Source organism: Pseudomonas sp. Pseusp21 (genome assembly GCF_059492145.1).
Genome location: NZ_CP168520.1, coordinates 6,167,679 through 6,224,056, shown reverse-complemented (window position 1 = coordinate 6,224,056; position 56,378 = coordinate 6,167,679). Strand labels below are relative to the sequence as shown.

The following is a 56,378-nucleotide window of genomic DNA, read 5'->3' as shown; positions in this document are numbered from 1 at the left end:
ACCCTGACCAACGACTTCTTCCGCAACCTGCTGGACATGGGCGTGGAATGGAAACCGACGTCGAAAACCGAGTTCGAAGGCCGCGACCGTAAAACCGGCAGCGTGAAATGGACGGCGACCCGGGTCGATCTGGTATTCGGTTCCAACGCCGTACTGCGGGCGCTGGCCGAGGTGTATGCCAGCTCCGATGCGAAGGAAAAGTTCGTCAACGACTTCGTTGCTGCGTGGGCGAAGGTGATGGATCTGGATCGGTTTGATTTGCGGCAATAAGGGCTTTTTCATCCAGCCACAAAGAACGCCGCTCATCGAGCGGCGTTTTTCTATTCGGCGTGAGTGATGTGGTGCGGCTGAAACCCAACCCCCTCACCCCAGCCCTCCCGAAACGTCGGACCGCCCCGAGGGAGAGGGAGCCGACCGAGGTGTATTGCGCGATACATCGACCTGAAGAATCGAGTCGATTATGGATTCGGCAAAGCACTATCAGGTCGATGCAGCTCGACAGAACGACTCGGTCAGTCCCCTCTCCCTCCGGGAGAGGGTTAGGGTGAGGGCTGGATCTAAAGTTGAAACACCACCTCAAGACCACCCCCAACCAACCAGCCTCAAGCCAAACTCTTGCTCACCACCTCATACACATCGCTGGACAGCTGCCCCGAAGCCAGAATCCGCTCCAACTCAGCCTTCATCAGCGCCTGACGAGCGCCGTCATACTTGCGCCAGCGGGTCAGCGGCGCCAGTTGACGCGAAGCGATCTGCGGGTTGAAGCCGTTCAGCTCGATCACCAGATCCGCCAGGAAGCGATAACCCGAGCCATCCGCCGCGTGGAAGTTGATCAGGTTCTGTCCGGCGAACGCACCGACCAGCGCGCGCACCTTGTTCGGGTTCTTGATGTTGAACGCCGGGTGCTGCATCAGTGCCTTCACACGCTCCAGACCGCCCGGCAAGGTGCTGCCGGCCTGCACGCTGAACCACTGATCCATGACCAGCGGATTGTCCTTGAAGTGCTCGGCGAAACTGGCCAGTGCGGTGGCTTTCTGCTCGTCGAACGGCGAGTTGACCAGCACCGCCAGCGCGGTCAGGCGCTCGGTCATGTTGTCGCAGCTGTCGAACTGTTCCAGCGTTGCCGCCAGCACTTCCGGCTTGCCGCTGAGCATCAGGTACGACAGCGCGATGTTCTGCAACGCGCGACGGGCGAAGTGCTCGGCCTCGGCCACGTACGGGGTTTGCTTCGACAAGTCGCGGTTGGCCTGATAACGCAGCCACAGTGGTTCGAACAGGTTCTCCGCCAGTTGCTGACGGGCGAATTCGCGGGCGGTGTGGATCGCGTCCACATCGGCGATTTCGCTGATTTCGGTCAGGTACGCCTCACTTGGCAGCGAGAGCATTTCCGCGACCATCGCCTGATCCAGCGTTTCGTCCGACAGCACGGTGCGCAAAGCGGAAACCAGACGTGGGTCGAGCACCAGGCTTTCGCCCTTCTGCTGCTGGCCGATCAACTCTTGCAGCACCTGCACCGACAGTTGCTGGCCGGCATCCCAACGATTGAAACCGTCGCTGTCGTGCTGCATCAGGAACATCAACTGATCGCGGTTGTACGGGAAGCTCAGTTTCACCGGCGCCGAGAAGCCACGCAGCAAGGACGGCAGCGGTTGTTCGGCGATATCGACGAAGGTGAACGTCTGCTCGGCTTCGGTCACCGAGATCACTCGGCTAGTGCCTTGGGCCGAGGCTTCGCCGGCCAGACGCAGGGCAATCTCGTTGCCCTGCCTGTCGAGCAGGCCCAGCTCCACCGGGATCACGAACGGCAGTTTTTCAACCTTGTCCGGGGTTTCCGGGCAGCTCTGACGGAAGGTCAGGCTGTAGGTTTTCGCGGCCGCATTGTAAGACTCGCTCACCGCCAGACGCGGTGTGCCGGCCTGGCTGTACCAGCGCTTGAACTGGGTCAGGTCGACGCCGTTGGCATCTTCCATGGCCTTGATGAAGTCATCGCAGGTCACGGCCTGGCCGTCATGGCGCTCAAAGTACAGGTCGCTGCCCTTGCGGAAGCCTTCGGCGCCCAGCAGGGTGTGGATCATGCCGACCACTTCCGAGCCCTTTTCGTACACGGTCAGGGTGTAGAAGTTGGAAATCTCGATGAAGCTGTCCGGGCGCACGGCGTGGGCCATGGGACCTGCATCTTCGGCGAACTGGTGGGTACGCAGGTACGCCACGTCCTGAATGCGCTTGACCGTGGCCGAGTTCATGTCAGAGGAGAAACCGGCATCGCGGAACACCGTGAAGCCTTCCTTCAGCGACAGCTGGAACCAGTCGCGGCACGTCACGCGGTTGCCCGACCAGTTGTGGAAGTATTCGTGGGCAACAATCGCTTCGACCCGCTGGTGCGCGGCGTCGGTGGCGGTTTCGGCGCGGGCCAGCACGGCGCTGGAGTTGAAGATGTTGAGGCCCTTGTTCTCCATCGCGCCCATGTTGAAGTCGTTGACGGCGACGATCATGAAGATGTCCAGATCGTACTCGCGACCGTAGACCTCTTCGTCCCAGCGCATCGACTTCTTCAGGCTGTTCATGGCGTGCTGGCACTTGTCGATGTTTTCCGGCTCGACGTAGATGCGCAGCGCCACGTTGCGGTTGGTCATGGTGGTGAACGAGTCTTCAACGCACCACAAGTCACCGGCCACCAGCGCAAACAGGTACGCCGGTTTCATGAACGGGTCTTCCCAGGTCGCCCAGTGCCGGCCATCTTCGCCGGGGCCGCTGGCGATCGGGTTGCCGTTGGACAAGAGCACCGGATAGCTGTGCTGCTCGGCCACTACGGTGGTGGTGAACTTGCTCATCACGTCCGGGCGGTCGAGGTAATAGGTGATCTTGCGGAAGCCTTCGGCCTCGCACTGGGTGCAGAACATCGTGCCGGACTTGTACAGGCCTTCCAGTGCGGTGTTGGTTTCCGGATGGATCCTGACGCTGGTGTCCACCGTGAAGGTTTCGCTGGCCGGTTGCAGGGTCAGGTGGTTCTCGGTCAGTTGGTAATCGTCGGCGCTCAGTTCCTGGTCGGCCAGGGTCACCGAGAGCAGTTCCAGCTGCTGACCATCGAGCACCAGCGGCGGCAGGCCCGGGCCACGAGCCGGGTTGCGGCGCATCACCAGTTGCGCGTGGACCAGACTGTGGTCCTCGAACAACTCGAAGGTCAGGTGTGTTTCGTCGATCAGGTACTCGGGCGCCTGATAGTCCTTCAGGTAAATCATCTTCGGTTGTTCGGTGCGCATGCTGAAGTCCTTATTGATGCACGGCGAGCTGGTAGGCCGTGTATTTACGAATGTTGATCACGCCGGTGTCGAAGATCAGGTACTGGCCCTTGATCCCCAGCAGCGTGCCTTCGGCAATCGGGTTCTTGTCCAGGTTGAAGCTGACGATCTTGGCCGGGTACTGCTCGACCGGGTAACGGATTTCCAGCGGCTCGACATCGGCGATGGTCTGAATGGCCTGGAGACCGAATCGCTCCTGCAAACCTTGCAGACCCGGGGCGCAGCTTTCGAACAGTTGATCGCGCACCTGCGCCAGATCCACCGCCGCCGCATCGCCCTTGAGCAAGGCGCGCCAGTTGGTCTTGTCCGCCACCTGGCTGCGGAACAGGTCTTCGACGAAGCCCGACTGCTGCCGCGTCGAAACGCGCATGATCGGCAGCGCCTGACTGGCGCCCTGGTCGAGCCAGCGGGTCGGCAACTGGGTGGCGCGGGTGATGCCGACCTTGATCCCCGACGAATTGGCCAGGTAGACGATGTGGTCGGTCATGCAGAACTTCTCGCCCCACTCCGGCTCACGGCAGGTGCCGGCCTCGAAGTGGCAGCGCTCCGGGCTCATGATGCAAATGTCGCACTGGGCGAGTTTGGTCATGCACGGATAGCAGTAGCCTTGACTGAAACTGGTCTTGGTCCTGCGCCCGCAATGGGTGCAGTGAATCGCCCCCAGGTATTCCAGACGCACCGTGCTGCCGATCAACGGGTTGACCGGCACCTCGACGTCATCCAGACGAAACGCGTACTGCACGTTCGGCCCGTCCAGGCGCGCCGACATTTTGCTGATTGCACCGCGGCCGATCTCGATCAATGGAGGGCGTCCGACTTGAACAGGATGTTCGGCACTTCGATCGACTTCGACGCGCATTCCTGCGGGCCCATGTAGCCGGTGCGCTCTTCCTCGGGCAGGTTCTGCATTTCCCAGGCGATCATCGCCTGCAACGACAGCTCGCGCTGCTCGGCGGTGAGTTTGCCGCCGTCGGACCATTTGCCGATCTCTACCGCCAGTTTCAGGCTCTGGTAGATGTCCGGGGTGATGTTCTTGATCAAATCGTTAAAAGAGGACATCAGGGTCTCCGTGCTCTTTATTCAAAAAATTCAGGCGGCCAATTTACGGCGGTTGTACAAACCGCCCAACAAACCGGTTAAGCATCCGATGAGTAACCCGCTGACGTGGGCAGCGTTGGCGATTTCGCCGAAACCGATCATCGAGATCAGCCCGGACATGCACACCAGCAACCACACCAGCATCATTGCCAGCACGCCGCGCGGCAGGCGATAGGCCGGGTTCGGCGCCAGCAACTGGAAGATCCAGCAGTGACCGAGCAATCCGTAAAGTACGCCGGACAGGCCGCCGAACAGGCTCGGGCCGCCCCATGCGAACTGCGCATAGTTGGAAACCAGGCCGAACAGCAGCGTCAGACCGATCAGGTTGACGCTGCCCTGGCGCGACTCGATGCGCCGCCCCAGCTCCCAGTACCACATGCCGTTCATGGCCAGGTGCAGGATGCCGAAGTGGATCAGCATCGGCGTAAACAGGCGCCACCACTGCCCCGCCGCCAGGCTGTCGGCCAGTGGTGTGAAGTGGATGTAGTCGCCGACCACGCGAAAATCGAGGAAGGTCAGCCAACGCATCGTGTCGAGGTTATCGCCAAGGAAGGTCAACCCGCCGACGATCAGGCTCAGCAGCAGAATGAATCCGGTGGCTTTGGCATGTTTCAGTTGCTCGGCGAAGCTCGGGCGCTTGAGCGTCGGCGCCGCCGGAATTTCCAGTTGCTGATCCGGGTCGCCCGCCGGGAAACGCTCGTACAGCGAGCGCACGTCGTCGCTGATTTCCGAGGGCACCCACAACACCTGCTCGCCCGCCTCTTCGCTGACACGATGGGGCACTTGCATGCGTTGCAGCAGTTTGACGAACCCACTCAGGTCCGCCGCCAACGGCACACGCAAGACCGCTATGGCACTCATCGCAGCACCTCCGGCCGCTCGACGTCGACCCAGACAAATTTATGCGGATCGAGGCGAGTTTCCTGATCCAGACGATAGGCCACCAGTTTGCCGTAGAGCACCGCGCTGTAATCCAGGCACGCGAGGTTCGGGCGGATCGGCGCCGGTTTGCCGCTGCGCCAGTAATGACCGACGAACAGCAACGGCTCATCGACGCCGTAGCGCAGCAGGGAATTCTTTTCGCTGGAGGTCAGCGGCTTTTGCGCCACCGGTTCCGGCAATGCATCGGGTTGGAACACGATGTCGCCGTAGGTTTGCGGGTCGTCTTCCCAGAACTTGGTGCGGAAGAACGAACGCACCAGGCCATCACCGCTGGTCATGGTCAGGCCATCCGGCAGGCGCATGTCGGTGCCACGCAGCAGGCGATCGAACACGGTGCAGGCGAAACTGCCCGGTACGGCCGATGCCTGGAGAAAGTGTTCATCAATGCAGCCATCGGGGAACAGCGCGCGCAGCGGCTCGATCAGGCCGGCATCCCAGCAGGCATGCACCACGCGGAAACGTCCGGCGTCGACGAACAACGGCAGTTTGTAGAACCACTGCTGGAAGTCGTGCCAGTCGCCCGGATGGTCTTCGAACTGGGTCAGGGTTTCGTGCAGCAATCGGGCATGGCGCGGGGTGTGTTCACGGACGAACTGCTTGCCGCTGCCCGGAGGCGCCGGGGTGCTCCAGCCGAGGGCGTTGAACTCGTGGTTGCCCATGATGCACAACGCCTGACCGGCCTCGACCATGTCGTGGACGATGTGCAGCGCCTCGCGAATCCGCGGGCCGCGGTCGATGATGTCGCCGACAAACACGGCCATGCGCGACGGATGCCGCCAGACTCCGCCCTGCTTGTGATAACCGAGACGGTCCAGCAGGTGTTCCAGGGTCAGGGCGCATCCGTGCACGTCACCAATCAGGTCATAACTGCGCGCGGGATCGAGCATCAGTCGCCTCCACCACCCAACTTGCTGCCCCAGCCGAGCTTGGTCCGGCAGACTTCGTAGTAGTTGTGGTCGAGCGGATGGATCAGCCGCAGCTTCTGCGCTTTCTTGCTGACGGTGATGGTGTCGCCCGGCGCGCAGGTGAAGTGGTTCTGCCCGTCGCAGGAGACTTGCGGGTAGATCTGCATATCTTTGGACACGACGATTTTCAGCTCACTGTTGCCATCGACCACGATCGGTCTGCCCGACAAGGTATGGGGGTACATCGGCACAATCACAATAGCGTCAAGCTTGGGATGCATGATCGGGCCACCGGCGGACAGTGCGTACGCGGTGGAACCGGTCGGGGTGGCGACGATCAGGCCGTCGGCCTTCTGGCTGCAGACGAACTGGCCGTCGATGTACAGCTCGAACTCGATCATCCGCGTCGATTTGCCCGGGTGCAGCACCACGTCGTTCAGCGCATCGCCCTGGCCGATGGCTTCGGCGTGGCGACGGACTTCGGCCTGCAGCAGGAAGCGGTTTTCCACCAGATAATGGCCGTCGAGCACTTCGGCGACCTTGATTTCCAGCTCGTCGGGGCGGATGTCGGTGAGAAAGCCGAGGCTGCCACGGTTGATCCCGAGTACCGGAATATTGTGTTTGGCCAGTGCCCGCGCCGCGCCGAGCAGGCTGCCGTCACCGCCGACCACGATGACCATGTCGCAGACTTCGCCGAGCATCTTGCGCGACGAGGTTTGCAGGCCATGGCCCGGCAGGACTTCGGCGATGGTGTCTTCGAGAATCACATGCAGGTGACGATCGAGCAGGAAGCGTTTCAGTCGGCGGACGGTATCCAGCACCTGGGAGCTGCCCAAGCGACCGATGATGCCGATATTACGAAATTGCTCCATGGGACTCCTGCGGGGACTGAGACGGCGAAAAGCACGATTATGGGCGAAAGCGCCGGATAGACAAAATCCTTTCAGCCCCGAGGCTGCACCGGTGTTTGAGGCTATGCTCGCAAGATGATCCTATTTCCCGATTTGCTGCAGTTGCCCCACCAGTTACGCCACCCCGAGGTGCGTGATCTGGCGTGGGTGATCCTCGCCCCGCCAATGCTCGCCGCTACCCCGTGGCCGCAGCGCCATCCGCTGGCGGGCAGCGACTGGGTCGGCGATCCCAAGCGCCTTGAACACTGGCTGCGCCAGCTCGACCGCGACAGTTACGGCCTGCTGCACTGGCTGTCCCAGGCCCGTACCCGGCGCCTGGGCCTGTATTACGAGCGGTTGTGGCAATTTGCGGTGGAACACGCGCCGGGCATTGAGCTGATCGCCGCCAACCTGCCGATCCGCCGCGAAGGCCACACCCTAGGCGAGCTGGACATGCTGCTGCGCGACCGCGACGGCGTGCATCACCTGGAACTGGCGATCAAGCTCTACCTCGGCCCGCAGAACGGCGACGGGCATGATCCGGCGTCGTGGCTGGGGCCGGGCTGTCATGATCGACTGGATCGCAAACTGGCGCATTTGAGCGAACATCAGCTGCCGATCTCCGCGCGCCCGGAAAGCCGCGAAGTGCTGGCGGCGCTGGATGTCGGGACGTTCAGTGCGCAACTGTGGCTTGGCGGGTATCTGTTGTATCCATGGCCCGGTCAGTCCGTGCCGCCCAGCGGCGCCCACCCGCAGCATTTGCGCGGCAGCTGGCTGCATCAGAAAGACTGGCCGGCATTTGTCGCGCAGCGCCCGGACGGACGCTGGCAACCCCTGCCCCGCCACGCCTGGCTGGCGCCGGCGCACTACCCGGCGGAGCAGACCTGGAGCAACGGGCACTTGCAGGCCTGGCTCGATGAGCTCGAACCGCTGGCCCCGGCGCAACTGATGGTGCGCCTGACCGAAAATGCCCGGGGCGAGTGGGAAGAAGCCGAGCGGCTGTTTCTGGTGTCGGATCTGTGGCCGAATGTGCCGGGCCAGAGTTAAACCGACAACCGCACAGCCAGTGCGGCCAGCGTCACCAGCAACACCGGCACGGTCAGCACGATCCCGACCCTGAAGTAATACCCCCAGCCGATCTTGATGTTCTTGCGCTCCAGCACATGCAGCCAGAGCAAGGTCGCCAGACTGCCGATCGGGGTGATTTTCGGTCCCAGGTCGCTGCCGATCACGTTGGCGTAGATCATCGCCTCCTTCACCACACCGCTGGCCTGGCTGGCATCGATCGACAGCAGACCGACCAGCACCGTCGGCAGGTTGTTCATGATCGACGACAACAACGCCGTCAGCACCCCGGTGCCCATCGCCGCGCCCCATACACCGTATTCGCCGAACACATTGAGCCACCCGGCCAGATAATCGGTGAGCCCGGCATTGCGCAGTCCGTAGACCACCAAATACATGCCCAGCGAGAAAATCACGATCTGCCACGGCGCCTCTTTCATCACCTTGCGCGTGGAGATCTTGTGCCCGCGCGCGGCAATCGCCAGCAACAGCGCCGCGCACACCGCCGAGATTGCACTGATCGGAATGCCCAGCGGCTCCAGCGCGAAACAGCCGATCAGCAGAATCACCAGCACCGCCCAACCGGCGTAGAACGTGGCATTGTCGTGGATGGCGGTTTCCGGGTGTTCAAGCTGTTCCGGGTCGTAGGCCTTGGGAATGTCGCGGCGGAAGAACCAGAGCAACATGCCCAGCGTGGCCGCGACGCTGACAAAGTTGACCGGCACCATCACCGCCGCATACCGGTTGAATCCGATGTGAAAGAAATCGGCCGAGACGATGTTCACCAGGTTCGACACCACCAGCGGCAGGCTCGCGGTGTCGGCAATGAACCCCGCGCCCATGACGAACGCCAGGGTCGCCGCCGGAGAAAAACGCAGGGCCAGCAGCATGGAAATCACGATGGGTGTGAGGATCAGCGCGGCACCGTCATTGGCGAACAGCGCCGAGACCAGCGCACCCAGCAGCACCATGAAGGCAAACAGCTTGCGCCCGCTGCCCCGGCCCCACCGCGCTACGTGCAACGCCGCCCAGGCGAAGAACCCCGCCTCGTCGAGCAACAGGCTGATGATGATCAGCGCTACGAACGTGCCGGTGGCGTTCCAGATGATTTGCCACACCAGCGGGATGTCGCTCAGATGCACCACGCCGAAAATCAGCGCAACGATGGCGCCGAACGTTGCACTCCAGCCGACCCCGAGGCCTTTGGGTTGCCAGATCACCAGGGTAATGGTCAGCAGGAAAATCAGTGACGCAGCGAGCATTCGCGACAGCCTTCAATAAAAGGGAAAAATTGAGCCACACCACAAAACCTGTGGGAGCGAGCCTGCTCGCGATGGCGGTGTGTCATTCAACTGATGTGCCAGCTGATACACCGAGATCGCGAGCAGGCTCGCTCCCACAGGGTCGATATCTTGTCAGAAAAATCAGTGAATCACTTCTTGTGCTGCGCCACCCACTCACCAAACGCATTGATGAAACTTTGCAGAAACGGCTTCACCGACTCGTTCAGTTTGCCCGCCTCGTCGAACGCCGTGCCCGCGCCGCCCAGATAGGCTTCCGGCTGCTGCATGCAAGGCACGTTGAGGAAAACAAAAGACTGACGCAGATGCTGGTTGGCTCCGAAACCACCGATGGCACCCGGCGAAACGCTGATCACCGCTCCCGGTTTGCCGCTCCAGACACTCTTGCCATACGGCCGCGAACCGACGTCGATCGCGTTCTTCAAAGGCGCCGGCACCGAGCGGTTGTACTCCGGGGTGACAAACAGCAGAGCGTCGGATGAACCCACTTTTTGCCGGAAAGTGCTGTAGGCTGCCGGCGGTGAATCGCCGTCGATGTCTTCGTTGTAAAGTGGCAGATCGCCAATTTCGACAATGTTCAGCTTGAGATTGGCCGGTGCCAGTTCCGCCAGCGCCAGGGCGACCTTGCGGTTGATGGACGCCTTGCGCAGGCTGCCGACCACTACTGCGACGTTATAGACATTGCTCATTGGAAGACTCTCGACTGTCCGTGGGAGGAGCCACTAGTTATAGATGATCCGGTGACGATTCCACCAGACGCCGAAGGTTATTTCCTGCGTCTGGAATATTTTTTTCCTGTAGGAAAACTTACCAAGCTCGATGACGGTCTACCAAGCCGCAAATCAAGCGTTTTATCTCCAGAGGTTCTAAGCAGATGGCAGCAGTACTCGTCGGTCAGTTCCATGCAAGAGATGCGGAAGGCCGCGTTTATTCCGTGCATGAGTTCCAGGAATCCAACCCGTCGGCAGACGGTTTCACCGGCACGGAGCCCGTTACCACCTACAAGCTGGCGATTGGCGACCGCGTCAACAAGATCGACGACAACGAGTTCCTGCTGGTTCAGTCGGGCATCACCCTGATCCGCGAACCCGAGCCATCGGTCGCTTCATAACCGATCGTTATGAGCAGAAGTCATCCGCGCCGAGTTGGGGTAGGATTCAGCCACTGACCCCAACGGCCGGACATGGACTTCACGCATGCGTTTACGTCATATCGAAGTGATTCAGGCGCTTTTGCAGACCGGTCACGTGGGCACCGCCGCCGAATGGCTGCAACTAGCGGCGCCCGAGGTCGAGGAGCGTTTGCGCGAAGCCGAGAGTCAGCTCGGGTTCATGCTGTTCGCCAGCGTACGCGGACGACTTCAGCCAACCCCGGAGGCCCGGGCGCTGCAAGTCGAGATTGGCCACATCTATGAAGCACTGGAGCCGGTGCAACGGCTGGCCAGCAGCCTCAAACAATACCTCGCCCCACCCTTGCGGATCATCGGCACCCCGCCGCTGGCCCAGCAACTGCTGCCGCAAAGTCTCGCTGCCCTGCGCCGGCGTCTGCCCGACGTGCCCTGCACCCTGCTCAGCGAACCGACCCGCGACATCGTCCGACATCTGCTGCTGCGCGACAGCGATCTGGGCCTGAGCCTGCACGATCCACAGCACCCCGATATCCATTGCCAGCCGCTGGCCCAGGGCAAGTTGCAATTGCTTGCGCCCCACGGCTGGCTGCAACCGAAGCAGAAATACGTTTCCCTGCAGGATCTGGCCGGTCAGGCGATGGTCGGCCTCGAAGGTCAGGACCCGCTGAGCCCGGCCCTGGAAAACAAACTCCAGGCCCTGCGCCCGGCGCCGACCATCCAGACCCGGGTGCAGACCCACCAGATGATGCGCAGCATGGTCGAGGCCGGCGAAGGCCTGGCGATCGTCGACCCCTTCACCGCCCTTGGTGCGCGGGCGGGCGGTCTCGACGTCTGCCCGTTGTCGCCGGCGGTGCCGATCAGCCTCTATGCCCTGACCTTCAAACACGCCACGCCGTCAGCGGCGATTCAGACGCTGCTCGGGATCGTCACGGAACAAGCCGAGGCGATGCTGGCGAACTGATCGGATGCTCCAGCGGGTTATCGAACAATCGATACCAGAACAGCGCCACTTCGGCGGTGTTCGGATCGATGCCGCGATAACGCAAGTGGTCGATGCCGCCGATCACATACCCGCAGCGCTCATACAGACGGCAGGCGCCGAGGTTGTTGTTCTGGGTTTCCAGCATGATCCCCGGCAGCTTTTTCTTGCGACTCCAGAACTGCGCCACGTCGAGCAAGGCCTTGGCCACACCATGGCGCCGTGCCGGAGCGTGCACCGCCAGTTCATCGATATGGGCGAAGCCGTTCCAGTTGGTGCTGATCACCAGATGCCCGACCGGCTCATCCTCCAGGTACGCCATGAAAATCGCGCTGTCGGCAGCATCGCGAAAACTGCTGAATTCCTCCGGATCGATGCCGTAGCACTTGCGATACGGCACGATGGGCGTCACGGCCCATTGCGCCACGGGTTTGCCGATTTCGGCCGCGCCGTAGGCAGCCACCTCGAAGCTGAAATCGCTGCCCCAGATATATTCGGCAAAACCCTCGTCGGCGACCCGCACCGACAGCCCTGGGTATTTCGGATTCATGACCGGTTGCATACTCGGAAAAGCCCTCATTCCTTGACGCAATCGACGGTGTATTGCCGTCCATTGCCCTCATCTTCGTGTTGCAGACCGTGCACATCGACCACGAAGCCCGGAAACGTTGCATCGAACGTGCGGGCAAATCTGAGGTATTCGATGATCGAGCGCGTGGATTCGGTAAAACGTTCGCCGGGCATGATCAGCGGAATGCCCGGCGGGTACGGCACCAGCATCACCGCCGCCACCCGGCCTTCCAGCTCGTCGATCGGCACTGCCTCGACTTCGCCGCGTACCAGTTGATCGTAAGCATGGGCCGGTTTCATGGCGATGTCCGGCAGCACGGTGTACATGCGTTTGAGGTGTCTGGCGGTGGCGTTGCTGCGGTAGCAGGCGTGGAGCTGATCGCACAGATCGCGCAGGCCCATGCCGCGATAGCGCACAGGATCTTCCTGGGCCACACACTTCAGGCAGGTGTCGAGGCTGACGTTGGCGTCGTAACTGCGCTTGAACTCCAGCAGTTCGGTCAGCAGCGTGCTCCACTTGCCCTTGGTGATGCCCATGGAGAACAGCACCAGGAATGAATACAGGCCGGTTTTCTCCACCACCAGTCCGCGCTCCCAGAGGAAGCGACTGACCACTGCCGCCGGGATGCCCTTGTCGCTCAAAGCGCCGCCAGCAGTCAGGCCCGGCATCACCAAAGTCACTTTGATCGGATCGAGCAGCACATAATCGTCGCTGACCTCGCCGAAACCATGCCAGTCCGCATCAGGCTTCAGCAGCCAGTCCTCGGTCTGCACCCGGTCGATGCCTTCGACACCCGGCGGCTGCCAGATCGAAAACCACCAGTCGTCGGCGGCAATGTGCTGGCGCAAATTGGCCAGCGCCCGGCGAAAACTCAGGGCTTCGTCGAAGGTTTCCTGTAGCAGCGAGCGTCCGGCCGGTCCTTCCATCATCGCCGACGCCACGTCCAGCGAGGCGATGATGCTGTACTGCGGCGACGTCGAGATGTGCATCATGAACGCTTCGTTGAACCGGTCGCGATCCAGCTGCCGCGCCCCGCCGTCCTGCACATGAATCATCGAGGCCTGGCTGAACGCCGCCAGCAGTTTGTGGGTGGAATGGGTGGTGAACACCAGCGGACTGTCCTCGCTGCGCGAGGTAGCCATGCCGTAACGGCCGGCGAAAAACTCGTGAAACGCGGCGTAGGCGTACCAGGCCTCGTCGAAATGCAGGACTTCGACGCTATTGCCCAGACTCTGCTTGATCAGCTCGGCGTTGTAGCAGAGGCCGTCGTAGGTGGAGTTGGTGATCACCGCCAGTTTGACTTTCGGCTCGCGGCCCTTGGTCAACGGGCTGGCATCGATCTTGGCCTGGATCGATTCGCGGCTGAATTCACTGAGCGGAATCGGGCCGATGATCCCCAGCTCATTGCGTTCCGGGCACAGGTACAGTGGAATCGCGCCGGTCATGATGATCGCGTGCAGCACCGACTTGTGACAGTTGCGATCCACCAGCACCAGATCATCGCGCCCGACCATCGAGTGCCAGACGATCTTGTTGGCGGTCGAGGTGCCATTGATCACGAAAAAGGTGTGATCGGCGCCGAAATTGCGCGCGGCGCGTGCTTCCGCCTCGGCCAATGGCCCGGTGTGGTCGAGCAAGGAACCCAGCTCCGGCACCGACACCGACAAATCCGAGCGCAGGGTGTTTTCCCCGAAGAACTGGTGAAACGCCTGCCCCACCGGACTCTTGTGATAAGCCACCCCGCCGCCATGGCCTGGGGTGTGCCAGGAATAATTGGAATCGGCGGTGTGCTGCACCAGCGCCTTGAAGAATGGCGGCAACAGGCCGTCCAGGTACTTGCGTGCCGCCCGCGCCACTTGCCGGGCGAGAAACGGCACCGTGTCTTCGAACAGGTAGAGAATGCCGCGCAACTGGTTGAGCTCGGCCATGGCATCGGCCGGGGCGTTTTCCAGGGTGACCTGCTCGCCGAGGGCAAAGATCGGCAGATCCGGCGCCCGCACCCGGGCCAGACCGATCAGTTCGGCCATGTTCTGTAACAGATGGGAGTTGGTGCTGGCGTCTTCGGCGGCAATCAGCATGCACGCCAGACCATGGTGGGTCGACGCCACCAGCCGTCCTTCGGTGTAGTCCGTGGCCGAAACGATACTGAAACCTTCCAGCTCCAGCTCTCGGGCGATGCCGCGAATGCGTTCACCGGCAACCGTGTCGGCCTTGATGTCGCGGTGGACGATCAACACCGGGAACTTCAAATCTTTGTACATGGGGCTCAGTGTCCTGAGGCGGCGGAGAGTGATCTGCCAATGTCCTCAGGGTAGAGGGTCGGAGCGGATGTGGCGAGGGTGGCCAGTTGTCAGTACTGCCAAAAACAAAGGATCGCCTGAACACGGCCTGGATGTTCGGGCGATCCTTTTTTGCCTTACGCCTGAGCTTCGGCTTCCAGCAGTTGAGTCCACAACGCCGGGGCACCGGCCGATTTGGCGATGATTTCCAGGCGCACCTGGTGTTCGGCCAGCTCGGCTTCGGTAGCGCGAATGATCCGCCCCGGTTTGCGATCTGCCGGCAGACGGCGGATTTCGGTGGCCGAGTTGTCCGCGCCCTCGCCCGTGCCATTGCCGTCGGAGGCGTTGCCGGCCAGCGACAGGCTGGTCTGGCCACCGGTCATGGTCAGGTAGACGTCGGCGAGAATCTCCGAGTCGAGCAATGCGCCGTGCAGCTCACGGCCGGAGTTGTCGACGCCGTAGCGTTTGCACAGGGCATCGAGGCTGTTGCGCTGACCCGGGTGACGTTCCCGGGCCATCATCAGGGTGTCGAGGATCGTGCAGTGCTGCGTGATGTCCGCGCGATCCTGCTGGCCCATCAGGGCGAATTCATTGTTGATGAAGCCAACGTCGAACGCCGCGTTATGGATGATCAGCTGCGCGCCGTTGATGAACTCGAAAAATTCGTCGGCCACTTCGGCAAAACGCGGCTTGCCTACCAGGAATTCGTTGGTGATGCCGTGAACGGCGATCGCGCCTTCATCACTCTCGCGATCCGGTTGCAGGTAAACGTGAAAGTGCCGGCCCGTCAGACGTCGACCGATCAGCTCGACACAACCGATTTCGATAATCCGGTGGCCGTCGGTCACTGGCATGCCGGTGGTTTCGGTATCGAGTACAACGGATCTGGTGGCCATCAGTGTTCAGCTCTCAACGGGGTCAATCGTGCAAAAGCGGCGATGTTAACACGCTCGCGGTACACGTCGCGCGCCGTCAGGTGATCGGCGCTCATGCAGTTTTTAACAATCATTAGCAATGTTCATAAAGTCGGCGGCAAACCGGCTTGTTAGCGTGCGCGCCTTGTTTCCTGCGAATTGAGAGCGTCATGAAGACTGCATACGTTTTAATGCTCGGCGGCTGCCTGCTGACGGCCGAGGCGCACGCCACCAGTTTCGTCATCAGCACCGACATCACCATGAGCCTTACGCTCAGCGCCAGCAAAGGCACCAGCGGTTCGTTCAAGGACGACAAGATCGTGTTGGCGGCCAAGGATGACGCGGCGGCGTTCGTTGCCAGCGACGGGAACATTCGCGGCGCACAGATGGAAGCGGCGCTGACGCGAATTCGCAGCCTGCTGCCAGGTCAGCCCTATACCGACCTGCAACTGGCCAAGGCCATTTTGATGCTTTGATCAATCCTGCTTGTAACCGCGAACCTCATCCACCCCACGGTTGGCCAACTGGTCAGCCCGTTCGTTGCCGTGGTGGCCGATGTGGCCGCGGACCCATTTCCAGGTGACCTTGTGGCGATTGACCTGCTCGTCGAGCTCCTTCCACAGGTCAGCGTTTTTGACTGGCTCCTTGGCGGCGGTTTTCCAGCCGCGTTTCTTCCAGTTGGCCATCCACTCGTTGATGCCTTTCATCACGTATTGCGAGTCAGTCACCAGCAGCACTTCGCACGGACGCTTGAGGGCTTCCAGGCCGCGAATCGCGCCGAGCAGCTCCATGCGGTTGTTGGTGGTGTTGGCTTCGCCGCCCCACAGTTCCTTTTCAACACCCTTGCACACCAGCAAGGCGCCCCAGCCGCCGGGGCCGGGGTTGCCTTTACAGGCGCCGTCAGTGAACAGTTCTACGCTATCGACGCTTTCGCTCATGCCAGTCTATCCAGAAAAAATGCGTGGCCTCGCCGATCAAGGATCGACGATGGCCAAGGCCGGGATATACCCGGCCATAAATAAAAGAAGGTTTACGGTTCGATGCGTCGGCGGTTGACCTTGGCCATCGGCAGCGGAATCAGCTTGCCCATCGGCTCGCGGCGTTCCTGACGCACCGGACGCAGGCCGACCACGATCTTGCGCGCGACCAGCAAATAGAAGCCGCCGCCCGACAGTTGCCAATCGCCGGCCTTGCGTTCCCAGCCGGCCAGACGGGCCTGCCACTTGGGTGACGCGAGCGGCGGACGATAGCACCCGAAGCGGCGTTTCTCCAGCGCGAAGCCCAGCAGGTTGAGCCAGTCCGCCACCCGCGACGGCGAGATACAGCGCGCCTGATGCAAGGCGTCATGGGCGAACACGTGGCGCAGCCCCCAGGTGCTCCAGGGGTTGATGCCGACAATCAGCAGATGCCCGCCGGGGCGCACGCTGCTGGCCGCTTCTCGCAGAAGACCGTGGGGCGACAGACAGAAATCCAGGCCGTGCTGCAACACCACCACATCGGCGGCGTGCTCGCTCAACGGCCAGGCCTGTTCTTCGCAGACGATTTCCACGCCCGGCAAGGGCGCGCCCAGCCGCACGTTGCGCTGCACCTGCGGCGCCGACGGCGGCGTTTCGGCGGACGGGCCGTAATGCACCAGATAGCCGCCGAAGAACCGGCCCAGCTCGTCTTCGAGCATGCGCCGTTCTTCGTCCAGCAGAAATTGCCCGAGGGGGCCGGACAGCCATTCACGGGCTGCACCGATCAGCGCGAGCCAGTCAGGATCGGCCTGAGCGAACGCTTTATCGATCATTGCATTCTCCAACACGCCAGGAACCTCTAAGATGCGCCAATGTTACCCGCTTGGCGAATTCGACGATGATACAGATCAGTGCCCTGCCCGCCTTCACCGACAACTACATCTGGTTGTTACAGGATCATGCCACCCAGCGTTGCGCAGTGGTCGATCCGGGGGATGCCGCCCCCGTGCAGGCGTGGCTCGACGCGCATCCGGGCTGGGTGCTCGGCGACATCCTCGTCACTCACCATCACCACGACCATGTCGGCGGCGTCGAGACGCTGAAAAAGGCCACCGGGGCCACGGTCTACGGACCGGCCAGCGAAAGCATTCCGGGGCGCGACGTGGCCCTCAAGGACAACGACACGGTGCGCGTGCTCGGCTGGGACTTCGACGTCCATGCCGTTCCCGGCCACACCCTGGGACACATCGCCTACTACCATCATGGCCTGCTGTTCTGTGGCGATACCCTGTTCGCTGCCGGCTGCGGCCGTTTGTTCGAAGGCACGCCGCAACAGATGCACCAGTCGTTAAGCCGTCTGGCGGCACTGCCGGAAGACACGCTGGTCTACTGCACCCACGAATACACCCTGAGCAACCTGAAATTCGCCGCCGCCGTGGAGCCGGGCAACCGGGACATCGCCGCCCGTCTGGAAAAAGTCAGCCAGCAACGTGCGAATGGCGTGATGACACTGCCCTCGACCCTTGCGCTGGAAAAGCTCACAAACCCGTTTTTGCGCACCGGTGAAATATTGGTTACACAAAAAGTGGACGAACGGAACGGCCCTCAAAACCGGGCGCCGAGTGAGGTTTTTGCGGCTCTGCGGGCATGGAAAGATACGTTCTGAGTGGCTCGCCGCCTGGTCCAAAAATTCTGAATGGTTGACCGCAGGGGGTGCGCTTTCTAGAATCGCCCGACATTTTTGCCCGGAACTTACTTCCAGCCAATGTCGTCATCCATACGTAAGTCCGTCAATTCAGATGCATTGACCCGCCTGGCGCAAGCCATCGCGGTGGCTGTGTCCGCCACACTGGCGGGCTGTTCCAGCCATGCTCCGCAGACTGAAGCGACACATACGCCGAACATTGCTGCGCGAGCCAAGCAGAAGCCCATCTGGTTGTCGGAAAAGCCCAGCCCGCAGGTGCCTCAGGACATCTGGGAGCGCATGCGCGGGGGTTTCCAGCTGCAGGAAGGTCTGGGCGTGAACCCGCGCATCGAGCAACAGCGCCTGTGGTTCGCCAGTAACCCTTCCTTCCTCGAAAACGCCGGCGAACGCGGCAGCCTCTACATTCATTACATCGTCGAGCGCCTCGAAGAACGCAACATGCCGCTGGAACTGGCGCTGCTGCCGGTCATCGAAAGCGCCTACAACCCGATGGCCTATTCCCGGGCCGACGCGGTGGGCCTCTGGCAGTTCATCCCGTCCACCGGGCGTTATTTCAACCTGCGTCAGACCCGTTTCTACGATGGCCGTCGCGACATTACTGCCTCGACCACGGCAGCGATGGACTACCTGACCCGCCTGCACGACATGTTCAACGGTGACTGGTTGCTGGCACTGGCCGCGTACAACGCCGGCGAAGGCACGGTCAGCCGCGCCATCGAGCGCAACGAAAAGCTGGGCCTGCCGACCGACTACTGGAACCTGCCGCTGCCGGCGGAAACCCAAGCCTACGTGCCGAAACTGCTGGCGCTCTCGCAAGTGGTCCTGACGCCTGAAGCCTATGGCGTGAACCTCAACCCGATCGCCAACGAACCGTATTTCCAGGTTGTCGAAATCAACCAGCGCATGGACCTGTCCAAGGTCGCGGCGGTGGCCAACATCGACGAAGACGAGCTGTTCCAGCTCAACCCGGCGTTCAAGCAGCGCACCACCATCGACGGCCCTCAGCACCTGCTGGTGCCGACCTCGAAGGCGCAGTTGCTGACCGCCAGCCTGCAGACCATGCGTCCTGACGAACTGATCAGCCCGCGTTCGCTGAAACCGGTGTTCGAAGGCGCCGATCCGAGCGAGATCGCCCAGGCCAAGCGTGCCTATCGGGTCAAGCGTGGCGACAACCTCGGTTCCATCGCCAAGGCCAACAAGGTCGAGGTCAAGGACCTGCAACGCTGGAACAAGCTGACCGGCAAGAACCTCAAGGTCGGCCAGACCCTGGTCATGCAGGACACCAGCAAGCGCACACCGGCGCGCAGCAGTGGCGGGCGCATCAACACCGTCATCGCAGCCAACAGCAAGACCAGCAGCAAGATCAGAGAAAAGGACGACGGTAAACAGACCCAGTACAAGGTTAAACGCGGCGACACACTGTACGTGGTCGCCAAGCGTTTCAACGTCGAGATGCAACATCTCAAGCGCTGGAATCCGGGCGCCGGCAAGGCGCTCAAACCTGGGCAGATGCTCACGGTCTACCAGCCGCACTGACCAGGAGCCCCTGAATTTCAGGGGCTTTTTTTCGCCTGTCATTTTTTGATATTTCCGTAGATCGGCGCAGACAGCTCCCACAATTAACCGCGCATTAAGCCCCTGTCTTTTTCCTGTCCATACAAGCTGTTACTGTACGGCCCACAAAGCCCAAGCCGCCTGGATCGGATCTGACTTGAAGCGTCCCCTCCTCCTGCTCCTGATCAGCCTGGCCTTGAGCTCCCCCGTCAGCGCGACGATCACCGAAAGCCACGGTTATGCGCAGTTCGGCACGCTCAAGTACCCGGCCAGATTTACCCACTTCGACTGGGTCAACCCGCAAGCGCCCAAGGGCGGTACGTTGCGGGTGATGGCGTTTGGCACCTTCGATACGCTCAACCCCTACACCTTCAAGGGCACCAGCCCGGTCACCACGGCGAATTTCCTGCAATACGGCATCAACGAGCTGAACGAGCCGCTGATGGTCGGCACCGGGCAATACGCGCCGTCCGGTGACGAACCGGCCTCCAGTTACGGTTTGATCGCCCAGTCGGTGGAGTACAGCGAAGATCGCAGCTGGGTGGTGTTCAACCTGCGCCCGCAAGCGCGCTTCCACGACGGCACGCCGATCACCGCTTACGACGTGGCGTTCTCCTATCGCTTGCTGCTCAAGGAAGGTCACCCGCTGTACCGCACCGCCCTTCAGGAAGTGCTGCGCGTCGACATCCTCAACCCGCAGCGCATCCGGTTTGTGCTCAAGCGCAGCGGCAATCCGTTGCTGATCCTGCGCCTCGGTGAATTGCCGGTGCTGCCCCAGCATTACTGGAAGGGCCGCGACTTCAAGGCCACCACCTTCGAGCCCCCACTGGGCAGCGGGCCTTACCGCATCACCTCGGTCACGCCGGGGCGGCAGCTGATATTCGAGCGAGTCAAGGACTACTGGGGCAAGGACCTGCCAGTCAATCGCGGCAAATACAACTTCGATCGCATGGAAGTCGAGTTCTACCGCGACAGCGATGTGGCCTTCGAAGCGTTCAAGGCTGGCGAGTTCGACATCTATATCGAGCATCAGGCGAAGAACTGGGCCAATGGCTACAACTTCCCGGCCGTGCGCCGTGGCGACGTGATCAAGGCGCAGATCCCGCACCAGATCCCGACCCAGAGCCAGGGTCTGTTCATGAACACCCGGCGCGCGACCTTCGCTGACGTCAAGACCCGCGAAGCCCTCGGCCTGATGTTCGATTTCGAATGGACCAACCGCGCGCTGTTCAGCGACGCCTACAAGCGCACCACCAGCTACTACCCCAACAGCGAGTTCAGCGCCGTCGGCCTGCCGGTCGGCCATGAATGGCTGATGCTCAAGCCGTACAAGGATCAACTGCCGGCGCGTCTGTTCACCGAACCATTCACGCTGCCGCAGACCGACGGGCGCGGCATCCCCCGGGAAACCATGCGTAAAGCCCTGGCGTTGCTGGCCGAGGCCGGCTGGAAGCTCAACGGCCAGCGCCTGCAGAACGCCGCCGGCCAGCCGCTGCGCTTCGAGCTAATGCTGGTCAATCCCAGCCTGGAGCGTCTCTATCAGCCGTACATCGAGAACCTCAACAGTATCGGCATCGAGGCGCGCCTGCGCACCGTCGATCGCGCGCAGTACAAACAGCGCCTCGATCAATTTGATTTCGACATGATCTCGATGACGCTGGGCCAGACCTTAAGCCCGGGCCTGGAACAATGGCAGTACTTCCACTCCAGCCAGGTAAACGTCAAGGGCAGCAAGAATTACGCGGGCATCGCCAATCCGGTGGTCGATCATCTGCTTGAACACTTGCTCGCCGCGCAAACCCGCGATGAACAGGTCGCCGCCGGCAAGGCGCTGGACCGCGTGCTGCTCTGGCAGCACTACAGCATTCCCAACTGGTACCTCAATTATCACCGTCTGGCGTACCGCAACCGGTTCGCCTTCGTCACTACGCCGCCCTACACCCTGGGCCTGAGCGCGTGGTGGCTGAAATCTTCGGAGAAAGATCGATGAAGCCTATCCGCGCCCTGCTTGTGCAGGCCAGCGGTCTGCTGTTCGCCGGGCTGGCTTGTGCCGCCCCGCAACACGCCGTGACCCTGTACAACGAGCCGCCGAAATACCCCGCCGACTTCAAACACTTCGATTACGTGAACCCCGACGCACCCAAGGGCGGGATCTTCCGCCAGGCCGGCTTCGGCGGTTTCGACAGCCTCAACCCGTTCATCAGCAAAGGCGTGCCGGCGGACGATATCGGCCTGATCTACGACACCCTGGCCAAACAGGGCCTCGACGAGCCGTTCACCGAATACGGCCTGATCGCCAGCAAGATCGAAAAAGCCCCGGACAACAGCTGGGTGCGCTTCTACCTGCGTCCCGAAGCGAAGTTTCACGACGGCCACCCGGTACGCGCCGACGACGTGGTGTTCAGCTTCCAGACCCTGACCAAGGAAGGCGCGCCGATGTATCGCGGTTACTACGCCGACGTTGAGGAGGTAATCGCCGAAGATCCGCTCAAGGTGCTGTTCAAGTTCAAGCACACCAACAACCGCGAACTGCCGCTGATCCTCGGCCAGTTGCCGGTGCTGCCGAAACATTGGTGGGCCGAGCGTGATTTCAACAAGGGCAACCTGGAAATCCCGTTGGGCAGCGGCCCGTACAAGGTCACCGAAGTGAAGGCCGGGCGTTCGGTGCGTTACGAGCGGGTAAAGGACTACTGGGGCAAGGACCTGCCGGTCAATCGCGGTTTCTACAACTTCGATGTGATGACCACCGACTATTACCGCGACAATACCGTCGCGCTGGAAGCGTTGAAGGCCGGGCAATTCGACTATTGGCTGGAAATGGCCGCGAAAAACTGGGCCAATGCCTACAACGTGCCGGCAGTGACCGAAGGGCGGCTGATCAAGGAACAGATTGCCAACAGCAACCCGACCGGCATGCAGGGCTTCGTCTTCAATCTGCGCCGTCCGGTATTTCAGGACGTGCGGGTACGCCAGGCCCTCGGCCTGCTGTTCGACTTCGAATGGACCAACAAGCAACTGTTCAACGGCGCTTATGCGCGCACCCGCAGTTATTTTGAAAACTCGGAAATGGCCGCCACCGGCCTGCCGGATGCAGAACAGGTGGCAATCCTCGACCCGTTCCGCAGCAAGCTGCCGGCGCAGGTGTTCAGCGAAGCCTTCGAGAATCCGAAAACCGACGCCAGCGGCATGATCCGCACGCAACAGCGCGAGGCGTATCAACTGCTGCAAGAGGCCGGCTGGAAAATCGTCGACGACAAAATGGTCGACGCCACTGGCAAACCGGTAGCCATCGAATTCCTGCTGGCGCAAACCGAATTCGAGCGCGTGTTGTTGCCGTTCAAGCGCAACCTCAGCGATCTGGGCATCGATCTGGTGATCCGCCGCGTCGACGTCTCGCAATACGTCAATCGCGTGCGTTCGCGGGATTTCGACATGATCGTCGGCAGCTTCCCGCAGTCCAACTCGCCGGGTAACGAACAGCGTGAGTTCTGGATGAGCGCCGCCGCCGATAAGTCCAGCAGCCGCAATTCAATGGGCCTCAAGGACCCCGTGGTCGACCATCTGGTGGAAAACCTGATCAACGCCGACTCGCGCAAAAGCCTGGTGGCCCACGCCCGCGCTCTGGACCGCGTGCTGCAATGGGGCTACTACGTGATCCCGAACTGGCACATCAAGACCTGGCGCGTGGCGTACTGGAACCACATCGGCCACCCAAAAGTCTCCCCCAAGTACGACATCGGCATTAACACCTGGTGGATCAAACCCGATGCGAAACCTGCGGTAGAAGTCGAAACCCAACTGCAAGCCGACCCTGTGGGCACGGAGTAATCAGATGCTGGCGTACATTTTTCGGCGACTGCTGCTGATCATCCCGACCCTGTTCGGCATTCTGCTGATCAACTTCGTGATCATCCAGGCCGCGCCCGGCGGGCCGGTGGAACAGATGATCGCCAAGCTCGAAGGCTTCGAAGGCGCCACCAGCCGCATCGCCGGTGGCGGTGCCGAAGTGTCGGTGGCCGGTTCCTCCTATCGCGGTGCGCAGGGCCTGGACCCGGCGCTGATCAAGGAAATCGAAAAGATGTACGGGTTCGACAAGTCGGCCCCGGAACGTCTGTGGATCATGGTCAAGAACTACGCCCGGCTGGATTTCGGCGACAGTTTTTTCCGCGACGCCAAGGTCATCGACCTGATCAAGGAGAAGATGCCGGTATCGATCTCCCTCGGGCTGTGGAGCACGCTGATCATGTACCTGGTGTCGATCCCGCTGGGGATCGCCAAGGCCACGCGGCACGGCAGTCATTTCGACGTCTGGACCAGTTCAGCGATCATCGTCGGTTATGCGATTCCGGCGTTCCTGTTTGCGATTCTGCTGATCGTGGTGTTTGCCGGTGGCAGTTATCTGGACTGGTTTCCTTTACGCGGCCTGACCTCGAACAACTTCGATGAGCTGAGCCTGGGCGGCAAGGTCCTCGATTACTTCTGGCACCTGGCGCTGCCGGTGACGGCGCTGGTGATCGGCAACTTCGCGACCATGACTTTGCTGACCAAAAACAGCTTCCTCGACGAAATCAACAAACAGTACGTGGTCACCGCCAAGGCCAAGGGCCTGACCCGCAATCGCGTGCTCTACGGCCACGTGTTCCGCAACGCAATGCTGCTGGTGATCGCCGGGTTCCCGTCGGCGTTCATCGGCATCTTCTTCACAGGTTCCCTGCTGGTGGAAGTGATCTTCTCCCTCGACGGCCTCGGCCTGATGAGTTTCGAAGCGGCGATCAACCGCGATTACCCGGTGGTGTTCGGCACCCTGTTCATCTTCACCCTGCTGGGGCTGGTGGTGAAACTGATCGGCGACCTCACCTACACCCTCGTCGATCCGCGTATCGACTTTGCCAGCCGGGAGCATTGAGATGAACCTGTCCCCTCTCAACCGCCGGCGCTTCGAACTGTTCAAGGCCAACAAGCGCGGCTGGTGGTCGCTGTGGCTGTTCCTGATCCTGTTCGGCCTGAGCCTCGGTGCCGAACTGATCGCCAACGACAAGCCTTTGGTGGTGCACTACGACAACAACTGGTACTTCCCGGCGATCAAGCGTTATCCGGAAACCACCTTCGGCGGCGAATTCCCGCTGGAAGCCAACTACAAGAGCCCGTACATCCGCGAACTGCTCAAGGCCAAGGACGCGTGGGTGCTGTGGGCGCCGATTCCGTTCAGCTACCAGAGCATCAACTACGACCTGAAAGTCCCGGCCCCCGCGCCGCCGTCGGCGGACAACCTGCTGGGCACCGACGATCAGGGCCGCGATGTGCTGGCGCGAGTGATCTACGGTTTCCGGGTCTCGGTGCTGTTCGCCCTGACCCTGACCGTGCTCAGCTCGATCATCGGCGTGATCGCCGGCGCCTTGCAGGGTTTCTATGGCGGCTGGGTCGATCTGGCCGGCCAGCGCTTTCTGGAGATCTGGTCGGGGTTGCCGGTGCTGTACCTGCTGATCATCCTCGCCAGTTTCGTCCAGCCGAACTTCTGGTGGCTGCTGGGCATCATGCTGTTGTTCTCGTGGATGAGCCTGGTGGACGTGGTGCGCGCGGAGTTCCTGCGCGGGCGCAACCTCGAATACGTGCGTGCGGCCCGGGCGCTGGGCATGCAGAACGGCGCGATCATGTTCCGCCACATCCTGCCTAACGCGATGGTTTCGACCATGACCTTCATGCCCTTCATCCTGACCGGCGCCATCGGCACCCTCACCGCCCTGGACTTCCTCGGTTTCGGCTTGCCGGCCGGCAGCCCGTCGCTGGGTGAACTGGTGGCCCAGGGCAAATCCAACCTGCAGGCGCCGTGGCTGGGCATGAGCGCGTTTGCGGTGCTGGCGCTGATGTTGAGTTTGCTGGTGTTCATCGGCGAGTCCGCTCGCGATGCCTTCGACCCGAGGAAGTGACATGAATCAGGACAATCTGATCGAAATCCGCGACCTGGCCGTCGAATTCGGCATCGGTGATCGCGTGCAACGGGTGGTCGAAGGCGTGAGTTTCGACATCAAGCGCGGCGAAACCCTGGCGCTGGTGGGCGAGTCAGGCTCGGGCAAGTCGGTGACGGCGCATTCGATCCTGCGCCTGCTGCCCTACCCGCTGGCGCGGCATCCGGCCGGCAGCATCAATTATTCCGGGCAGAACCTGCTGGAGCTGAGTGAAAAGACCATTCGTCATATCCGTGGCAACCGGATCGCGATGATTTTTCAGGAGCCGATGACCTCGCTCAACCCGCTGCACTCGATCGAGAAGCAGATCAACGAGGTGCTGGGCATCCACAAGGGCCTGACCGGCAAGGTCGCGACCAAGCGTACGCTGGAGTTGCTGGAGATGGTCGGCATCCCCGAGCCGCACAAGCGCCTCAAGGCCCTGCCCCACGAATTGTCTGGCGGCCAGCGTCAGCGGGTGATGATCGCCATGGCCTTGGCCAACGAGCCGGAACTGCTGATTGCCGACGAACCGACCACTGCGCTGGACGTGACCGTTCAGCTGAAAATCCTCGACCTGCTCAAGGAATTGCAGGCTCGATTGGGCATGGCGCTGTTACTGATCAGTCACGATTTGAACCTCGTGCGAAGAATTGCGCATCGTGTATGTGTCATGCAGCGCGGTTGCATCGTCGAACAGGCATCGTGCGAAGAGCTGTTCCGTTCGCCGCAGCATCCGTACACTCGGGAACTGCTTGGCGCGGAGCCCAGCGGAGGCCCGGCGAGCAATAAAATCGGGGCGCCGCTGCTTGAGGTCGAGGATCTGAAAGTCTGGTTCCCGATCAAGAAAGGCCTGCTCAAGCGCACGGTGGATCACGTCAAGGCAGTGGACGGCATCAATTTCAGCCTGCCCCAGGGTCAGACCCTAGGGATCGTGGGGGAAAGCGGTTCCGGTAAATCCACCCTGGGTCTGGCGATCCTGCGATTGATCGGCAGCCAAGGCGGGATCCGTTTTGAGGGCAAGCAGCTAGACTGCCTGACGCAGAGCGAAGTCCGGCCGTTGCGCCGGGAGATGCAGGTGGTGTTTCAGGACCCGTTCGGCAGCCTGAGCCCGCGGATGTGCGTGAATGACATCGTTGGCGAAGGCCTGCGGATCCACAGGATGGGCACTGCCGCCGAGCAGGAAGCGGCGATTATTGCGGCTTTGAAGGAGGTAGGTCTGGATCCGGAAACCCGGCACCGCTACCCCCACGAATTTTCCGGTGGGCAGCGGCAGCGGATTGCCATAGCCCGGGCCCTGGTGCTCAAACCGGCGCTGATCCTGCTGGACGAGCCGACCTCGGCGCTCGACCGGACGGTGCAGCGGCAAGTGGTGGAGCTGTTGCGTTCACTGCAAGCCAAGTACAACCTGACGTATTTGTTCATCAGCCATGACCTGGCTGTTGTGAAAGCGCTGAGCCACCAGCTGATGGTGGTCAAGCATGGCCAAGTGGTCGAACAGGGAGACGCGCAAAGTATCTTTGCCGCCCCCCAACATCCGTATACACAGCAGTTGCTGGAGGCCGCTTTCCTGGCACCAGCCACTGCGCAATAACCTGAAAGAGGAGCAACACATGGGTTTTCTCGCCGGTAAGCGCGTACTGATCGTCGGTGTCGCCAGCAAGCTGTCCATCGCATCCGGCATCGCTGCCGCCATGCATCGCGAGGGCGCTGAGCTTGCCTTCACTTATCAGAACGACAAACTGAAAGGTCGCGTCGAAGAGTTCGCACAGGGCTGGGGTTCGAGCCCTGAGCTGTGCTTCCCGTGCGACGTGGCCAGCGATGAAGAAATCGCCAAGGTCTTCGAAGAACTGAGCAAGAAGTGGGACGGCCTGGACTGCATCGTGCACTCCGTCGGCTTCGCCCCGGGCGACCAACTGGACGGCGACTTCACCGAAGCCACCACCCGTGAAGGCTTCCGCATCGCTCACGACATCAGCGCCTACAGCTTCGTGGCCCTGGCCAAAGCCGGTCGCGAAATGATGAAAGGCCGCAACGGCAGCCTGCTGACCCTGTCCTACCTGGGCGCCGAGCGCACCATGCCGAACTACAACGTGATGGGCATGGCCAAGGCTTCGCTGGAAGCCGGCGTACGTTACCTGGCCGGCTCCCTGGGCCCGGACGGCACCCGCGTCAACTGCGTATCGGCCGGCCCGATCCGCACCCTGGCCGCTTCCGGCATCAAGAACTTCCGCAAGATGCTGGCCGCCAACGAAGCGCAAACCCCGCTGCGCCGCAACGTCACCATCGAAGAAGTCGGCAACGCCGGCGCCTTCCTGTGCTCCGACCTGGCGTCGGGCATCAGCGGTGAAATCATGTACGTGGACGGCGGCTTCAACACCACCGCCATGGGCAACATTGAAGAGTGATCTTCGGCTAGGCGATAAAAACCGCCTGCTCTGGCGAATGCCAATCAGTTAAGCCTCGTTGCTTGACCCTTGGCCGCAAGAAATCAAAGTCCGATGCCTGAATAGGCATCGGATTTTTTTATGCGTTTGGCTCGGGCATTGGAGCTGACCCACAACTTCGTCTCGACTCCCGATTCCCTCTAGGGATTGGACTCGTTGCTTGACCCCTCTCTGGTCGAGCAGGCCTTGGAACACGAAACAATCAACCTAAAACACCAAACACTTTTGCTTCCGGTGTGCCATCCGATGAGTGTTCATCGGTGGCAATAATGATTCGGCTGGTATTGTTTTGAATAACGCAGTCGCGCATACGCCCCTCGAGCCGCTGAGCAATGCCACCGTTACCGAACCCGGTATCGGGCTGCCCATTTTCAAGAAGTCGCAAACAATACATCTGTGAGCCACGAGCACCTGAATGTCCCGTTACAACAATCTTTTCATCCGCCTGCACAACAACACCTCCAATGACAATGTATCTCGGGTCCAGATCCACCAAACGAGGCGCACCATTGTTGAAGGTCGGATCAAGCACGCCGTTACGCTCGAATCGCAGGATCGCGAGGCGTTTTTCACCATTGGCGATACCAACCATAGTACTCATGACAATTTTATTGCCGCTCACCGCCAGCCTGCCGAACTGACTTTCTTGGTCGTATTCCCAGACCCCCTTGTCAGCGAAGGTTGTTTTCGGTGTTCCATCCCGGTTATAGCTGGCCAGGACAGCCCTGGAATGAATTTGGTTGTCAGATATACGTTTGATTGATCCCAACAGAACAAATCCTCCATCCGGCAACGCGGCGATGCCTTCGACTTGTGAGTACTCGCCTTTGAATCTCACCTCAAGTTTGCCGGCAACGCCAAAGCTCAAATCAGGATTACCACCCGTGTCATAACAGCGGACAACCCCCACTCGATCAACAGTTCCGCCAGCCGAATCAGCCTCAGTGAAACTTTGCACCAGCAAGACTACCCCGTCGGCAAGAATGCATCCCTCTGCAATATCAGTGACAACGCTATGACCTGGAGGAAGAGGATCAACAGGCAAAGGAAAGTTCTTTGTTCCGAAAACCAGATCCGAGCTTCCTGAAGAATTGAATCGTGAAATCGCTGCCAACCTGCCAAAACTTGGGCCGACTTCACCTACGACCAGGAACTTGCCGTCGGGTTGAATCAGAATGCTGGACGCCGCACAATTTCCAGTTTTAAGGAATGACCAGTCGAAAGAGGTGAACACAGGGTCGTCGGAACCGTCAGCCCTGGCTTGGTTTATCCGCACTGAATTATTGTCGGCACTGATTACATAAAGCAGCTTGTCTGTGCCTATGTTTGCGACACTGAAACATGCCCCCTCACCTGCCTCTATTTTTCCCTGATTGGCAAAAAGTACGTCTAACTCTCCAGATGTCTGCTGTGAATTGATGGGCACATTCATGGCAACTCCCTCAGCGGCTATATTCCTGCCTGAGATATAGCGAGAGCGCTCTCCCTACAACGCGGAATGTTCAATTTGACCATACCGACCTTAGCTTTGATCCTTGCCAAAAACCACTGTCAAATATGCCAGTTGACTTTCGTTGAATAGCAATGCAATCCACCGGCCATCCGACTATTGAGGCGCCAGTCTTCTGCGTGCAGACAATTTTCAAACACCTGCCGACTTCAATTTCTTTGCTCATCAATTGGTGATTCACCTGGCGCCGGAGAACGCCTCGCAGGAAGCCGCGCATACAACTTGAAATAAGCCTGCTGTGGGAGCGAGCCTGCTTGCGATGACGCCAGCACTAACAACGCTTCAAAGCCTGCTTGTGCGCATACATCGCCTCATCCGCGTCCGCCAACAGCTTATCCACGGTGTCATGGCGCTGCGGGTTGTATTCGATCTGGCCGACGCTGAAGCGAATCGCGTAGCCGCGGTGCAACGTGGCATTGCGTTCTTCGAGGATTTCCTTGAGTCGCGCCATGATCGCCGTGGTTTCGACATGGCTCGAGCCGGTCAGCAACGCCACGAACTCATCACCGCCTAGCCGTCCCACTACATCGCTCTCGCGAAAGGCGATGCGCAGCACATCGGCGAAAGTCTTGAGCGCACTGTCGCCCTCGGCATGCCCATAAAGGTCGTTGATCTGCTTGAAATCATTGAGGTCGAAAAACAGCAGCGTCGCCGGTTTTTCCAGGCGTGCGCAGGCGTCCAGCGCGTGCTGGGCCAGCATCTTGAAGCCGCGACGGTTGGACAGCAGCGTCAGCTCGTCCATGCTCGCCATCTGCACGGCCATCAGTTCCTGCTCGGCCATACCCGCCAGATCGCGCAGCAGGGCGCGCTCCTCTTCGTCGAGATCGCGGGGTTTGGTGTCGATCAGGCACAAGGTGCCCATCTTGTTGCCGCTGGGTACGGTCAGCGGATAACCGGCGTAGAACCGGATGTTCGGATCACCGATCACCAGCGGATTGTCGTGAAAGCGCTCGTCCTCGCGGGCGTCAGGCACCAGCAGCAGTTCGTCCTGAAGAATCGCATGAGCGCAGAACGAGACATCCCGTGGGGTTTCAGTGACGCCCAGGCCCACGCAGGACTTGAACCACTGCCGATCCTTGTCCACCAGCGTGACCAGCGCGATCGGCACGTTGAACAGCCGCTTGGCCAGTCGCGTCAGCCGGTCGAAGCGCTCTTCCGGTGCGGAATCGAGCAATTTCAAATCATGCAGCACTTGAACTCGGACAGCTTCATTGGCGGGTTTGCCGGGTACCAGCATCACACACTCCTTTGTCTTCGATGCAGTTGAGCGTAGCCCGAATCAGCGATGACTCAACCTCTCATCCACCGGCCACCGGACACGGCCCGCCCGCATCGGCCCAGAGTTTGAACTGGGTCACGAAGATATCGTGCGGCACCGGCACCGGCGCGCGCCCTGCCCCGGGATTCCAGCCCCAGAGCACCAGTTTGTCCTCGCTGACGTGTTTGATCAGCGCGGCGAAATCCCGGTCACCGTTGCTGGCGCGATCCTTGATCATTGCGCACAAACGATCCGGCGGCAGACCGATCCAGGCCATTTTGTGGGCGGCCGGCGGCAGGCTCCAGTGCGGCGCGCCCGGTGGCGCATGGGGGCCGTAACTGGCCGGCGGATTGCTTTCAGCGTGGCAGGTGGCGCAGGGCAAACCGGCGGCGCCCTTGCCGTCCATGCCGCGTACCACGTTCATCGCGTGGGGGATGCCGGCGTCGAACTGCAACGGCGAATCGCCGGGAATGTGGCAGTTCTGGCAGCGCGGGCTCTGGAAGACTTTCTGGACCGTGCCGAAAGCTTTCAAGGCGTCCTGATCGTCGGCAAACAGATCCGACGCGTAGCCGCCCAGCCCAAGCAGAATCACCGTGCCCAACAACAGATGTCGTTTCATCTCACACCCCCGACATTTGCAGCGGCAGTTCCCGCAGGCGCTGCCCGGTCAGGGCGAACACCGCGTTGGCCACCGCTGGCGCCGTGGGCGGCACACCGGCCTCGCCGATGCCGCCGGGTTTCTCGCTGCTCGGCACGATGTGTACCTCGACCAGCGGCATTTCATTGAGCCGCAACACCTGATAGTCGTGATAGTTGGACTGCACGACATGGCCGTCCTTGAGCGTCAGTTTGCTGTGCAGCGCCATGCCCAGGCCGAAGGTGATGCACGACTCCATCTGCGCCGCGATGCTCTGCGGGTTGACCGCAATCCCGCAGTCCACCGCGCACACCACGCGATGCACGCGGATCGCCAGATTGTCCTGGGACACCTCCGCCACCTGCGCCACATAACTGCCGAACGACTCATGCACCGCCACGCCCAGCGCATGGCCGTCCGGCAGCGGCGCTTTCCAGTTGGCCTTCTCCACCGCCAGGTTCAACACGCCGAGATGCCGGGCATGATCCTTGAGCAGCGTTCGTCGGTACTCCACCGGATCCTTGCCCGCCGCCGTGGCCATTTCATCGATCAGCGATTCCATGACAAACGCGGTATGGCTATGGCCCACCGAACGCAGCCAGAGCACGTTGATCCCGGTGGTCGGCGAGTGCAGATCAACCTGATGATGGGCCAGGCCCTTGATGTACGGGCTGTCGGAAACGCCCTCGACCGAGGTCTGGTCGACGCCGTTCTTGACCATGGTTTTCTCAAGCATGGTGCCGGCCATGATCGATTGCCCGACCAGCACATGCTGCCAGGCCAGCGGCAGGCCGTCGGCGCCGAGGCCGATCTTCGCCTGATGCAGAAACATCGAACGGTAGTAACCACCGCGAATATCGTCTTCGCGCGACCACACGGTTTTCACCGGCATCGCAGCTGCCTTGGCCACTTGCACCGCTTCGGCGACAAAGTCCGAGGTCGGGTTGGCTCGCCGGCCGAAACCGCCGCCAAGGAATTCGGTGTGAATCTCGACCTGCTCCGGCTTGAGCCCGGTGATCTTGCCGGCAACCATCTGATCCAGCGTCTGGAACTGGGTGCCGGTCCAGATCTCGCACTTGTCGGCGCTGATCTTCACCGTGCAGTTCAGCGGCTCCATCGGCGCGTGGGCCAGGTACGGCACGCTGTATTCGACGTCGATCTTCTTCGCTGCCTTGCCGAAATTGCCCTTGGCATCGCCGGCCTGCGCCGCCGAGGTGCCCGGCGTGGCCGCCAGTTTGCGGAAACTCGCCAACAACTTTTCACTGCTCAGATCAGCGTTCGGCCCCAGGTCCCAATCGACCTTCAACGCATCGCGACCGAGCTTCGCCGCCCAGTAATGCTCGGCGACCACCGCCACACCGGTCGGCACTTGCACCACTTTGTGCACGCCGGGGATCGCCAACGCCTCAGCGCCTTCAAAGGATTTCACCGTGGCGCCGAACGCCGGCGCCCGCGCGACCATCGCGGTCATCAATCCGTCGAACTGCACGTCCATGCCGAATTTGGCGCGACCGGTGATTTTTTCCGGGGTGTCGAGGCGTTTGGTGGGTTTGCCGATGACTTTCCAGTCCTTGGCTTCTTTAAAGGTGATCGACTTCGGATCCGGCACCGGCAGTTGCCCGGCGGCGTCCGCCAGTTCGCCATAGGTGGCGCGGTTGTCGCCGGCAATCACCACGCCGGATTCGGTGCGAATCGTCGACGGTGCCACATTGAAACGCTTGGCCGCCGCTTCGATCAGCATCTGCCGCGCGGTGGCGCCGGCGAGCCGGTAGCGGTCGAATTCCATCCAGGTCGAGGTCGATCCGCCGGTAATCTGCATCCCACCGAACCCGGGCATGCCGTAATCGGCTGCCGAGGCTGGCGAGTGCTCAACGCGAATCTTCGACCAATCGGCGTCCAGTTCTTCGGCGATCAACATGGTCAGGCCGGTCCAGATGCCCTGGCCCATTTCCGAATGGCCGAGCAGCACGGTGACGCTGTTGTCCGCCGCAATCCGCAGGAATGCGTTCGGCGCAAAGACCTTGCCTTCGTTCTCGGCCGCCATGGCGAACCGGTTGCCGCCAGGCACCACGAACGCCACCACCAGACCACCGCCAAGCACGGCGCTGCCCTTGAGAAATCCGCGACGGGATACAGGACTGTTCATCACCCACCTCCCCTCGTTCAGCCGATGTCGGCAGCACGTTTGACCGCCGCGCGGATTCTTGGATAGGTGCCGCAGCGGCAGATGTTGCCGGAGAGCGCCTGATCGATATCGCTGTCGGTGGGTTTGGGAATTTTCGCCAGCAACGCGGCGGCGGACATGATCTGCCCGGACTGACAGTAGCCGCATTGCACCACGTCCAGTTCGGCCCAGGCCTGCTGCACCGGGTGCGAACCGTCGCTCGACAAACCTTCGATGGTCAAGATTTTCTGGCCATGGGCGACAGCCGTGGCCGGGGTGATACACGAGCGCAACGGTGCGCCATCGACGTGCACGGTGCAGGCACCGCACTGGGCCATGCCGCATCCGAATTTGGTACCGGTCAGGTGCGCGACATCGCGCAGGACCCAGAGCAACGGCATGTCCGCGGGGACATCGAGCTCCTGATCCTTGCCATTGATGTTCAAGGTCAGCATCGGGGACTTCCTCAGACTCACAGTGTTCTGAAGGGCGCTGCTACGGCCATCGTTGGCGGTGCGCGCCTCGGCTTATCCCTTTCAGCTAAGCGCATTTTGACCCGACGACCAGCCGCCGCGACCACCGGTCATCTGGCACCGTTCGGAAAATCATCGATCAGGGTGTCGTTTTTGCTCCTACAGTTGATACCGCTTGTCACCGCAAGAACTGCCCTTTCACACTTTCCAGGAGTCGCGAACATGGGATTTGTCACAACGAAAGACGGCGTCGAAATCTTCTACAAGGACTGGGGGCCCAAGGACGCCCCGGTCATTCACTTCCACCACGGCTGGCCGCTGAGCGCGGACGACTGGGATGCGCAAATGCTGTTCTTCCTGGCGCAGGGGTTCCGGGTCGTGGCCCATGATCGACGGGGTCACGGGCGTTCCAGCCAGGTCTGGGACGGTCACGACATGGATCACTACGCCGACGATGTGGCGGCGGTAGTCAATCATCTGGGGACGCAGAAAGCCGTGCATGTGGGCCACTCCACCGGTGGCGGCGAAGTGATTCACTACATCGCCCGGCATGGCGAGGATCGGGTATCGAAAGCCGCGATCATCAGCGCCGTGCCACCGCTGATGGTGAAAACCGACAGCAGCCCCGGTGGTTTGCCCAAGTCGGTGTTCGACGATCTTCAGGCGCAACTGGCAGCCAATCGTGCGCAGTTCTATCGCGACGTGCCCAGCGGGCCGTTCTACGGCTACAACCGCCCCGGCGCCAAGCCATCGGAAGGGATCATTGCGAACTGGTGGCGCCAAGGCATGATCGGCAGCGCCAAGGCGCACTACGACGGCATCGTTGCCTTTTCCCAGACCGACTTCACCGCTGACCTCAAAAGCATCTCGATTCCGGTGCTGGTCATGCACGGCGACGACGACCAGATCGTGCCCTATGAGAACGCCGGCGTGCTGTCGGCGAAACTGCTGAAAAACAGCACGCTGAAGATCTATCCGGGCTTCCCCCACGGGATGCCGACCACCGAGGCTGCGACGATCAACGCGGATCTGCTGGCGTTCATTCGCGGCTGATCATACCCGCCGGGGTCAGGCGCCCTGCCTGACCCCGGCTATTCTTCGGTTCGCCCCGTTCTCTCACGATCGCGCACGTAGTGTCTGGCCAATGGAAAGGCCGGTAGCCACGACTCGCGACGCACCGTCCACAGCTCGTACGTGGGCTGGAATTGATCCGGTGCATCCAGCGCGCCGAGATTGACCTCGACTTCATCGCCGCTGCGGCCGAACACCGACGAGCCACAGCGCGGACAGAAATGCCGCCCCGCATAGTCACGGGTTTCACCGCTGATCGTCACAGCATCCTCGGGAAAGATCGCCGACGCGGCAAACAGCGCGCCCTGGTGTTTGCGGCAGTCAAGACAATGGCAAACGCCAACCCTGTAGGGTCGCCCCGACGCCTCGATCCGCACCTCGCCGCACAGACAACCGCCGGTCAATCGGTCCATGGGACACCTCCGCCTGAAAATGGAATATCCGGTGAGTGAAAATAGCAGCCCATTGGGGGAACGCTTACAATCGTGGCCCATTAACACTATCCAGGCAGACCTGTCCTTTCATGGCGCTCGATCCTCTCACGATGCTCACCATTTCCACCGCCCTGGCCGCGGCGGCCGCCCTGTATCTGGCGGTCGAATGGCGCAGTATCCGCGAATCTTCCCTGCTGTTCTGGAGCGCCGGTTTCGCCACCATCACCGTCGGCTCGAGCCTGGCCCTGTTGCGCGCCAACGGTTATCCGCTGATCGGCATCTGGTTCGCCAACGGTTTGCTGGTGGTCGCGCACTGGCTGTTTCTGCTGGGGGTCGCGCGGTTTACCCAGCAGCGGTTGTCGCGGGCCTGGTACTTGATGTTCCTGCTCTGGCTGGCGTTGCTGCTGTTACCGGAAGATCCGTCGTGGTCGAAGATCATGCTGATGGCCAACTCGCTGCTGGTGGCCGCATCGATGCTGCGGGCCAGCCTGTTGCTGCGCCCGCACGGCAAATCATTGAGCGTAGGCGCGGTGCAGTTGCGTTATGTGTTGCTGATCCACGGCGCGTTCTATTTCACCAAGGCGATCATCGCGGTGATTCCCGGCACGCTGATCGATCTGGCGTCGCTGCGCGGCGAGATCATTCAGATTTCCCTGGTAGAGGGCGCGATGGCGATCATGCTGATCGCGCTGTCGATGACCGGCACCGAGCGCTACCGGCGGGAAAAACAGATTGCCGAACTGGCCGCCCGGGACCCGCTGACCGCGCTGTACAACCGCCGCGCCCTGGAAGTCCGTGCACCGCGCCTGCTCGACGAAGTCTCCAGCACCCGCCCCGGCGCGCTGCTGCTGATCGACATCGACAATTTCAAACTGATCAACGACCTGTACGGCCACACCGCCGGCGACCGGTTGCTTATCGCCCTCAGCGAAATGATCCGCGCGGTGCTGCCCAAAGGCGCGCTGGCAGCAAGGCTGGGCGGTGACGAATTCGTGATGCTGCTGGGTGATGCGTCCCACGCACAGATCATGGATCTGGGCTGTGCGCTGCGTGAGCAGTTTCAGCAGATGACTTCCCAGACCTACACCACCCCGCAGGCCGTCACCCTGAGCATCGGCGCCAAGGTGTTCGATCAGCCGCCGGCCAGCCTCGCGGCGTTGATCGAACAGGGCGACAGCGCGCTCTACGAATCCAAGCGCGGCGGTCGTAACCGGATTCAGCTGGCCGACTACACCTGACCTATCCTTGCCTGCATCCCGCGATCCCGGAGTCCGTCATGTCCTCGCCTGAATCCACCCTCCTCCAGAGCTGGCAGCACAACGCCCGGGCCTGGACCGAAGCCGTGCGCAGCGGCGCCATTGAGAGTCGCCGGCAGGTGACCGATCAGGCCATTCTGCTGGCGGTAATGGGGCGTCAGCCGGAGCGCGTGCTCGACCTGGGATGCGGCGAAGGCTGGCTGTTGCGGGCGCTGGCCGAGCGAGGACTCGAGGCGGTCGGCGTAGACGGTGATCCGACGCTGGTCGAGGCCGCGCGAACGGCAGGTTCACCGTCCGTGCATGTCGCGAGCTACGAAGAATTGGGTGAAACGAAGGTCGACATTGGCCGCGATTACGACCTGATCTGCGCCAATTTTTCCCTGCTGCATCAGGACATCATTCCACTGCTCGCGGCGATGAATGCCCTGCTCGTGCCGGGCGGTGCACTGGTGATCCAGACGCTGCATCCGTGGTCGGCGGCCGCCGGTGATTATCAGGACGGCTGGCGGGAAGAAACCTTCGACGGACTCCAGGGCGATTGGCAGCCGATGCCGTGGTATTTCCGCACCTTGTCCAGCTGGCTCAATGCGCTGGACATGGCCGGCCTGCAGTTGACCGGCCTGCGCGAGCCGCAGCATCCGCAAAGCCCGGTGCCGCAGTCGTTGCTGATGATTGCCGAGCGTCGCGGGTAAACCCTGGAGCCTCGGCTTGACTCGCAGCAACCGACCATTCGGCCCGTTGCGCTGCCAGCCGACCACAGACTGACTACGCTATTAATCCAGCGTGTCCAACCTGCCGAGGATGACTGCCATGCAACGCTTTCAAAAGCTGACGCCGTGCCTGTGGTTCGACGATCAGGCCGAAGCGGCGGCGAAGTTCTACTGCTCGATCTTCGATCATTCGAAAATCACCGCCCTCACCCACTACAGCAAGGTCGGCCAGGAATTCCACGGCCGCCCGGAAGGCTCGGTGATGACCGTCAGTTTCGAACTCGACGGCCAGACCTTCACCGGACTCAACGGCGGCCCGGTGTTCACGTTCAACGAGGCGATTTCGTTTCAGGTCAATTGCCAGAACCAGGAGGAAGTCGACCATTTCTGGGGCAACCTCAGCGCCGGCGGGCCGGTGCAAGCGCAGCAATGCGGCTGGCTCAAGGACCGGTTCGGCGTGTCGTGGCAGATCGTGCCGGTGGCGTTCATGCACATGATGACCGACCCCGACCAGACCAAAGTCCAACGGGCAATGCAGGCCATGTTCGGGATGAAAAAACTCGACATCGCCGAACTGGAACGAGCCTTCGCCGGCCAGAGCTAAGCCGCTGAACGCAGCCAACCGCTCATCGGGAATCCACGTAACCTGTCAGATATGACAGGTGTTTTTGATCTGACGGTGCTTGACCATGGCCATTCCTCCATTTGAAGGTATGCCGCCATGAACACAGTGGATTTCGAAGATCAGGCATCAAAAACTTATGCTCCCGGGCAGACATTCACCAGCTACGGGGTACCTTTTCACCTTTTGCCAGGATCTACAGCACCGATGTCCATTCAGGGATCAAGCGGTACCCACGTTAATGGGCAAGTCCTGGTCATTCGTCCAGGCACCGTGGAGATCGACCTCAACCCGGCCCAAAACAGCTTCAGCTTTTGGTTTGCAAACGCAGATAAAGGACTGACTGTGCGCTTTTTTGCGCAGGATGGTTCGAAGATTGACGAGTTCATTGAACCTGCGCATGGTGCTGGCGAGAAAGCATTCGGACATACCATCCAGCCTTCATTCACGAGGGTTCAGATCGAAGTCCACGGTGATAGTGCGTTAATCGATAAGCTGGAGTTCGTGTAATAACGATGACTGGCCAACGGCAGTCAGCGCTCGCTAAACTCAGGCCCGACTGCCGAGAATCACAACGATGAAACACGCTGCCGCCAAGAACCCCGAACAAGCCCCTCGCTTCTGGCGCGACGACGCCCTGCCCTTCATTGAAGCGCGGGCCATCGCCGATGGCCGCGAGGTCTGCTATTCCCGTCATTCCCACGCGCACTTTTCCATCGGCGCGATCACCGCCGGACGCAGCACCTATGTGCATGAGCAATCCTCGTTCGAAGTGGCGGCCGGCACCGTGGTGCTGATGAATCCGGGGGACGTGCACGCGTGCAACCCGATCGATGACCAACCGTGGTCGTATTTGATGCTGTATGTGGAAACGCCGTGGCTGACGGATCTGCAGCATCAGCTGGGGTTCAGCGCGGAGCTTGAGTTTCGGCGGTTTACCGATACCCATTTGAATGACGCCCGCCTGTTTCGCGACTTGAATGGGTTGTACGGCGTGTTGGTCGACGATCAGCAAGACGTGCTGTGCAAGCAGAGCGCAGCCGTGGAGTTTTTCAGCGACCTGCAACTACGTTTGAATCCCATCGAGCAACCGTTGCGCGAACCGAACTGCAAACTCGAACGCGCCGCCGACTTCATCCGCCAACACTGCACCGACCTGCTCAGCCTCGACGACATCTGCGCCGCTGCCGAGCTGTCACCGTCCTACCTGATCCGCGCCTTCAAACAGCATTACGGCATGACGCCCCATGCGTTTTTGGTCAACCAGCGCATCCAGTTCGCCCGCGAGCGCTTGCGGCGCGGGCAGTTGATTGCGGATGTGGCGCTGGAGGCGGGGTTTGCTGATCAGGCGCATTTTCAGCGGGCGTTCAAGCAGCATCTGGCGGCTACGCCGGGGCAGTATCGGGGATAGCTCCACACGCTCAATCCCGTCGCACTGAAATGTTTTGGATCGTTCCCACGCTCTGCGTGGGAATGCAGCCCGGGACGCTCCGCGTCCCTTCCAGAGCTGGAACGCGGAGCGTCCCTTGAGGCATTCCCACCCAGAGCGTGGGAACGATCAGGTTACAGAGGCGCCTCGGTCACTTTGATAAGTCTACATACCCGGAAAGATATACATATTTATCGCCAACAAAGCTTCAGGCCTTTAAAAACAATCCCCCCTCTCATTCCCGCCACGACAAAGAAACACTTCGAACATTAATCCACGCCAATTTTCGCCTTGGCGCCTTACTCTAAAACCTGTCTACCGCACAAAAACGACAGTCAATAAACAACCACCACACATCTCATTTATTTCGCTACCAGAGAATGGATTCCGAGTCATGAAGCCAATGGACAACTATGTTTACAACTCCAACAACACACTTCAAAAGAAGACAGTAAGCCAGACCATTACAAACTTTATCGACGATAAATACGCCATTGAACGCCTTGGCTGGAAATGGGATGAAATTCTGGTTCCGTGCGTGGAGGACAGCACATTTGACCAGATTCACCGCAGCAGTAAAGTTTCGCTTTCCATACTTCTTCGCCACGACGATTTTCACTTTGTCCGCGCTCGCCACCAGATTCCGGACAACGCGATTTTTCTGCTGGATGAGCGAGGCCGGCTCTACTTCAGTCATCGAAATCTGGTTTCCAGCAACGGTCGGCCTGCTACCCCGTTTGTTTCTCTCCGGGATATCACCGTGGATGTCACAGGTCGGGCGGACTTGGAAGACGATCTGCGATTGTTGGCCAGGATCGCCGCATCCAGCGGCGGATGGATCGTGTCAGGAGACGAAATCAGTGTCGGCCAGTGGCTGCGATTCAACGGATTGCAAGTACCGACAAACGAACAAGAGACCCGTGACCTGCTGGACCTGTTGAACTTCTCGACATTGCCCGAGCCCCCGAAGTATGGAAACTATTGGCAACTGCTGGACGCGCCAGATACGTCGCCATTCAAGCTTGAAGGAAACAACCGGGCAATCATTCTTGATCTGAAACAAAGTTTCACTATGTATTCTGAAGCCATCGTCAATGTCCTCGGCAGAAGCGTGCTGATTGAGAGCGGACCAAGTGACGGCGCTACAACCAGCATGGACTACCGCCTTCAACAATTGCTCGAAAGTACAGCGTCCCGGCACGGGCAAGATTATCTGTCCCGACTGGGCTGGCTTAATGAAGCAGCTGCCACTCAACAATCGACTGAACTCGCAGAGCAACTGGCGGTTGCCGCGATATTGCTTGATCTCGACCCGGCGCTGGATATTGCCAATACCCACTTCGCCGGTTTCGATCTATACGCCAGACGCTACTTCAAACAGCATCCGAGCCAGGTTCGAACGGAACTGGAAGCGCATCTGATCAAGCATTTGCACGTTGCCCCCCCACTCGCTCCGTTGGTGGCACAGATGATTCTGGCAGGCATGGCGCCGGAGTACCTTTTTGCAGACTGGCCGTCCAGCCTGCGAATGGGAACACCAGCCTGGGTGATCGCTACTCAGGCGGTGCATCTGGTAGAAGCACTGGCACCCGGTGCCAGCCGCAAAATGACTTATCAACATCTGATGGGATTCAGCCAATCGACGAAATCACTCGCGCCTCTGGCTGCGTTACAAGCTGAGGGCTCGGTGGACCCGGTGGTGACCTGGGCCTGGATGAACGGTGTCATCACGCGAGATGCGCAAGGCGATCTCAGCGCAAAAGAAATCGAACGCGCGATGCGCGAATACGATCAGTACATCGACATGACGCTGAAAGCCGCTGAATGTTTTTCCACACCATTGCCCGACCGAAGACAACTTGCGTTGCAAGAGCTGAAATCGCAGGAGCGCCATTGCGACCCCGATGAACTGCTGGTCAAACATCGCGGCAGTGGTGGTGGCGCCGGTCGTAAAGTGTCAGTGCTGGACCTTTACATGGGCGACGAACTTCACACTCAAGACTGGGATCGCATCAAAGGCACCAGTATCTACAAATCCTTCCCGAACCTGCCCTATCTCTATCCCGTTACCGAGCTTTACGAGTCGGCGACCAACAGTCATTTCGAGTCTGTACTCGAGGGGCTGGCGCGCAATATCCAGATCGCCATTTCTCAGGTACTCCCGGAAGATACAGCGTCCCTCCAATACGGTGCGATCGGGATCTATTGCGTTCAGAATATGAACTACAAACCGGCGAGAGTTACCGGGCGTTATGGTTTCAGTCCGGCGACTTACGTCCCGGGTGAAACCGGGCGCTACGGCGTCATTCTTTGTGTAAAGCACGGTTATGCCGTCAAGTGCTTTGAACTGTTTCCACTCAGGATGGAATGCCGGTACAACCCAAATCTTGAAGCGTTCTTCAAGCCGCTGATAACCGGAAACGGCTACCCGCTCGACACTCGCTTCGCAGACAAGAAAAAATTTGAATTGATCCCCGTCGACCTTCAGGCCTACTTGCAAAACGTGCCACCCAAAACGGGTGTCCTGTCCAGAGTCCACGTCCGCAGGATCGGCGTACTTGAAGCACCTGCCGACCACAGCGACCGGGATAATCAAATACCCTTTTATCGATCCTCACGCATGGAAACACTGGGCAGGCTGGTCGCCAGGCAAAATCCGTACATCACCGAAAAAGAGATTCACCAGTTGGGCCTGCAGCAAACCGCACGAGAAAAGGCGATCGAAAAAACCGACGCTATCTTCAACATTATTCTCAACCTGATCATTCCCTTCAAAGGCTGCGTGGAAGGACTGACTTCAGGGGATCCGAAGAAACACGGCGGTGCCATTTTCGACTGTATTGTCGACGCTGCCGTACTGGCGATGACCATTTTTGCCGCGCCCGTCGCCATCGCTGCCGCCGCCAGCAAAGCTGCGGCCATCGCCGGCAAACTGCTGTCCGCTTCGCGGGTTCTGGCAAAGACGGCCCTCAGCCTGTTCAATCCGTTATCGGGTTTGCCGCAACTGCTCAAGGCGGGTGGCAAACTGATCGGACGAGGGCTGACGAAACTGAGCGGCCATACGCTCTCACTGGCACATCAAGCCAAGCAGCAACTCAGGTTTCTGACCGGTGCCAACAGCTACGACCTGATCAAAGCCATTGAGCACACCGGCTCGGCTACCCAACTTCGAACGTCGCTGGATACCGTCGCTCACGCTCGAGCACTGTTCAAAAATGATCTCATAGAGGATGCGCATCAGGTTCTGCAGAAACTGCATGCAAACGACGCAAAACGATTGAGCAAGATTCCCGAGTCGGAGCTCGCGCACCTGTTGGAAAAGACATTGGGCGACATTGCGCGCCAGTCCGACGCGGCCCAGTCGTTGAAGAAAGTGCTGGATCCACAAGTGGTCGAAAGTCTGATCAGGCAACAGGCGAAAAAATATACGCTGGCTAATCTCCACCAGTTCAGCAATCACAATACACTGCCCGAGTTGTTCGAAACGACGTTGACCATTGAATACAAAAACCTGCAGTTCATGCACAACCACCAGCGCACACTGCTGACCACGGATTTGGGCAAGGCGCCATTCGACAGCCTACTGGATGAACTGAAGTTCAATCCCGCTGGACTGACCGATAACACAGATCGCGCCGCGGCCTGGATTGTTCACGCATCCAGTTCTCGTAACGACGTCGATCGTGTGAAAGACCTTCTGCTCGAATTCAGCCGTAACAACAAGCCACTGAACGATCCGGCGGTATACGCCGAGCTGCACAAACGCATTGCTCCCAAGGATGCCGGCGGCTTGCGCAGTCCAACGGGGGAGGCACGCTATCCTTCCAATGTTTCAGGCGCAGCGTTGCTGGAACAACACGCCAAGGCTCTGGATCCTGCGGGTGAACATTTTTCCAGGCAGATGCTGGGAGCGATGCTCGGTTATCACAGCTTTGTCGATGGCAACGGGCGCACGGCGCGAGCGGTGTATGCGATTGCGGAGCTGCGCAAAAATCGCTTTCATCCTTTAGGTAAAGCGGCTGAAGACGCCCTGAGCGGACTGAACTGATTCAACCTGCAAATACCCGTGGGAGTGATTCCCACGGGGCTTGAGGCGCCAGCAGGTAAATCGCACTCACCGCCAGCAGCGATGCCATCACCCGGTTGAACAAACGCATCCCTGCCGGGTTGCCGAGATAGCCACGCAAAAACGTCCCGGCATACGCCCAGCACCCGACCGACAGATAACAGATCACCAGATACACCGCCGCAAACTGCCACACCAGCCGCGCCTCGCCGTCGGCGACAAACGCGCCCATCCCCGCCACGCAGGCCAGCCAGGCCTTGGGATTGAGCCATTGCATTACTGCGCCGTAGAGCATTGATGGCGCCCTGCCCGATTCTCCCGCATTCAACTGCCCGTCATCCGTTGCCAACTTCCAGGCCATGAACAGCAAAAACGCCACCCCGGCCAGTTGCACCACGCGGGTCAGCGACGGCCACAGTTTCAGTACTTCGTGCAGCCCCAGTCCCATCAACACCAGCAACAGCACAAACCCTAGCGTCGCCCCGGCCACATGCCGCTGGCTCGCGCGAAAACCGAACTGCGCCCCCGAACTCAACGCCACGATATTCACCGGCCCCGGGGTAATGGACGCGGCCAGGGCAAACGCCGCCATCGATACAATCAGACTCATCGCACACCTGCTTCAAATCTAGGAACAAGGCGCTCACGGTAGCCGGCGCACAGCAGGCGGTATTGAAGGAAATTACCCCCGCTCGCGCAGACCCACTACGCTCTGGCTATGCGATCACTTTTGACCAGGAGGTCTGCCCCTCGATGATTCTGATTCTGTTGCCCTCTGCCGATTACGACCCGACCGAAAGCAGCGTGCCGTGGCAGGCGATGCGCAATGCGGGCATCGAAGTACGTTTTGCCACGCCGCAAGGCTTGCCTGCCCACGCCGATCCACGGTTGGTGAATATCGGCTTCGGCCTGTTGAGCCCGATGCTGATGACGCGCAAGGCCGATCTGGACAGTTACACGCAGATGATCGAGTCCGAAGCGTTCAAGCAGCCGCTGGCGTATGCCGATGTCGACACGAACCGCTTCGATGGTCTGCTGATCCCCGGCGGGCATGCCAAAGGCATGCGCACGTTGTTGGAATCCACGCAGGCCCAGCAGATCGCCCTGCAATTTTTCAAGTCCGAAAAACCCGTGGCGGCGGTGTGCCACGGCGTGCTGTTGCTGGCCCGGACGCTCGACCCCGATACCGGTCGTTCGGTGTTGTTCGGGCGCAAGGTGACGGCGTTGCTCGCGGCAACCATGGAGTTGCCGGCGTGGCTGATGACAGCTGCGTGGCTGGGGCGCTACTACCGCACCTACAAGCAGACCGTCGAAGCGGAAGTGAAGACCGCGCTGGCCAGCAAAGCCGACTTCCAACGCGGGCCGCTGATCGCCAAGCGCGATTGTGCGCAGAAACTGCAATCAGGATTTGTGGTGCGCGACGGCCAACTGCTGACAGCGCGCTGGCCAGGCGATTGCCATCGATTCGCCGCAGAATGGGTGGCCATGTTGCAGCCACCCGAGCGCTGATCCGCGTTTCAGTCCAGACGCGGCACGGTGAAACGGAACTCACTGCCCTGCCCCGGCTCGCTCTCGGCAACGATCTGCCCGCCATGGGCCTCGACGATGCCTTGCGTGATATACAGGCCCAGCCCGGTGCCGGTCGGATTGCCTTCCTTCACCGTCCAGTAACGGTCGAATACGTGCGGCAGGTGATCCTTGGGAATGCCTTCGCCGCTGTCGCGGACCGTGAAGACGATGTCGTCACCGACCGATTTGGCATACACGTCGACCGTGCCCAGGCGCGGAGTGAATTTGATCGCGTTGCCGACCAGATTCGACAGCACCTGAAACAGTCGCTCGGGGTCGGCATGGATGCTCAGGTCGGGATCGGCCTCGAACGAGATGCTGATGTCCTTGTCCAGCGCCAGCGGCGCGAGCAGCGATTGCGCCTCTTCGAACATCTGCGCGACATCGAGTTTCTGCGGCGAGATGGTGTAGCGCCCGGCGTCGATTTTCGAGGTGTCGAGCAAGTCTTCCAACAGCGTGTTCATGCGCCCGGCGGCTTGTTGCATGGTGTCGATCGCAGTCGAGATGCGCCGCGAAGTGTGCGGCCCGTCGGAGCTGAAAGCCTTCTGCATCATGCCGCACAGCATTGAGATCACGGTCATGGGATTGCGCAGATCGTGTGAAACCACAGCAACCAATTCATCGCGGGCACGCACCGCCTCCTGCTCCCGGCGCACCTGACGGGCCAGATCATTTTCCAGCGCCGAGCGACGCAAGTCGTTGGCGGCGAACAGATCGCCGTGACTCCACTTGGTGGAAATCCCGGCCATCTCGACCTTCCAGATTTCGAACGAAGTACGCGGCCGCAGGCGCAGGCCGGCGTCGGAGTTTTCCAAATCCAGCGGCTTGCGCGGGTCGCCGCTCCAGTTGATGTTCTCTTTGACTTCGGGGCGGAACCACAGCACGCCGTTGTCCACCGGTTTGGGCAGGCTCATGGCGAGCACGCCGCTGGCAACTTGCTGATAGTGCGCGGCCGGCGGATAGACGCTGGCCAGGTGGTGACTGGCAAACACCGGCTCGCCACGCTCCTGCAACCATTTGTGCAGGGCACGGATCTCTTCCGGCTCCGGGCAGTTGCCGTAACGGTGCAATTGCTTGTCTTCGATGATCGCGATGCCGCCGGCATTGGCCAGCGCCATCAGGACTTGTGGCTGGTTGGCCAAACCATCGAATACGTTCTGTGGCGAATCGATCATTGCTTGATTGAGCAGCGCCAACGCTTCGACTTTTTCTTCCCGTTGACGGCTGACTTCCAGTGCTTCCATCGCGCTGATCTGCAACGACAGCACCTGGCCGATGGTCTGGCACGCGGTGCGCAATTCATGCGGTACATGCAGCGGCTGGCGATTGCCGCAACTGATCAGGCCCCAGAGCTTGTCGCCCTTGAGCAGGGAAATGCTCATCGAGGACAGCACGCCCATGTTCTTCATGTACTGGCAGTGGATCGGCGACACGCTGCGCAGCGTCGCGAAGCTCAGGTCCAGCGGAGTCTGGGTGTCCGGGCGCAACTTGGGCACCAGCGGCACCGGTTGGTAGTCGGCATTCGGGATGATCCGCAGCCAGTTGGTGCGGTACAGCTCGCGGGCCTGCTCGGGGATGTCGGAGGCCGGGAAAAACAGACCGTTGAACACTTCCATCGAGGGGTCGGACGCTTCGGCAATGACTTGGCCGTGGCCCTCTTCCTCAAAACGGTAGATCAATACCCGGTCGTAACCGGTCATGGCCTGGATTTCCTTGACGCTGATGTCGTACAGCGCCTGCAGGCTCTGGGCCTTTTGCAGGCGCGCGAGCATCCGCCCCAGATGGGTCTCGGTGCCGGCGACGTTGCGCGGCTGGAAGTTTTCGACGTGGATTTCCAGCTCCAGAATCAGCACATCCTGATGCCGGTGCAGCAAACCTTCGAACGCCGTGCCGTTGAGGCGAAAGTGCAGCGGCGGCGCATCGGACAAGGCCGGTTGCTGCAAGGCCTCGCGAACCTGCGCAGCGTGGGCATCGCCGATCAGGCTTTGCAGGGGCTGGCCGATCAGCTCTTGCGCCGGGCGCGCGAGCAAGGTTTCGACGTTGGCGCTGATCTGGATGATCGAAAGGTCCGGCTCGCTCAGGGTCAGCAGCAAACCGTGCGGCTGGATAGCGCCGGGAAAGCGGATCGGCTCGTCGGCACAGTTGGCCAGCAACTCTTCAAAGGCTTCTTTGTCTTGCGGGGTCATACCAGAACCTCCTGGCTTTCGAGCCAGCGCTCGAAACAGCTGAATGTAGTGTGGGCGGCCGCCACGACGGCTTCACGCTCGTCGGCGTCCATCGGGCGACTGCCCAGGTATTCGATGAAATCGCGCCAGCGCCGACCGGTGGCAGCGCCGTAGATGTCCAGAAACGCTGCGCCGTTGTCCGCGCCCAGGCTCAACCGCGTGGCGATTTCCCGGCGCAGGATCTGTCCGCCGAGGGTGGCGCCTTCCAGCACGTACAGCACGCCAAGGCAGGCGGCGGCGGAGTCGATGGCGGGCAACTGGCGGCAGAGCGAAAACTCTCCGCCGCTTGCGCCCAGCGCCTGCAGATCGCGTTGCAGAGTCGGGGTCTTGAGCCGCGAAACCAGATCGAAATCGGCGGGGATCTCGCCGCTGTCCTGCAATGCGCTTTCCAGTGGCTGATAGAAGCCGTAATAGGCGCGCATCAGTCGCTCGAAAGCGTGGAGATCAAGGGTGTCGGAGAAGAAAGGAAGGCGTTTTTCCAGAGCAATGTGCAGTTCGGCCGTGCCGGCGCGCAGATCTTGCAACACCGGTGGTACATGAACCTCGCGGGCCTTTGCTTGCATGTAGTCGCTCGTACAATGGGCCGCCTGGGGCCATGGGGGAATGGAGAAGCATGGCGCGAAAGCTTACACGGCAATTGGCCTTTCTGACCCGCCAGATGATTTTTTTCTGTCGGATTCATCACCCTTTGATGGTTTCAGAGTTGACGGGGCAGCAGAAAGTTCGAACGGATTCGCGCCCGTCCATCGCTGTACCGCGACTCTGCTACCTGACTGTACGGTTCAGGCCCACACGCCTGCATGATAGAAATAGCGCTCCCGCCACCGGAGCCCGCACCATGGATCTTGCCACCCTCTCCCTGTTCCTGCCCGCCTGCTTTGCCTTGAACATGGCGCCGGGGCCGAACAACCTGCTGTCGGTCAGCAACGCCACCCGCTACGGCTATCGCCGCGCCTGCGTGGCCGGGGTCGGTCGGCTGCTGGCGTTCGCCGGGATGATCGCCCTCGCGGCGGCGGGGCTGGCGGTGGTGCTGCAAACGTCTGAACTGTTGTTCTATGGGATCAAGATTATTGGCGCGGGGTATCTGTTGTATCTGGCGTGGCAGCTGTGGCGGGCCAATCCTGCCGCCGAAGACGCGGTTACTGCGCCGGCGAACGGGCTTCTGGCCCTGGCGCGTCAGGAGTTTCTGGTGGCGGCAGGCAATCCCAAGGCAATCCTGATCTTTACCGCATTCCTGCCGCAATTCGTTGACCCGACCCGCGCCATCACCCCGCAGTTCATGCTGCTGGGCGTGCTGTTCCTGCTGCTGGAATGGATCGCCATCAGCGCTTACGCCTACATGGGCCTGCACATGCGCCGCTGGTTCGCCGAGCCGCGCGGCAAACGGATCTTCAACCGTTGCTGCGCCGGGCTGCTGTCGGCGGCAGCTTCGGTATTGTTAATGGCCAAGCGCGCCTAAGCTTCGGAAGGGCCCTTGAGTTCGACCTGGTTGCCGTCCGGGTCGAAGCAGTACAGCGACAGGCCGTAGCCCTCGGCGCCAAAACGGGTGGCGGCTTTTTCGACGGTCAGGCCGCAGGCTTGCAAATGACTGACCAGCGCCGCTTCATCGAACGGCTCGATGCGCAGGCAGAAGTGATCGACATTGCGCCGTTCGCTGCCGGCAGCGGCGCCGCCCTTGCGACCGATTTCGCCGTCGAGGTCGACCAGATCGATCATCGACGTGCCGGCGCGCAGGTGCACCAGACCGAACTTTTCATTGCGCTTGACCACTTCGGCGCCGAAAACCCGGTCGTAGAAATCAATGCTGCGTTGCAGATCGGCGACGCGCAGCACGATGTGATCGATGTGTTGAATCGTGAACGGTGGCATACCTTCATTTCCCGAGTTGTAGCGACCCGATCACTGTAGTGCAGCGGCCCGAAAATTCACTGTCGATTTTTCGGTGGAGCCATCGAATAACTGGTTTTATCCTCGGCTTGTGGACACATAACCCTTCGATCGCGAATCTGGATCTGACCTGAAACTGTTCGTCGCTGCTTGCCGAACTGATCAAACCGCGGGCGCAAGATCGAACAAAGAATTCAGCCCATCAATAGCGCCGGGGGGTGAAGGCGATGAGGTAGGTTAGTTTCAATGCCGAGCGAGACACATAAAATAATCCGATGCCAATACTGGCATCGGACTTCAATTTCTTGCAGAAAAACCCAAATAAAAATGGCTCAACTTACCAAGCACATCCAAATAACCATTGTTATCAGAACATACTCATCTTCTTATCAAGTCTCAAACCGAGCCAAATCCAGGATCCTTTTTTTTACAAATTGATCGTCACTTGCACTTTATCGGAAGGTATGAATACCGGATGACCAGGCGTAGGCGCTTTACCATAATCAAAATAATACTTACCATTACCTAGCTTCACTAAGTCGTCCTCAGATAAGTGAGTAATTACGAAATTCTCGGAGCCGGCCGGAAAATCAATCGTTTTTACGGTTTTTTCATCAGCTTCCAGCCATACGGTACAGGTACCGTCGCTCTCCGGCTTCGGCATTCTAATTAGAATAAATAATTTCCCCTCGATCAAACTGCTCCTTTTAATCTCACCAAAAACATTAAGGAACTTCATAGCTGGCAGTGCTTCTTCATTGGACATTTTTATAATCCTCTATATTGGCCTCAATCATTTACACAGGATTCATGCTCCGCAAACGCTTCGTCGAACAGTTACAAAGAAACGCATCTCACAGCCCTCAAACAATAAGAATCTGAGGCACAGCAAGTAAACGCATAATCAATCATCACGTCTACTGTCAGAAATAACAGGTGTCGGTCGAAAACCGACAAACGGTCATGTAATCTGCCTTAGCGAGAACATCGTGGTACCGACAGCTTGAATGGGTCCGTTTAGTGAAGCGCACCAAAAATTCACTGTCGATTTTTCGGTGGAGCCGTCGAATAACTGGTTTTATCCTCGGCCCATGAACATACAGACCGCTGCCCTGCCCCCTCACGCCGAAATGGTTCGCGCCATGCTCGCAAGCGACACTGCCTATGAAGGCGTGTTCTTCACGGCCGTGAAAACCACCGGGATCTTTTGCCGCCCTACCTGCACGGCGCGCAAGCCGAAACCGGAAAATGTCGAGTTCTTCGCCCACGCTGACGAGTGCCTGTCCGCCGGTTACCGCGCTTGTCTGCGTTGTAAACCGCTAGACGCTGCGGCCATCGCCCCGGACTGGGTGCAGCGGCTGCTAAAAGCGGTCGACGCCGATCCGGAGCTGCGCTGGAGCGATGCGCAATTGCTCGCCGAGGGCATCGAGCCGCTGAAGCTGCGGCGCTGGTTCAAGCAGCATTTCGGCATGACCTTCCACGCGTGGCTGCGCACCCGCCGGCTCGGCATGGCGTTGGGCGGGATCAAGCAAGGCACGTCCATCGACCACGCCGCGTTCGATTCCGGCTATGAATCCCTCAGCGGTTTTCGCGATGCGTTTCAGAAATCGTTCCACATCACGCCGGGACGCGCGGCAGCCAGCGAGCCGCTGCTGTTCACTCGCCTGACCACGCCGCTGGGGCCGATGATCGCCATGGCCGAACGCCGTGGACTGGTGCTGCTGGAGTTTCTCGACCGCCCGGCGCTGACCCGGGAAGTCGAAGAACTGCAGAACCGCTACGGCTACGTGGTCGCACCGGGGCACAACGCGCATTTGCAGCAGCTCGAAAACGAGCTGGCGCTGTACTTCGCCGGCAAGCTGAGCGAATTCGGCGTGCCGCTGCACCTGCCCGGCAGCGAGTTTGCCCGGCAGGTCTGGAGCGAACTGCGGCAAATCCCCTACGGCCACACCAGCACGTACGGCACCATCGCAGCGCGGCTGGGCAAACCCGGCGCCAGTCGCGCTGTGGGGCTGGCCAACGGGCAGAATCGGCTGTCGATCGTGGTGCCATGCCATCGGGTGATCGGTGCGGACGGCTCGTTGACCGGCTATGGTGGTGGGCAACCGCGCAAGGCGTTTTTGCTCCGGCTGGAAAACGCCGCCGTGCAGCTGACGCAACCACTGGCTTTCTGAACAACCGACAAGAAGGGATCTCGATGAACGCGCTCGACACTCAGTTTCACCAGTTGCACCACGATGGCCTGCTGATCCTGACCAACGTCGCCGACGCCACCGGCGCGCGACTGGTCGAGCAACTGGGTGGCAAAGCGGTCGCCACCAGCAGCGCCGCAGTCGCCTGGGCCCACGGTTACCCGGACGGCAACACTCTGCCGCTCGAGCGTTTGATCAGCAGCGTGGAGTCGATTGCGCGAGTCATCGAGGTGCCGTTGAGCGTGGACATCGAGGCCGGTTATTCCGATGACCTCGGCCGGGTCGCTGAAGTGATCGATGCCGTGATCGCTGCGGGTGCGGTCGGGATCAATATCGAAGACGGCAGCGGCACGCCGGAACTGCTGGCGCGCAAGATCGAAGTCGCGCGACAAGTGGCCGACAAGCGCAATGTGAAGCTGTTTATCAATGCCCGCACCGACGTTTATCTGAAAAGCCTGGTGCCTGCCGAGGATCGCGTCGCCGAAACCCTGCACCGCGCCGCGCTTTATCAGGCAGCCGGGGCCGATGGGTTGTTCGCTGCCGGGGTGACGTCTGCCTACGAAATCGAAGCAATCTGCAAGGGCACAACTTTACCGGTCAACGTTCTGGGCTTCGCTTGCCTGCCCTCTCCCGAAGAACTGATAGCCCTCGGCGTGCGCCGCTTGAGCGCAGGCTCCGGGATCGCCGAGTTCATGTACGGCGCCATGGGTTCGCTGGTGAAAAGCTTTCTCGCCAGCGGCAAGCTCGACACCCATGACCTCAAGGCCTTCACCTATGGCGAAGTCAACGGTTTGCTGAAGTAACTCATGCCCGATCCCTACCAACCGGCCAGCGTGTTTCTGGCCAGCCTCGACGCCGACTGGCAGCGCCACATTGCTGCCATAGGCCCTTGTCTACATCAGCCGCATCCGACGCGCGATCCGTATGAGTCGCTGGTGCGGGCGATTGCCTATCAGCAACTGCACGCCAAGGCGGGCGATGCGATTGTCGGGCGGTTGGTGGGGTTGTTTCCCGGGCAGACGTTTCCGCGTCCCGAGCAGATTCTGGCGACGGACTTCGATCAATTGCGCGGTTGCGGGTTTTCGGCGGGCAAGATTGCGACGATTCAGGGGATTGCCCAGGCGACCCTGGACGGTGTGGTGCCGGATTACTCGAGCGCGCTGGTGATGGAGGACGAAGCGCTGATCGAGCGTCTGGTCAGCCTGCGCGGGGTTGGCCGCTGGACTGTAGAGATGTTGCTGATCTACAGCCTGGAGCGGCCGGATATTCTGCCGGCGGATGACTTTGGCGTGCGCGAGGGCTATCGGCGGTTGAAGGGGCTGGAGGTGCAGCCGACGCGCAAGCAGATGATTGACATCGGATTGGCGTGGAGTCCGTTTCGCACGGTGGCGGCGTGGTACCTGTGGCGTGTGCCTAAGGCGCTCTGACCTTGCCCCATTACCCTGTTCAGTCGGATGTTTCGACAGGCCGGGGTGAGGAGCCGTTCATCTCGCTCCTCCCCAGGGAGTCGGCCGCACGCCGTTTTCTCATGGAAACAGCAGCTTCATGTCCTGTTCCGAATAATTGTACTTGCAGCGCAACTCGGTCCCCGCCGGAATATCGTCCGCGGCGAACAGCGCACTCAGGATATAACGCCGACGTTCGAACCGGGTGCCGATCTGCAGGTCTGCTTCAACCTTGAACCCGATTATGTTCACGTTATAGCCCCCCGCCGCTTGCCTGACTGGCTTGTCGGCGGCGTCATATTCGAAGTTCGTGTTGATCCGCGAAACAATATTGTCACCGATGACCACCAGGGGCTCTTCGATGAACCTTCCCGGTCCGTAATGCAAATAAGTGCCCGCGAGCATGGTGTACGTCTGCTCCTCTGGCCGCAGCAGCCCTGCCCGGCTGATCGTTCCGCCGTAAAGGCCCAGCGCCTCGCCTCTGGTGATTCGCTTGTTCGCGACCACCATAAGCTGGCCGATCAGCGCTTTCTCGCCGGGTACTTTCACGTCGGCACTGGTGAAAGTACGCAGCTCGAGTTTCTCTTCATAGAGCCTGGCAACGTCTTCATAGCCTTCGAACTTGATGTAAGGCTTGATCAGCTCCGAACGATATCGCTCCCCCGTGCGCAAGGTCACCAGCGTTTCCAGTTTGCGAATCCGTACCGGCCTGCCCTGCGGATCGCGCAACGGGTATTTGCCGTTGTTGGTGCGGTCGTACGAAGCCAGACGATTGGCCCGGAACGAATAGCGCACCTCGTGACGCATGGCCGCCAGTTCCTGTTCGGTGTAAGGCTTGATCTGCATTGATTCGGAAGCCAGCTCGAACTCGTCGTCAGAAGCGTCCTGACGACTGCGCCCTTCGTCACCTTCCGGGTGAGGCATTGTCTCGAGGGGCGAGTCGACTTCACTGCGCGGGTCTGGGGTGCGAAAACGGTCAGTGTCAAACTCTTGAAGCGGGTGCCAGCGCCTGCCATCGCTATCGCGCTCCAGAACCGGGCCGGAAGGATTGAGTTCGCTGGCCAGCCTGGCACGGTACAACCCCGTCTGCGGATCGGCACTGACCTGGACGATGGCCTGATCGGGCAATTCGGCGAACTGGCGCCCTTTGAACGTCCTGAAGCCATCGGCATCGATCTCCGTCAGCCGGCCTGCCCCCGGGACGTGGTAGGCCTCCAACGACTGTTGCCCGGAGGCGGGTATTTCAATCGTCGGCTGCGCCTCGTGAACAGTGATCGAAGCCGGAGGACTGACGACCTCTCCAGTGCGGTCATGCGGGGCCCTTGAGCCTCCGGAAAAAGCGGGTGGATCTGGCTGCGTGAAGTGGCCACCGGGGCGAATCGTCGGCCCCGACACCGCGCCATCAGCGGGCGGTTTAAAATGGACATCAACCGGGCCTGCACCCTTGGTTGGCGGTTTGACTGGCATATCCAACTTCCTTGATAAATGGCCGGATCAAATCCTGTGAATCTGAAGCCGGCCGGTGTTCGGCGTCATTGCCGGTTCATCTACATGGCGAAAAAAGGCTACCAGACTCCGACCACACCCACCCACGCACAAACCGCTTCAAATTGATTCCCGGCGCGCTCCGGCTAACAGCGTCTGCGGCCGTTCTGCAGATGTTTCTGCGCCCTGATTGTGTGATCCATCACCACGCCTGCCCTTGCGCCGACGTTCCCAGCACCAGACCGGCTCGGGGTAAAGATACAACTGACGCTCCGGGCGCCCGGGATCTTCTCGTCTAGGCTGAATCGAACGACTTCAGCCCAACCGGAGGCCACTCATGCAACTCGAAGGCTCCTGCCACTGCGGCGCGGTTTCATTCACCCTCGACAGCGCCCACCCCTACCCTTATCAGCGCTGCTACTGCTCGATCTGCCGCAAGACCCAGGGCGGTGGCGGCTATGCGATCAATCTCGGCGGCGACGCGGCCAGCCTCACGGTGCGCGGACGCAAACACATCACGATCTACCACGCGAAAATGAAAGACGAAGGCGATGCCCGCGCCCACCGCAGCAGCGCCGAACGGCACTTCTGCTCGTTGTGCGGCAGCGGACTGTGGCTGTTCAGCCCGGAATGGCCGGAGCTGATCCACCCGTTCGCCTCGGCCATCGACACGCCGTTGCCGGTGCCGCCGGAACATACCCACCTGATGCTCGGTTCGAAGGCACCGTGGGTCGAAGTGCAGGCGAGCAAGAAGGATCAACAATTCGAGGTCTATCCCGAAGAGTCCATCGCCCAGTGGCACGAACGGCTGGGACTGAGCCGATAACCGCCTTCACAGTCTTTGACAGTTTCCCGACAAAGCTGCCAAAGATTGCCGGCCGCCCCCTCACTAGCATGGGCGCATCCAATCTTCCCTCGGGTGCCCCATGCCGGTTTCGTTACGCACACTTTCGCTGTCCCTGACTTCCCTCTGCCTGCTGCTGCCGGGCGATTCGTTGCGTGCCGAAGACTGGCACGCCACCCTGCGTGCCGGGGCGGCCAGTGCGCCGCGTTACAGCGGCAGTGATGAACGGGTGGTGGCGCCGTTGGTGGGGGTCGAAATCGTCAGCCCTTATGGTGTGTTTCTCGACAGCAGCCGAGGCCTCGGCTGGGGCTTCGACGAAGAGGATTTCGGCCTCAGCGTCTACGTCGGCGCCAGCGACGTGCGCAAGGATCGCAAGACCGGATTCAAAGGCTCGGACGAGCTCAACGGCATGGGTTCGATCAAGTCGCGCCCGGTGATCGGGCTCGACGGGACCTATCACATGGGCCCGATCATTCTCGGCGCGAGTTTCGAGCATGCGCTGGAAAAGGACGACGATGACCACGACACCGGCTCGTCGTGGAACCGCCTCAAGCTGAGCATCAGCGCGCCGTTCTACGAAGGCCGTTACGGCAAGGTTACCGGCGGCCTCAACAGCCAGTTCGGCGACAGCAACTACATGCGCACCTGGTACGGCGTCAGCGACACCCAGGCCTCGCGCAGCCAGTTCCGGGCCTACAACGCCCGAGGTGGCCTGGTCAGTCGCGGTGCGGATCTGACCTGGTCGTTGCCGCTGGATGAGCAATGGAGCGTATCGACCGTTCTGGCGGTGCAGTACCTGAGCCACGAAGCGGCCGACAGCCCGATTGTCGAGCGCCGGTTGCAGACCTCGTTGGCCGGGCAAGTGGTCTACAGCTTTTGATCGCGCTCAGAACAGCTCGCTGAACGGGATGAAGCGCAGCGGATCACCGACCCGCAAGGTGCTGTTCTCGGGAATTTCCACCAGCCCGTCAGCCCAGGTCGCACCGAGCAGCACCCCGGAACTCTGGTTCGGATACAGCGCCGCCTGACCGCCCTCCAGACGCACGCGCAGGTATTCGCGACGGCTGCCGGGTTTCGGCCAATCGAAGCCGGCGTTGACCGTGAAGCTCAGCGGCATCACCT

The 56,378-nt window shown here is 60.6% G+C and carries 53 protein-coding genes and 1 pseudogene (2 of these 54 cut by a window edge); 28 read left to right on the top strand and 26 right to left on the bottom strand.

Annotation, left to right across the window (positions count from 1 at the left end; all coding sequences use genetic code 11):
- A protein-coding gene (katG, locus tag ACEN93_RS28375; RefSeq protein WP_495610800.1) for a catalase/peroxidase HPI crosses the window boundary here: on the top strand, positions 1–270 show its 3' end. The gene continues 1,998 nt to the left of window position 1, outside the view; 270 of the gene's 2,268 nt are visible here — the last part of the coding sequence; the start codon falls outside the window, past its left edge; it ends in the stop codon at positions 268–270.
- Positions 271–602: 332 nt separating this feature from the next.
- Here the strand turns inward: katG and pepN are convergent, their stop codons facing one another.
- Genes pepN through ACEN93_RS28345 form a run of 6 tightly spaced genes read right to left on the bottom strand, consistent with a single transcriptional unit; the run spans position 603 to position 7,116 of the window.
- Positions 603–3,260, bottom strand: a complete 2,658-nt coding sequence (gene pepN / locus ACEN93_RS28370; RefSeq protein WP_495610799.1) for an aminopeptidase N — start codon at positions 3,258–3,260, stop codon at positions 603–605.
- Positions 3,261–3,270: 10 nt separating this feature from the next.
- The gene (locus ACEN93_RS28365; RefSeq protein ID WP_039770790.1) at positions 3,271–4,101 is read right to left on the bottom strand and encodes a DUF2797 domain-containing protein; all 831 of its coding nucleotides are present in this window, start codon (positions 4,099–4,101) and stop codon (positions 3,271–3,273) included.
- Positions 4,098–4,358: a YeaC family protein gene (locus tag ACEN93_RS28360; protein WP_011333626.1), complete on the bottom strand. Its 261-nt coding sequence runs from the start codon at positions 4,356–4,358 to the stop codon at positions 4,098–4,100. Before ACEN93_RS28360 ends, ACEN93_RS28365 begins: the two co-directional genes overlap by 4 nt.
- A gap of 30 nt (positions 4,359–4,388) precedes the next feature.
- On the bottom strand, positions 4,389–5,258 hold the full coding sequence (locus ACEN93_RS28355) for a rhomboid family intramembrane serine protease (RefSeq protein WP_064595524.1): 870 nt from the start codon (positions 5,256–5,258) through the stop codon (positions 4,389–4,391).
- Positions 5,255–6,229 (bottom strand): metallophosphoesterase, encoded by a 975-nt coding sequence (locus ACEN93_RS28350; RefSeq protein WP_371855265.1) that lies wholly within the window; start codon positions 6,227–6,229, stop codon positions 5,255–5,257. Before ACEN93_RS28350 ends, ACEN93_RS28355 begins: the two co-directional genes overlap by 4 nt.
- On the bottom strand, positions 6,226–7,116 hold the full coding sequence (locus ACEN93_RS28345) for an NAD(+) kinase (RefSeq protein ID WP_011333623.1): 891 nt from the start codon (positions 7,114–7,116) through the stop codon (positions 6,226–6,228). The genes ACEN93_RS28350 and ACEN93_RS28345 overlap by 4 nt, the downstream gene beginning before the upstream one ends.
- A gap of 114 nt (positions 7,117–7,230) precedes the next feature.
- Between ACEN93_RS28345 and ACEN93_RS28340 the strand changes: the two genes are divergently transcribed.
- Positions 7,231–8,181, top strand: coding sequence for a DUF1853 family protein (locus ACEN93_RS28340; protein ID WP_210709496.1), 951 nt, complete (start codon positions 7,231–7,233; stop codon positions 8,179–8,181).
- On the opposite strand, the gene ACEN93_RS28335 is transcribed toward ACEN93_RS28340, so the two are convergent.
- Both ACEN93_RS28335 and ACEN93_RS28330 read right to left on the bottom strand, forming a co-directional pair.
- On the bottom strand, positions 8,178–9,461 hold the full coding sequence (locus ACEN93_RS28335) for an arsenic transporter (RefSeq protein WP_495610798.1): 1,284 nt from the start codon (positions 9,459–9,461) through the stop codon (positions 8,178–8,180). The genes ACEN93_RS28340 and ACEN93_RS28335 overlap by 4 nt on opposite strands.
- Before the next feature lie 170 nt (positions 9,462–9,631).
- Complete coding sequence (locus tag ACEN93_RS28330; protein WP_007956924.1) at positions 9,632–10,189, bottom strand: NADPH-dependent FMN reductase; 558 nt, start codon at positions 10,187–10,189, stop codon at positions 9,632–9,634.
- A gap of 185 nt (positions 10,190–10,374) precedes the next feature.
- Between ACEN93_RS28330 and ACEN93_RS28325 the strand changes: the two genes are divergently transcribed.
- Both ACEN93_RS28325 and ACEN93_RS28320 read left to right on the top strand, forming a co-directional pair.
- Entirely contained in the window at positions 10,375–10,611 is a 237-nt protein-coding gene (locus ACEN93_RS28325) for a hypothetical protein (RefSeq protein WP_007956926.1), read from the top strand.
- 85 nt (positions 10,612–10,696) lie between these two features.
- Positions 10,697–11,590 (top strand): LysR family transcriptional regulator, encoded by an 894-nt coding sequence (locus tag ACEN93_RS28320; RefSeq protein WP_163974737.1) that lies wholly within the window; start codon positions 10,697–10,699, stop codon positions 11,588–11,590.
- Here the strand turns inward: ACEN93_RS28320 and ACEN93_RS28315 are convergent.
- From ACEN93_RS28315 to dnaQ, 3 genes are all read right to left on the bottom strand, one after another.
- A complete protein-coding gene (locus ACEN93_RS28315) occupies positions 11,556–12,170 on the bottom strand; it encodes a GNAT family N-acetyltransferase (RefSeq protein WP_074687860.1) in 615 nt (204 codons plus the stop codon). The two genes, ACEN93_RS28320 and ACEN93_RS28315, sit on opposite strands and share 35 nt — an antisense overlap.
- Before the next feature lie 14 nt (positions 12,171–12,184).
- Positions 12,185–14,440 (bottom strand): Orn/Lys/Arg family decarboxylase, encoded by a 2,256-nt coding sequence (locus ACEN93_RS28310; protein ID WP_495610797.1) that lies wholly within the window; start codon positions 14,438–14,440, stop codon positions 12,185–12,187.
- Positions 14,441–14,595: 155 nt separating this feature from the next.
- Positions 14,596–15,354 carry a DNA polymerase III subunit epsilon gene (dnaQ, locus tag ACEN93_RS28305; RefSeq protein WP_039770804.1) on the bottom strand — a complete coding sequence of 253 codons (759 nt, stop codon included), beginning with the start codon at positions 15,352–15,354 and terminating at the stop codon, positions 14,596–14,598.
- A 188-nt stretch (positions 15,355–15,542) separates the two neighbouring features.
- On the opposite strand from dnaQ, the gene ACEN93_RS28300 reads away from it, so the two are divergent.
- On the top strand, positions 15,543–15,848 hold the full coding sequence (locus ACEN93_RS28300; protein WP_052266592.1) for a DUF2388 domain-containing protein: 306 nt from the start codon (positions 15,543–15,545) through the stop codon (positions 15,846–15,848).
- Here ACEN93_RS28300 and rnhA read toward each other — a convergent pair whose 3' ends face one another.
- Positions 15,849–16,310: a ribonuclease HI gene (gene rnhA / locus ACEN93_RS28295; protein WP_039770807.1), complete on the bottom strand. Its 462-nt coding sequence runs from the start codon at positions 16,308–16,310 to the stop codon at positions 15,849–15,851. It lies immediately after the preceding gene.
- 92 nt (positions 16,311–16,402) lie between these two features.
- Positions 16,403–17,161 (bottom strand): methyltransferase domain-containing protein, encoded by a 759-nt coding sequence (locus tag ACEN93_RS28290; RefSeq protein WP_011333614.1) that lies wholly within the window; start codon positions 17,159–17,161, stop codon positions 16,403–16,405.
- Positions 17,162–17,226: 65 nt separating this feature from the next.
- Here ACEN93_RS28290 and gloB point away from each other — a divergent pair, with 65 nt between their 5' ends.
- From gloB to fabI, 8 genes are all read left to right on the top strand, one after another.
- Positions 17,227–17,994 carry a hydroxyacylglutathione hydrolase gene (gloB, locus tag ACEN93_RS28285; protein ID WP_490840978.1) on the top strand — a complete coding sequence of 256 codons (768 nt, stop codon included), beginning with the start codon at positions 17,227–17,229 and terminating at the stop codon, positions 17,992–17,994.
- Positions 17,995–18,093: 99 nt separating this feature from the next.
- Complete coding sequence (locus ACEN93_RS28280) at positions 18,094–19,569, top strand: transglycosylase SLT domain-containing protein (protein ID WP_039770809.1); 1,476 nt, start codon at positions 18,094–18,096, stop codon at positions 19,567–19,569.
- A gap of 175 nt (positions 19,570–19,744) precedes the next feature.
- A complete protein-coding gene (locus ACEN93_RS28275; RefSeq protein ID WP_103386484.1) occupies positions 19,745–21,577 on the top strand; it encodes an extracellular solute-binding protein in 1,833 nt (610 codons plus the stop codon).
- Positions 21,574–23,415: an extracellular solute-binding protein gene (locus tag ACEN93_RS28270; RefSeq protein WP_103386485.1), complete on the top strand. Its 1,842-nt coding sequence runs from the start codon at positions 21,574–21,576 to the stop codon at positions 23,413–23,415. The genes ACEN93_RS28275 and ACEN93_RS28270 overlap by 4 nt, the downstream gene beginning before the upstream one ends.
- Before the next feature lie 4 nt (positions 23,416–23,419).
- Positions 23,420–24,493 (top strand): microcin C ABC transporter permease YejB, encoded by a 1,074-nt coding sequence (locus ACEN93_RS28265; RefSeq protein WP_289205072.1) that lies wholly within the window; start codon positions 23,420–23,422, stop codon positions 24,491–24,493.
- A gap of 1 nt (position 24,494) precedes the next feature.
- Positions 24,495–25,514, top strand: coding sequence for an ABC transporter permease (locus tag ACEN93_RS28260; RefSeq protein ID WP_007956945.1), 1,020 nt, complete (start codon positions 24,495–24,497; stop codon positions 25,512–25,514).
- 1 nt (position 25,515) lies between these two features.
- The gene (locus ACEN93_RS28255; protein ID WP_039770818.1) at positions 25,516–27,126 is read left to right on the top strand and encodes an ABC transporter ATP-binding protein; all 1,611 of its coding nucleotides are present in this window, start codon (positions 25,516–25,518) and stop codon (positions 27,124–27,126) included.
- Positions 27,127–27,145: 19 nt separating this feature from the next.
- A complete protein-coding gene (fabI, locus tag ACEN93_RS28250; protein ID WP_003202751.1) occupies positions 27,146–27,940 on the top strand; it encodes an enoyl-ACP reductase FabI in 795 nt (264 codons plus the stop codon).
- Positions 27,941–28,181: 241 nt separating this feature from the next.
- On the opposite strand, the gene ACEN93_RS28245 is transcribed toward fabI, so the two are convergent.
- Entirely contained in the window at positions 28,182–29,411 is a 1,230-nt protein-coding gene (locus ACEN93_RS28245) for an NHL repeat-containing protein (RefSeq protein ID WP_414881217.1), read from the bottom strand.
- A 223-nt stretch (positions 29,412–29,634) separates the two neighbouring features.
- Here ACEN93_RS28245 and ACEN93_RS28240 point away from each other — a divergent pair.
- Positions 29,635–29,709, top strand: a pseudogene (locus ACEN93_RS28240) (VOC family protein); the annotation flags it as partial.
- A 51-nt stretch (positions 29,710–29,760) separates the two neighbouring features.
- Here ACEN93_RS28240 and ACEN93_RS28235 read toward each other — a convergent pair.
- From ACEN93_RS28235 to ACEN93_RS28220, 4 genes are all read right to left on the bottom strand, one after another.
- Entirely contained in the window at positions 29,761–30,726 is a 966-nt protein-coding gene (locus ACEN93_RS28235) for a GGDEF domain-containing protein (RefSeq protein ID WP_495610796.1), read from the bottom strand.
- A 61-nt stretch (positions 30,727–30,787) separates the two neighbouring features.
- Complete coding sequence (locus ACEN93_RS28230; RefSeq protein ID WP_064595487.1) at positions 30,788–31,366, bottom strand: hypothetical protein; 579 nt, start codon at positions 31,364–31,366, stop codon at positions 30,788–30,790.
- A 1-nt stretch (position 31,367) separates the two neighbouring features.
- Positions 31,368–33,530 (bottom strand): xanthine dehydrogenase family protein molybdopterin-binding subunit, encoded by a 2,163-nt coding sequence (locus tag ACEN93_RS28225; RefSeq protein WP_210709502.1) that lies wholly within the window; start codon positions 33,528–33,530, stop codon positions 31,368–31,370.
- A 17-nt stretch (positions 33,531–33,547) separates the two neighbouring features.
- On the bottom strand, positions 33,548–34,003 hold the full coding sequence (locus ACEN93_RS28220) for a (2Fe-2S)-binding protein (protein ID WP_007956954.1): 456 nt from the start codon (positions 34,001–34,003) through the stop codon (positions 33,548–33,550).
- Positions 34,004–34,243: 240 nt separating this feature from the next.
- On the opposite strand from ACEN93_RS28220, the gene ACEN93_RS28215 reads away from it, so the two are divergent.
- On the top strand, positions 34,244–35,074 hold the full coding sequence (locus ACEN93_RS28215) for an alpha/beta fold hydrolase (RefSeq protein ID WP_039770835.1): 831 nt from the start codon (positions 34,244–34,246) through the stop codon (positions 35,072–35,074).
- Positions 35,075–35,112: 38 nt separating this feature from the next.
- On the opposite strand, the gene ACEN93_RS28210 is transcribed toward ACEN93_RS28215, so the two are convergent.
- Positions 35,113–35,505, bottom strand: coding sequence for a GFA family protein (locus ACEN93_RS28210; RefSeq protein WP_039770837.1), 393 nt, complete (start codon positions 35,503–35,505; stop codon positions 35,113–35,115).
- Positions 35,506–35,615: 110 nt separating this feature from the next.
- Here ACEN93_RS28210 and ACEN93_RS28205 point away from each other — a divergent pair, with 110 nt between their 5' ends.
- The 6 genes from ACEN93_RS28205 (at position 35,616) to ACEN93_RS28180 (ending at position 43,591) form a co-directional block, all read left to right on the top strand.
- A complete protein-coding gene (locus ACEN93_RS28205; protein ID WP_495610795.1) occupies positions 35,616–36,764 on the top strand; it encodes a GGDEF domain-containing protein in 1,149 nt (382 codons plus the stop codon).
- A 38-nt stretch (positions 36,765–36,802) separates the two neighbouring features.
- Entirely contained in the window at positions 36,803–37,474 is a 672-nt protein-coding gene (locus ACEN93_RS28200; protein ID WP_414881214.1) for a class I SAM-dependent methyltransferase, read from the top strand.
- Between the two features lie 118 nt (positions 37,475–37,592).
- The gene (locus ACEN93_RS28195) at positions 37,593–38,096 is read left to right on the top strand and encodes a VOC family protein (protein WP_039770842.1); all 504 of its coding nucleotides are present in this window, start codon (positions 37,593–37,595) and stop codon (positions 38,094–38,096) included.
- A 117-nt stretch (positions 38,097–38,213) separates the two neighbouring features.
- Positions 38,214–38,624 (top strand): hypothetical protein, encoded by a 411-nt coding sequence (locus ACEN93_RS28190; protein WP_134333565.1) that lies wholly within the window; start codon positions 38,214–38,216, stop codon positions 38,622–38,624.
- Positions 38,625–38,691: 67 nt separating this feature from the next.
- On the top strand, positions 38,692–39,525 hold the full coding sequence (locus ACEN93_RS28185; RefSeq protein ID WP_039770846.1) for an AraC family transcriptional regulator: 834 nt from the start codon (positions 38,692–38,694) through the stop codon (positions 39,523–39,525).
- Positions 39,526–39,937: 412 nt separating this feature from the next.
- Positions 39,938–43,591, top strand: coding sequence for a hypothetical protein (locus tag ACEN93_RS28180; protein WP_490843787.1), 3,654 nt, complete (start codon positions 39,938–39,940; stop codon positions 43,589–43,591).
- Position 43,592: 1 nt separating this feature from the next.
- On the opposite strand, the gene ACEN93_RS28175 is transcribed toward ACEN93_RS28180, so the two are convergent.
- Complete coding sequence (locus ACEN93_RS28175) at positions 43,593–44,219, bottom strand: LysE family translocator (RefSeq protein WP_074687850.1); 627 nt, start codon at positions 44,217–44,219, stop codon at positions 43,593–43,595.
- A gap of 143 nt (positions 44,220–44,362) precedes the next feature.
- Here ACEN93_RS28175 and ACEN93_RS28170 point away from each other — a divergent pair, with 143 nt between their 5' ends.
- On the top strand, positions 44,363–45,118 hold the full coding sequence (locus ACEN93_RS28170; protein ID WP_074687849.1) for a type 1 glutamine amidotransferase domain-containing protein: 756 nt from the start codon (positions 44,363–44,365) through the stop codon (positions 45,116–45,118).
- An 8-nt stretch (positions 45,119–45,126) separates the two neighbouring features.
- Here the strand turns inward: ACEN93_RS28170 and ACEN93_RS28165 are convergent, their stop codons facing one another.
- Together ACEN93_RS28165 and ACEN93_RS28160 are read right to left on the bottom strand one after the other, a co-directional pair.
- Positions 45,127–47,364, bottom strand: a complete 2,238-nt coding sequence (locus ACEN93_RS28165; RefSeq protein WP_490840988.1) for an ATP-binding protein — start codon at positions 47,362–47,364, stop codon at positions 45,127–45,129.
- A complete protein-coding gene (locus ACEN93_RS28160) occupies positions 47,361–47,966 on the bottom strand; it encodes a biliverdin-producing heme oxygenase (RefSeq protein WP_163974709.1) in 606 nt (201 codons plus the stop codon). The genes ACEN93_RS28165 and ACEN93_RS28160 overlap by 4 nt, the downstream gene beginning before the upstream one ends.
- Positions 47,967–48,241: 275 nt before the next feature.
- Between ACEN93_RS28160 and ACEN93_RS28155 the strand changes: the two genes are divergently transcribed.
- Entirely contained in the window at positions 48,242–48,862 is a 621-nt protein-coding gene (locus ACEN93_RS28155) for a LysE family translocator (RefSeq protein ID WP_103386496.1), read from the top strand.
- On the opposite strand, the gene ACEN93_RS28150 is transcribed toward ACEN93_RS28155, so the two are convergent.
- Positions 48,859–49,272: a VOC family protein gene (locus tag ACEN93_RS28150; RefSeq protein ID WP_039770856.1), complete on the bottom strand. Its 414-nt coding sequence runs from the start codon at positions 49,270–49,272 to the stop codon at positions 48,859–48,861. The genes ACEN93_RS28155 and ACEN93_RS28150 overlap by 4 nt on opposite strands.
- A 445-nt stretch (positions 49,273–49,717) precedes the next feature.
- Entirely contained in the window at positions 49,718–50,056 is a 339-nt protein-coding gene (locus tag ACEN93_RS28145) for a hypothetical protein (RefSeq protein WP_103386497.1), read from the bottom strand.
- A 325-nt stretch (positions 50,057–50,381) separates the two neighbouring features.
- Between ACEN93_RS28145 and ACEN93_RS28140 the strand changes: the two genes are divergently transcribed.
- Genes ACEN93_RS28140 through ACEN93_RS28130 form a run of 3 tightly spaced genes read left to right on the top strand, consistent with a single transcriptional unit; the run spans position 50,382 to position 52,909 of the window.
- The gene (locus ACEN93_RS28140; RefSeq protein ID WP_103386498.1) at positions 50,382–51,464 is read left to right on the top strand and encodes a bifunctional transcriptional activator/DNA repair enzyme AdaA; all 1,083 of its coding nucleotides are present in this window, start codon (positions 50,382–50,384) and stop codon (positions 51,462–51,464) included.
- A gap of 23 nt (positions 51,465–51,487) precedes the next feature.
- Positions 51,488–52,285 carry an isocitrate lyase/PEP mutase family protein gene (locus ACEN93_RS28135; RefSeq protein ID WP_103386499.1) on the top strand — a complete coding sequence of 266 codons (798 nt, stop codon included), beginning with the start codon at positions 51,488–51,490 and terminating at the stop codon, positions 52,283–52,285.
- A 3-nt stretch (positions 52,286–52,288) separates the two neighbouring features.
- Complete coding sequence (locus ACEN93_RS28130; RefSeq protein ID WP_074687841.1) at positions 52,289–52,909, top strand: DNA-3-methyladenine glycosylase family protein; 621 nt, start codon at positions 52,289–52,291, stop codon at positions 52,907–52,909.
- 99 nt (positions 52,910–53,008) lie between these two features.
- Here ACEN93_RS28130 and ACEN93_RS28125 read toward each other — a convergent pair whose 3' ends face one another.
- A complete protein-coding gene (locus tag ACEN93_RS28125; protein ID WP_039770862.1) occupies positions 53,009–54,394 on the bottom strand; it encodes a hypothetical protein in 1,386 nt (461 codons plus the stop codon).
- Between the two features lie 355 nt (positions 54,395–54,749).
- On the opposite strand from ACEN93_RS28125, the gene ACEN93_RS28120 reads away from it, so the two are divergent.
- Both ACEN93_RS28120 and ACEN93_RS28115 read left to right on the top strand, forming a co-directional pair.
- Complete coding sequence (locus ACEN93_RS28120) at positions 54,750–55,238, top strand: GFA family protein (protein WP_103386500.1); 489 nt, start codon at positions 54,750–54,752, stop codon at positions 55,236–55,238.
- Positions 55,239–55,338: 100 nt separating this feature from the next.
- A complete protein-coding gene (locus ACEN93_RS28115) occupies positions 55,339–56,136 on the top strand; it encodes a MipA/OmpV family protein (RefSeq protein WP_080770647.1) in 798 nt (265 codons plus the stop codon).
- Positions 56,137–56,142: 6 nt separating this feature from the next.
- On the opposite strand, the gene ACEN93_RS28110 is transcribed toward ACEN93_RS28115, so the two are convergent.
- Positions 56,143–56,378 carry the end of a molybdopterin molybdotransferase MoeA gene (locus ACEN93_RS28110; RefSeq protein WP_103386502.1) on the bottom strand. Its footprint extends 970 nt past the window's final position, so the window shows 236 of its 1,206 coding nt (coding positions 971–1,206); its start codon lies off the right edge, out of view; the stop codon is at positions 56,143–56,145.

What these genes read in the sequence shown, in the direction of transcription:
- pepN (WP_495610799.1), bottom strand. Translation starts at nt 3,260, where the DNA reads ATGCGCACCGAACAACCGAAGATGATTTACCTGAAGGACTATCAGGCG.
- ACEN93_RS28360 (WP_011333626.1), bottom strand. Translation starts at nt 4,358, where the DNA reads ATGTCCTCTTTTAACGATTTGATCAAGAACATCACCCCGGACATCTAC.
- ACEN93_RS28355 (WP_064595524.1), bottom strand. Translation starts at nt 5,258, where the DNA reads ATGAGTGCCATAGCGGTCTTGCGTGTGCCGTTGGCGGCGGACCTGAGT.
- ACEN93_RS28345 (WP_011333623.1), bottom strand. Translation starts at nt 7,116, where the DNA reads ATGGAGCAATTTCGTAATATCGGCATCATCGGTCGCTTGGGCAGCTCC.
- ACEN93_RS28340 (WP_210709496.1), top strand. Translation starts at nt 7,231, where the DNA reads ATGATCCTATTTCCCGATTTGCTGCAGTTGCCCCACCAGTTACGCCAC.
- ACEN93_RS28335 (WP_495610798.1), bottom strand. Translation starts at nt 9,461, where the DNA reads ATGCTCGCTGCGTCACTGATTTTCCTGCTGACCATTACCCTGGTGATC.
- ACEN93_RS28330 (WP_007956924.1), bottom strand. Translation starts at nt 10,189, where the DNA reads ATGAGCAATGTCTATAACGTCGCAGTAGTGGTCGGCAGCCTGCGCAAG.
- ACEN93_RS28325 (WP_007956926.1), top strand. Translation starts at nt 10,375, where the DNA reads ATGGCAGCAGTACTCGTCGGTCAGTTCCATGCAAGAGATGCGGAAGGC.
- ACEN93_RS28320 (WP_163974737.1), top strand. Translation starts at nt 10,697, where the DNA reads ATGCGTTTACGTCATATCGAAGTGATTCAGGCGCTTTTGCAGACCGGT.
- ACEN93_RS28315 (WP_074687860.1), bottom strand. Translation starts at nt 12,170, where the DNA reads ATGCAACCGGTCATGAATCCGAAATACCCAGGGCTGTCGGTGCGGGTC.
- ACEN93_RS28310 (WP_495610797.1), bottom strand. Translation starts at nt 14,440, where the DNA reads ATGTACAAAGATTTGAAGTTCCCGGTGTTGATCGTCCACCGCGACATC.
- dnaQ (WP_039770804.1), bottom strand. Translation starts at nt 15,354, where the DNA reads ATGGCCACCAGATCCGTTGTACTCGATACCGAAACCACCGGCATGCCA.
- ACEN93_RS28300 (WP_052266592.1), top strand. Translation starts at nt 15,543, where the DNA reads ATGAAGACTGCATACGTTTTAATGCTCGGCGGCTGCCTGCTGACGGCC.
- rnhA (WP_039770807.1), bottom strand. Translation starts at nt 16,310, where the DNA reads ATGAGCGAAAGCGTCGATAGCGTAGAACTGTTCACTGACGGCGCCTGT.
- ACEN93_RS28290 (WP_011333614.1), bottom strand. Translation starts at nt 17,161, where the DNA reads ATGATCGATAAAGCGTTCGCTCAGGCCGATCCTGACTGGCTCGCGCTG.
- gloB (WP_490840978.1), top strand. Translation starts at nt 17,227, where the DNA reads ATGATACAGATCAGTGCCCTGCCCGCCTTCACCGACAACTACATCTGG.
- ACEN93_RS28280 (WP_039770809.1), top strand. Translation starts at nt 18,094, where the DNA reads ATGTCGTCATCCATACGTAAGTCCGTCAATTCAGATGCATTGACCCGC.
- ACEN93_RS28270 (WP_103386485.1), top strand. Translation starts at nt 21,574, where the DNA reads ATGAAGCCTATCCGCGCCCTGCTTGTGCAGGCCAGCGGTCTGCTGTTC.
- ACEN93_RS28265 (WP_289205072.1), top strand. Translation starts at nt 23,420, where the DNA reads ATGCTGGCGTACATTTTTCGGCGACTGCTGCTGATCATCCCGACCCTG.
- ACEN93_RS28260 (WP_007956945.1), top strand. Translation starts at nt 24,495, where the DNA reads ATGAACCTGTCCCCTCTCAACCGCCGGCGCTTCGAACTGTTCAAGGCC.
- ACEN93_RS28255 (WP_039770818.1), top strand. Translation starts at nt 25,516, where the DNA reads ATGAATCAGGACAATCTGATCGAAATCCGCGACCTGGCCGTCGAATTC.
- fabI (WP_003202751.1), top strand. Translation starts at nt 27,146, where the DNA reads ATGGGTTTTCTCGCCGGTAAGCGCGTACTGATCGTCGGTGTCGCCAGC.
- ACEN93_RS28245 (WP_414881217.1), bottom strand. Translation starts at nt 29,411, where the DNA reads ATGAATGTGCCCATCAATTCACAGCAGACATCTGGAGAGTTAGACGTA.
- ACEN93_RS28235 (WP_495610796.1), bottom strand. Translation starts at nt 30,726, where the DNA reads ATGCTGGTACCCGGCAAACCCGCCAATGAAGCTGTCCGAGTTCAAGTG.
- ACEN93_RS28230 (WP_064595487.1), bottom strand. Translation starts at nt 31,366, where the DNA reads ATGAAACGACATCTGTTGTTGGGCACGGTGATTCTGCTTGGGCTGGGC.
- ACEN93_RS28225 (WP_210709502.1), bottom strand. Translation starts at nt 33,530, where the DNA reads ATGAACAGTCCTGTATCCCGTCGCGGATTTCTCAAGGGCAGCGCCGTG.
- ACEN93_RS28220 (WP_007956954.1), bottom strand. Translation starts at nt 34,003, where the DNA reads ATGCTGACCTTGAACATCAATGGCAAGGATCAGGAGCTCGATGTCCCC.
- ACEN93_RS28215 (WP_039770835.1), top strand. Translation starts at nt 34,244, where the DNA reads ATGGGATTTGTCACAACGAAAGACGGCGTCGAAATCTTCTACAAGGAC.
- ACEN93_RS28210 (WP_039770837.1), bottom strand. Translation starts at nt 35,505, where the DNA reads ATGGACCGATTGACCGGCGGTTGTCTGTGCGGCGAGGTGCGGATCGAG.
- ACEN93_RS28205 (WP_495610795.1), top strand. Translation starts at nt 35,616, where the DNA reads ATGGCGCTCGATCCTCTCACGATGCTCACCATTTCCACCGCCCTGGCC.
- ACEN93_RS28200 (WP_414881214.1), top strand. Translation starts at nt 36,803, where the DNA reads ATGTCCTCGCCTGAATCCACCCTCCTCCAGAGCTGGCAGCACAACGCC.
- ACEN93_RS28195 (WP_039770842.1), top strand. Translation starts at nt 37,593, where the DNA reads ATGCAACGCTTTCAAAAGCTGACGCCGTGCCTGTGGTTCGACGATCAG.
- ACEN93_RS28190 (WP_134333565.1), top strand. Translation starts at nt 38,214, where the DNA reads ATGAACACAGTGGATTTCGAAGATCAGGCATCAAAAACTTATGCTCCC.
- ACEN93_RS28185 (WP_039770846.1), top strand. Translation starts at nt 38,692, where the DNA reads ATGAAACACGCTGCCGCCAAGAACCCCGAACAAGCCCCTCGCTTCTGG.
- ACEN93_RS28180 (WP_490843787.1), top strand. Translation starts at nt 39,938, where the DNA reads ATGAAGCCAATGGACAACTATGTTTACAACTCCAACAACACACTTCAA.
- ACEN93_RS28175 (WP_074687850.1), bottom strand. Translation starts at nt 44,219, where the DNA reads ATGAGTCTGATTGTATCGATGGCGGCGTTTGCCCTGGCCGCGTCCATT.
- ACEN93_RS28170 (WP_074687849.1), top strand. Translation starts at nt 44,363, where the DNA reads ATGATTCTGATTCTGTTGCCCTCTGCCGATTACGACCCGACCGAAAGC.
- ACEN93_RS28165 (WP_490840988.1), bottom strand. Translation starts at nt 47,364, where the DNA reads ATGACCCCGCAAGACAAAGAAGCCTTTGAAGAGTTGCTGGCCAACTGT.
- ACEN93_RS28160 (WP_163974709.1), bottom strand. Translation starts at nt 47,966, where the DNA reads ATGCAAGCAAAGGCCCGCGAGGTTCATGTACCACCGGTGTTGCAAGAT.
- ACEN93_RS28155 (WP_103386496.1), top strand. Translation starts at nt 48,242, where the DNA reads ATGGATCTTGCCACCCTCTCCCTGTTCCTGCCCGCCTGCTTTGCCTTG.
- ACEN93_RS28150 (WP_039770856.1), bottom strand. Translation starts at nt 49,272, where the DNA reads ATGCCACCGTTCACGATTCAACACATCGATCACATCGTGCTGCGCGTC.
- ACEN93_RS28145 (WP_103386497.1), bottom strand. Translation starts at nt 50,056, where the DNA reads ATGTCCAATGAAGAAGCACTGCCAGCTATGAAGTTCCTTAATGTTTTT.
- ACEN93_RS28140 (WP_103386498.1), top strand. Translation starts at nt 50,382, where the DNA reads ATGAACATACAGACCGCTGCCCTGCCCCCTCACGCCGAAATGGTTCGC.
- ACEN93_RS28135 (WP_103386499.1), top strand. Translation starts at nt 51,488, where the DNA reads ATGAACGCGCTCGACACTCAGTTTCACCAGTTGCACCACGATGGCCTG.
- ACEN93_RS28130 (WP_074687841.1), top strand. Translation starts at nt 52,289, where the DNA reads ATGCCCGATCCCTACCAACCGGCCAGCGTGTTTCTGGCCAGCCTCGAC.
- ACEN93_RS28125 (WP_039770862.1), bottom strand. Translation starts at nt 54,394, where the DNA reads ATGCCAGTCAAACCGCCAACCAAGGGTGCAGGCCCGGTTGATGTCCAT.
- ACEN93_RS28120 (WP_103386500.1), top strand. Translation starts at nt 54,750, where the DNA reads ATGCAACTCGAAGGCTCCTGCCACTGCGGCGCGGTTTCATTCACCCTC.
- ACEN93_RS28115 (WP_080770647.1), top strand. Translation starts at nt 55,339, where the DNA reads ATGCCGGTTTCGTTACGCACACTTTCGCTGTCCCTGACTTCCCTCTGC.